The following is a 57671-nucleotide window of genomic DNA, read 5'->3' as shown; positions in this document are numbered from 1 at the left end:
CTCCACCACGATGTGCGGGATGTCCGGGTAGTAGCGGGTGAGCATTGTCCGCAGCGACCGCAGTGCCGCGGGCACCGTCGAACAGGCCGCCACGCCAGTGATCTCCACGGCGTCACCGGCCAGCAGGCCGCGGAACATCAGCCCCAACTCGTCGGCGGTGGCCCGGGCATCGGTCTTGATGCGCCAGGAATGCGCCAGCTTGTCGCCGTCGAAGGTGGCCAGCACGGTGTTGGTGTTACCAATGTCGATGCACAGCAGCATGGGTCAGCCCCGGGGATCCCTCTCGTCGCCACCGGCATCCGGCGCGCGCAGGTCGAGCGCGATATCCAAGATAGGCGACGAATGGGTGAGGCCGCCCACCGAGAGGTAGTCGACCCCGGTGGCGGCGTACTTCCCCGCCCACTCCAGGGTCAGTCCACCCGTCGCCTCCAACTCCGCCCGACCGCCCACCGCCGCCACGACGTCGGTCAACTCGGCAGGCGTCATGTTGTCGCACAGCAGGAAGTCCGCCCCCGCCTCCACCGCCTCGACCGCCTCCGCGGTGGTGGTCACCTCGACCTGGATCGGCAGCTCCGGGAACGCCTCCCGAACCAGGCGGTACGCCGCGCCCACCCCACCGGCTGCCAGCTTGTGGTTGTCCTTCACCATCGCGACGTCGTACAGGCCCATCCGCTTGTTGGTACCGCCGCCGGCCCGGACCGCGTACTTCTCCAACACCCGCAGGCCGGGCGTGGTCTTGCGGGTGTCCAGCACCCGCGCGCCGCTGCCGGCCAGTTCGTCCGCCCAGGCCCGGGTATGGGTCGCCACGCCGGACATCCGGCAGAGCAGGTTGAGCGCCGTGCGTTCGGCCGTGAGCAACGCTCGTACGGGGCCGGTCGCCGTGGCCAGAACGTCATCCCGGGTCACCCGGTCACCGTCGGCCACCCGGGCGCGCACCTCCACCGGCCGACCGGCATCGGTCAACTCCGCGACCGTCTCGAACACCGCCGCCGCGACGTCCAGTCCGGCCACCACACCGGCATCCCGGGCCACGAGGTCAGCGGTGCCCAGATCCGCCGCGGGGATCGTCGCCACGCTTGTCACGTCGACCCGGTCAGGGCCGAGGTCCTCGTCCAACGCCGTACCGATAATCCGCTCGACGGCCGTCGGGTCGAGCCCGACCGAGAGCAGTGCCTGCCTCGTGGCGTCCTTCACCGCACATCCTCCCAGCTGTGACCGAGAAATCCTGTCGTCCGAACCGATCCGACCAGATGGCCGAGCCAGCCGTCCCGCGCGGTCGGATAATCCTCCCGCCAGTGGCAGCCCCGGGTCTCCTGCCGGGCGTACGCGGCGCCGACCAGGGCGCACGCGACGGTGAGCAGGTTCGTCGTCTCCCAACTCGCGGTGCCGGACGCGGCCCGGGTGCCACCCAGGTCGACAAGCGTCGCCGCAGCGGTCCGCAACGTCGCCGCCGACCGCAAAACCCCGGCACCCCGGCTCATGGCCCGGGCCAGCGACACCCGGGCAGCAGGGTCGACCGCCCAGCCGGAGCCGCCTCGCCAGGCGCCATCCGGCACCGGATCCGCCTGCGGGGGCAGGTCGCGGGCCACGTCCCGGGCGATCCGCTGCGCGAAGACCAGGCCCTCCAGCAGCGAATTGCTGGCCAACCGGTTCGCGCCGTGCACCCCGGTGCAGGCCACCTCGCCGCAGGCGTACAGGCCGGGGATGGAGGTACGACCGTGCAGGTCAGTGCGGACGCCACCGGACGCGTAGTGGGCGGCCGGGGAGACCGGGATCAGGTCCACCGACGGCTCGATCCCCGCCGCCCGGCAGGACGCCACGATCGTGGGGAACCGCCTTTCCAGGAAGTCGGCGCCCAGGTGCCGGGCATCCAGGTAGACGTGGTCGGCGCCGGTGGCCAGCAGCACCCGGTGGATGCCCTTGGCGACCACGTCGCGCGGGGCGAGTTCAGCCAGTTCGTGCTGCCCGACCATGAACCTCTTGCCGTCCGCGTCGACCAGGTGGGCGCCCTCACCACGCAGCGCCTCGGAGACCAGGGGCTGCTGTGCCGTCCCGGCCGACACGCCGGCCACCGGCTCGGCTGGACCGCCCGCGCCGCCGACCACCAGAGCCGTCGGGTGGAACTGCACGAACTCGACGTCGGTGACGTCCGCACCGGCGCGCAGCGCGAGGGCCACCCCGTCACCGGTGGACACCACCGGATTGGTGGTGGCCGCGAACACCTGGCCCATCCCGCCGGTGGCCAGGACCACCGCCCGGCCCAGCACCGCACCGACACCGTCTTCACTGCCCTCACCCAGCACGTGCAGGGTCACCCCGCAGGCTCGGCCGGACCGGTCCTTGAGCAGGTCCAGGACGAGAGCGTGCTCGATCAGCCGGATCCACGGGTCCCGGCCGATCGCCTCGTGCAGCGCCCGTTGCACCTCCGCCCCGGTGGCGTCACCCCCGGCGTGGACGATCCGGTCGGCCCGATGGCCACCCTCCCGGGTCAGCATGAGCGCCCCGTCCGGGTGGCGGTCGAAGCGTGCCCCGATCCGGATCAGCTCACGGAGCCTGGCCGGCCCCTCCTCCACCAGCACCCGCACGGCCGCCGGGTCGCAGAGCCCCACTCCGGCGATCTCGGTGTCCGAGGCGTGCGCGGCCGGCGTGTCCAGCGGGTCCAGCACCGCCGCGATGCCACCCTGGGCCCACCGGGTGGAACCGGAATCCATGTCCACCTTGGTGATCAGGGTGACGTGCAGCCCGGTCTCGCGCAGGTTCAGGGCCGCGGTGAGACCGGCGATGCCGGTGCCCACCACGATCACGTCGGTCGTTTCGACCCAACCGGGTGCCGGCGCCGCCAGCAGGCCGGGCAGCTGCGGCAGATCGAGGGTGGCCGGTCGCATGGTCACAGTCAACCGTGCGCGGACCCCCGCCCGCCCGCCGGGTCGGCGAAAAGTGGGCCAGAGCGCTTTCGGCGCGGCCGGCGCTGGTAGGGCTGCTAGCGGTACTGGATGGGCAGGCCGGACTGACCGGTCCCCTTGAGCGACTTGGTCAGGTCTCGGTTACGCAGCCACAGGTAGCAGCGGACGCCCCGGTTACCCATCTGCCACTGCTCCTCGGTGGGGGGCAGGGTCAGCACGCCGGTACGGAACTGCAGGTTGCGGTCGTCCGGTACGCCGACGTACTTGGCCACCACCGAGCGGCACCCGGCGTACAGCGGTTCGTAGTCCCGGTCCCGCTTCGGGAACGGAAGCTCAGGTGCCGGCCACACGCCGACGTACTCGCTGTTGTGCTTCGCCGTGCACTCGGCCGGCGTGACGTCGAACAGTTCGCCCTTGTTGTCCAGCTTGACCCCGAAGCAACCGAGGCGGAGCCGGCTCGCCCCCGCCAACGCCCCCTTCAGGCTGCCACTGCGGGTCACCGGGCTGCCGTCGTCCTCGTCATCCACCTCGGCCAGGTCGCAGCGGAACCACCGGGCACCGCTGCCCCAGGCCGCCGGTGACGGCGTGGCCACCCCCAGGAACAACCGGCCGGACCGCCAGTTGTCGCCCACGTAGGCCGTCGCCTTGGCGTCGCATTCCGCGAAGGCCGGCTTGATGTCTCCGGAACCCTGCTCGGGCGGTGCGGTCCGCTCCGCCACAGCGCCGGTGAAGGAACCCACGTGCGCCGTCTCGACCCGGTGACTGGACCCGCAGTCAACGGGATTGAAAGAGGTGAGGTAGGCCGTCTCGGCGAAGTCGTCGGGATAGCAGACGCCGGTCGGCGGGACGAAGGCCACCGGCTCGGTCACCGGCTTCCAATCGTCCACGAGATCGCCGTCCAACCCGGCCGGAGCGGAGCAGCCCGCCAACACCAGGCCGGAGAGGAGAACCGCCACGCCTGCCATCACCCGACGCATCGCGTCCTCCCCAGGGCCACCAACCACCGCTGGAGCCTACGGTAGCCCGCCGGCACGACCCTGGTCACCGCCAACCGGTTACCTGATCATCACCGTACGCGGCCGCCGATCGGGACGTCCCACCGGTCCGCACGGCCCGTTACCGCTATCCCTGCGCGCTGCTCAGGTCACCCCGGATCGGGTCGCCGACCATTCCCGGCGCGACACCCGCCGGATCCGCACCCAACTCGATGATCCGGTTGTTGCCGTCCACATGCACCACCCGGGGCACGTAGGACCGCGCCGTCGCGTCGTCAAGCTGCGCGTACGAGATGAGAATGACGAGATCACCCGGCTGGACCAGGTGTGCCGCCGCGCCGTTGATGCCGATCACGCCGCTGCCCCGCTCGCCCGGAATGACATACGTCTCCAGCCGGGCGCCATTGGTGATGTCGACGATCGCGACCTGCTCACCCGGCAGCAGGTCGGCGGCGTCCAGCAGGTCGCTGTCCACCGTGACCGATCCGACGTAGTGCAGATCGGCCTGGGTCACCGTGGCCCGGTGAATCTTCGACTTGAGCATGGTGCGGAACATCGCGGCAACCTTCCGGGTCACGGGGCCAGCGGCTCGCCGTCGGCGAGCCGGATCGGCATGTTGTCGATGAGACGGGTCCGGCCGACCCAGGCTGCCACCAGCAGCCGGCCGGGGCCGCTGGTGGGACCGGGCTCCAGGTCGGGATCTGTCAACACCAGGTAGTCCAGCCGGGCGTCCGGCGCCGTTGCGGCGAACGCCCGATGCGCGGCGGCGAGCACACCGGATCCGTCGTCTCCCCGTTCGGCCGCCGCCACCCCGGCCAGCAGCGCGGCGGACAGGCCCGACGCGGTGCGCCGCTCCGCCTCGGAGAGGTAACGGTTGCGGCTGGACAGGGCGAGGCCGTCCGGTTCCCGGACGGTGGGAACGCCGACCACCTCGACCGGCAGGTCCAGATCCCGCGCCATCCGCCGCACCAGGGTGAGTTGCTGGTAGTCCTTCTCACCGAAGAAGGCGAGATCCGGCCGTACCAGGTTGAGTAGCTTGAGCACGACGGTGAGGACGCCGTGGAAGAAGCCGGGACGGCTGCCGCCCTCCAGGTCGGCACCGAGCCGGCCCGGATCGACCCGGACCATCGGCTGCCCCGCCGGGTACATCTCGGCGGCGGAGGGCGCGAAGACGAGGTCCACGCCGGCCGCGCGGCAGACCTCCAGGTCGGCGTCGAGGGTGCGCGGATAGCGGTCGAAGTCTTCGTTCGGGCCGAACTGCAACGGGTTGACGAAGATGGTCACCACCAGCTGGTCGGCCCGCTCCCGGGCGGCCCGCAGCAGCGCCGCGTGCCCCTCGTGCAGGGCGCCCATCGTCATCACCACCGCCACCGTGCCGGTGCGGGAGTCCCGCGCGGCGGTCAGCTCGGCGCGGGTGTGCACAGTCCTCACGGCACGGTCTCCCGCTGCCGGTCCGCCAGCACACCGAGCAACGCCACGGCGTCCACCGGGCGCAGCCGGCCCGCGTCGATCGCCCGGTCCGCCGTCCGCCGGGCCAGCGCCAGGTACGCCGCGACCGACTCGGGCGCGGTGCCGGCGAGCCGGTCGAGGTGGCGGGCCACCGTGCCGGCGTCGCCCCGGGAAACCGGCCCGGTCAGCGCTGCGTCACCCAGGTGGAGGGCGTTGTCCAGGGCGGCGCGCAGCAGCGGGCCGAGGACCCGGGCCGGGTCGGCCACACCGGCCTCGCGCAGCCGGTCGGTCGCCTCGTTGACGAGGGTGACCAGATGGTTGGCGCCGTGCGCGAGGGCGGCGTGATACAGCACCCGGTCGTCCTCGGAGATCCATTCCGGGACACCACCCAGGTCGGCCACCAGCCGGGCGGCGAACGGACGCAGCTCGGCAGGGGCGGTCACCCCGTACGAGACGCCGGGCAACCGGGCGAGGTCGGCCGCGGTTCCAGTGAAGGTCATCGCCGGGTGCAGGGCGAGTGGCCGGGCACCGATGTCGGCGGCCGGGACCAGCACGGAGAGCCCATGAGCGCCGGAGGTGTGCGCCACGACCTGCCCAGCCCGCAGCGCTCCGGTCCCCGCCAGACCGCTGACCACGCCGGCCAGGGCGTCGTCGGGCACGGCGATGATCAGCAGGTCGGTGGCCACCCGGGCCACCTCGTCGGCGGGCGGGTTGCCGACACCGGGCAGCAGCGCGGCTATCCGTCGCCGGGCGGCGTCCGAGACACCGGAGGCGGCGACGACATGATGCCCCGTGCCGGCAAGTGCCGCACCGAGCACGGCACCGACCCGGCCGGCCCCGATCAGGCCGACGGTCAACGGGGTTCGCGCTCCGGGGCCGGTGGGGGCGGCCGGTCCGGCGACCCCGAGCGGGTGGGCCGGGCTCTGGGCGCCCGAATGCGGGCGCGGCGAAGCGCTCATAATCATGATCCAGTCCTCGAGATGTGGTACCGGTCGATCGCAAGTATGCGCCGCCACCGGCAAATCGCCACAGGAGATGTGAAAACCTTCACGGGTGCAGAGAGAGCCCCTTTATGTCGTCTTTCATGCTATATATCTTTCTTGTTCCGGCTAAAAGGTGACTCCGGCCATCGTCCTGCCGCCGGTCTATCGTCGGGGCCGTGACGAATCGGGCCGGGCACGCGACGGGAAGATCCGGCGAGGTGGCGAACGCCCCCGACGGCGAAATGAGCGCGCCCAACGCCGGACCTGCGACGCCGGGTGCCACGGTGCACTCGACAGCGGCGAGTGCCGTGCCGTCCGGTTGGCGGGCCGCGATGGCCAGCGCCCTCTACGGGCCCGGCGGATTCTTCACCACCGGACCCGGCCCGGCCGCACACTTCCGGACCAGCGTGCACGCCGGCCCGATCTTCGTCTCGGCGATCCTCCGGCTGCTCCAGCGCGTCGACGCCACGCTCGGCCATCCGGACCGGCTCGACCTGGTCGACGTCGGTGCCGGCCGGGGAGAGTTGCTCGCCGAACTAGCCCGGCAGGCAGCCCCGGCGCTCGCCAACCGGCTCCGGCTGACCGCCGTCGAACTCGCCGCCCGACCCGGCTCGCTTCCCGGCGGCATCGAATGGCGATCCGACCTGCCCACGGGCGTCACCGGACTGCTGCTGGCCACCGAGTGGTTGGACAACGTGCCGCTGGATGTCGCCGGATGGGGACCCGCCGGCTGGCGGCGGATCCTGGTCGAGCCAGCCACCGGTGCCGAAACCGCCGGTGGGCCGCTCGATCCGGCGGAGGCGGCCTGGCTGGCCGACTGGTGGCCGGCGCCCGCCGCATCAACCCTCGGGCCGGCGACGCCCGCCATGCCCGGTCCGCCGGACGATCTCGCCGGCCCCTGCGCGGTACGGGCCGAGATCGGCCTGCACCGGGACCTGGCCTGGGCGGACGCCGTTCGATCGGTCCACCGGGGCCTGGCCGTCGCGGTCGACTACGGGCATCTGCGAGCCGGCCGGCCGGCCGGTGGCACGCTTACCGCGTACCGCGCCGGGCGGCAGGTACCACCGGTGCCGGACGGCTCCTGCGACCTGACCGCGCACGTCGCCGTCGACGCGGTGGCCGCGGCCGGACAGGAGGTGGCCGGCACGCCGTACACCCTGGTCCGCCAGCGGGAGGCGCTGCGGACGCTGGGCGTCGACGGCGCCCGACCGCCGCTCACGCTGGCATCGAGCGACCCCGCCGGCTACGTCCGGGCGCTCGCCGCCGCCTCGACGGCGGCCGAACTCGTCGATCGGGTCGGCCTCGGCGACCACTGGTGGCTGTGCCAGCCCGTCGGCATCGAGCCCTCGGCCGACTGGGCGCGGACATGGCACGATGACGGGCATGACCGCGGAGACCGGGGCGTTGCGTGAGCTCACCGTCGGCACCGGCGCCGGCCTGGTCGCCACCACTCCCGGCGAAGAAGCCCGGGTCGGTGCCGACATGGTGCTCAACATCGGCCCGCAGCACCCGTCCACCCACGGCGTACTCCGGCTGAAGCTGGTCCTCGACGGCGAGCGGGTGGTGTCCTGCGAGCCGATCATCGGTTACATGCACCGGGGGGCGGAGAAGCTTTTCGAGGTCCGCGACTATCGGCAGATCATCATGCTGGCCAACCGGCACGACTGGCTGTCCGCGTTCGCCAACGAACTCGGTGTGGTGCTCGCCGTGGAACGGCTGATGGGCATCGAGGTGCCGGAGCGGGCGGTGTGGCTGCGGACCGCGCTCGCCGAACTCAACCGGGTGCTCAACCACCTGATGTTCCTCGGCTCCTACCCGCTGGAGATCGGGGCGATCACGCCGATGTTCTACGCCTTCCGCGAGCGGGAGACGCTTCAGGCGGTGCTGGAGGAGGCGTCCGGCGGCCGGATCCACTACATGTACAACCGGGTGGGCGGCCTCAAGGAGGAGGTGCCCGCCGGCTGGACCCGGCGAGCCCGCGCGGCCATCGACCAGGTCCGCCGGCAACTGCCCGACCTGGACAACCTGATCCGTCGCAACGACATCTTCCTGGCCCGTACGGTCGGCGTCGGCGTGCTCTCCGCCACCGACGCCGCGGCGTTCGGCGCCTCCGGCCCGGTGGCCCGGGCCAGCGGCCTGGACCTGGACCTGCGGCGCGACGAGCCGTACCTGGCGTACGGCGAGTTGGACGTGCCCGTGGTGACCCGCACCGCCGGGGACTGTCACAGCCGCTTCGAGATCTTGCTCGACCAGGTGTACGTCTCGCTCGACCTCGCCCAGCGCTGCCTCGACGAGGTTGACCGGCGCACCGGACCCGTCAACGTCCGGCTGCCGAAGGTGGTCAAGGCGCCCGAGGGGCACACCTACGCGTGGACGGAGAACCCGCTCGGCATCAACGGCTACTACCTGGTCTCGCGGGGCGAGAAGACGCCGTGGCGCCTCAAGCTGCGGACCGCCTCGTACGCCAACGTGCAGGCGCTGGCCACCCTGCTGCCGGGGTGCCTGGTCCCGGACCTCATCGCGATCCTCGGCTCGATGTTCTTCGTGGTCGGCGACATCGACAAGTAGCCCGGACCGCGACACCAGGCATCGCCCACGGCGTGCTCGACGCTGCCGGCCGTGTTCACCGCTGCCGGCCGGGCCATTGCCGGTCCCGCCTGGACGGCTCCCGGTCGACGTCCGACCAGTATCGGGCCGCCGCCGCGCCGATCGCGGCAGGCTGGTCCGACGGCGACCAGTAGTCTCCGGTGCCAGGTCGATCCACCTGCTCCGCCGGGAATTCGCGGTACGTCGCCGGCAGTTCCCGGTAGTCCGCGGCGCGGCGTGTGTCTCGGCGCGTCGTCGCCGTCGTGTCGGTCATCGGTCGGTCCAGGCGGACACTCGCCCACCGGTCGCCCATCCGCAACTCCGCTCCGGTGGGATCGGTACGCATCGCGGCGTACCGCTCGCCCAGGCGCACCTCGTCTCCCCGATCGTCCCGCCGAGCCGTCGCCCAACGATCGCCGAACCGGACGTCACCGCCCCCGGCGGGCGAGCCCGCCCAGGGTAGGTCCGCTCCCCCGCCGCCACGCTGCCAGTGGCGGTCACCGCCGTACCGCGGGTCGGGTCGCTCGGCTTCGCCGCGCTGCCCGCGTTCACCGCGCTCCCGACCGTCGCCGCTCGCTGCGCCGCTCTCCCAACCGACCCGCCGGTCGTCGCGACGCTCCCAGGCGTCACTCTGGTCCGCGTCGCGCCGCCAGGTCTCCCGAGAGGGCGGCTCGTGGCGCCAGCCGGTGTCGCGCCGCCGCTCGCCGCCCCGATGATGGTCATCGTGCCAGGCATCCGGGCCCGGGCGATCCCGGGCAGGGCGCCGGCCCCCGCCGTACCAGTCACCCCCGACGCCGTCATGCCCGGCACCCGGGTGGTCCTCGTGCTGGTCCACGATGGTCTGCCGGGTCGTCACGTGCACGGTTTCGGTCCGGCGGACCAGGCCGTGTCGCGGTCGCTGGCCGTCCGCCGGTTTGGCGGGCGACCGCACCACCCCGTAGGCCGGCCGGTCGTCGCCCACGACCCCGGCCTGGCCGGTCGGAACCCGCTCCGGCGCTGCCGCGGCAACGCTTGCCACCCCGTGCGCGGGCGCCGTCGGGCGACCGGTGCCCTGGTGGCCGGCCATCGCCCCAGCCACGCCGTCGCCGGGGAATCCGGTGTACGGGGAGTCGCGGTGGTTCGGTGGCGCGCCGAGTTGGATGGCGTCGAGTTGCCCCCGTAACGCCTCAAGCCCCGCGTGCAACTCGCGGAGCCGGTCGTGCAACGGTCTCGCCGTCACGTGCTCGGCAGCCCGTACCTCTTCGCGGATCGCGTCGAGTTCCGCGGACACCGCCTCCGCGAGTTCCCGCTGGAGGTGGGCCGGGTCCGGCCGCAGCATCACGGACAGCCCGAGCAGCACGAAGGACGACAGCGCGAGTACCGCGGCGACGCGCAGCACACCACCATTGCCGCCGAAGACCAACAGCAACGCGGCGAAGGCCGCGAGCCCGACGCCAGCCCAGAACAGCGACGCCAGCAGCGGCCGCCGACGGGATGCATCGACAGAGACCGGGGCGGACACGATGGTGGAGCCTACCGAGACTTGGCAGACGCCGGAATGCCCTCAGCAGACCTGTGTGGATCCGACTGCCCCGCGCAGGGCCCGGTGCGGGCTCGGCGCGGGGCAGCGCACGGGGTCAGCTGGTTGCCAGCGATCCGTCGGAGGAGAAGACCAGCCCGACGCTTGCCGCGCCGCTCTTCAGCGCCGACTTGGTCTGCGGACCCCCCGCGTCCAGCGAGCTGAACGAGCCGGCCTTGAAGTTGTAGACCTCGACGAGCCCCGCCTGGCACTTGGGCCGCTGGGGGCACTCCGGTGGCCCGGCCAGGATGGTCGCCGAGCCGGAGCACTTCTCGGCGAGATCCGAGATCGTCTTCAACTCGTACTTTTCGGCGAACGGCTTGGTGACGGCGAACGCGTTCTGGTCCTGGGCCGCCGACGGCTTGCCGAAGACGATGCCGACCTTCTGTCCGGCGTCCCTCAGCCCGCTGACCGTCTTGTCCAGGTCCGGCGAGGAGATGGGCGGCGCGCTCGCCCCACCCGTCTTGCCGGTGAGGAAGTCGGCCATGGTCGCCGCGTACTCGGGTATGACCTGGATCTCGCCCTTTTCCAGGGCCGGCTCGTACAGCTCCCGGTTGCCGATCTGCTGGACCTTGGCATCGTATCCGGCGGCGGTGAGCGCGACCCGGTACAGCTCGGCGAGGATCTCGCTCTCGGGGAAGTCGGCGGCGCCGACCGTGATCGATCCGCCCGGACCCTTGGCGATGCCGCTGGTAATCCCGTTCGCGGTGGCGAACTCCTCGGCGGCCACCTTGGGTGTCTTGCGGTCGACGTTTACCGCCTTGTTGAGCTGGATCAGCTTGTCGGTGTCCAGGGCGTCGGACACCTTGTCCAGCGCCGCGATCATCTCCGGGTTGGCCGCCTTGGCATTGATCGCCGGAATGACGTTGTCCGAGTTCTGCAGCTTCTTGTCGTCCTCGAGGACGACAAGCTGTTCGCCGGGCACCGGAGCACAGCCGGCGCCGGACGCATCGCCGGCCGGCGCCTCGGTGCCGGACGAACCGGCGTCTCCACATCCGGTGAGGAATCCGACCGCGGCGAGGGCTCCCACCGCGCCGAGGGCGATTCGGTTACGTGAGCGCATGACGCCCGCCTTCCGTGTCCCGGCGCGGCCCTCTCGGGCCGGCCGCGTGTCCGACGGGCGCCCGAACTGGCCACCCGCGACTTTCACCCAACATCTTTCATGTTGGACCGACAACTTCGCGGGCGGGTTGTCATCAGATCGTCATTCACCCGATGGACGCAGCTGTGATCTTCGTCGCGGCGCACCGGACAGACCGGACGAAAAGCCGTATCAGGCTTTGCCGGTAGCCGACGCCTGCCGGTCGGCCCGCCGGCGACGCCGACGCAGCGGGGGCGGCGTGACGACCCGCTCGAGCCCGGCGAGCAGCAGCTCGACAAGCAGCGCCAGCCCGGCGACCAGCAGGCCACCGGCAAGGATCTGACCGCCACCCACGGCGATACTCAGACCGAACCCGGCACTGATGATCTGCCCGAGGCCGCCGCCGTTCACGAACGACGCCAGCGCCGCGGTCGCCACCACCTGAACCGCGGCGGTCCGGAAACCCGTGGCGAGGTACGGAACGGCAAGCGGAAGCTCCACCCGGCGCAGCAACTGCCAGCCCGACAGCCCCATTCCCCGGGCCGCGTCACGGACCTCAGGGTCCACCTCCCGGACCCCGGTGTACGCGTTCGCGAGCAACGGCGGCACGGCGAACACGGCCAACGCGATGATCACCGGTCGCTGACCGAAGCCGAGGAAGGTCAACGGCAGCAGCGTCAGCAGGGCAAGGGTGGGGATCGCCAACGTGACATTGGACAGCAGCACCACCAGCCCGCCGCCGCGTTGGTTGTGCCCCAACCACAGGCCGAGCGGCCACGCGACCAGGCAACCGATCGCCACAGCGGCCCCGGAGATGTAGAGGTGTTCGGTCAACCGGTCCAGGATTCCGTTGGTGTTGGTCCAGTTGAGCGGATCGTTGAGCCAGACCACCGCCTGCTCGATCGGGTTCATCGCGCGCTCCGCCGGGTCAGCCAGGGGGTGAGCAACCGGCCGGTGAAGGCCAGTAGAAGGTCGAGGACCAGGGCCAGGGCCACGCAGAGCACCGTCCCGGTGAGGATCTCGGCTCGGTAGAAGTTGTTCCGGAAGCCACCGAGGATCAGTTGTCCGAGCCCGCCGTGGCCGACCAGGACACCGACCGTGACCAGCGCCACAGTCGACACGGTGGCCAGTCGCAGTCCGGTCAGGATGCCCGGCAGCGCCAGCGGCAGATCGATCCGCAGCAGCCGGGCGAACCGCCCGTACCCCATCCCCTGCGCGGCGTCGCGCACCTCGGGGGGCACCTGGTTGAGGCCGGCCAGGGTGTTCCGCACGATCAACAGCAGCGCGTAGATCACCAGCCCGACCAGCACGGTCCGCGTGCCGATGCCGAGGTACGGCGCCACGAAGGAGAACAGCGCGAGGGACGGGATCGTGTAGAGCACTCCGGAGAATGCGAGAATCGGCCCGGTGAGCGACCGGAACCAGTACGCGGCGACCGCGAGCGGGACCGCGATCAGCGCGGCGATGAGCACGGCCTGCGCGGTCAGCGTGGCGTGTTCACGCAGCGCCGCGAGTATCGTCTCGGAGTTGTCCCGCACGTACTGCCAGGAGAACCACGGGTTGCCCGGAGCTTCCTGATAGCTCAAGTGGAAGGACATACGTGGACGTTACCCCGGAGACCGGTTCCGCCGCTCCGCACAGCCCCCGTCCGCCCTCGGCGGCACCGATCACCCTGGAACACATTCGCAAGCAGTATCCGGACGGTACCGTCGCGGTCACGGATCTCAGCCTGGAGATCAAGGCCGGCGAACTGGTGGTGCTGATCGGGCCCTCCGGGTGCGGCAAGTCCACCGTCCTACGCATGATCAACAGGCTTATCGAGCCCACCTCGGGCCGCATCCTGCTGGGCGACGAGGACGTCACCGCGGTCGATCCGGTGCAACTCCGCCGCCGCATGGGGTACGTCATCCAGAACGTCGGCCTGTTCCCGCACCAGACAATCCGGACCAACATCGGCACCGTGCCCCGGTTGCTCGGCTGGTCGAGCGGTCGCATCCGGGAGCGCGCCGACGAACTGCTGGAACTCGTCGGCCTCGACCCGGCCACGTTCAGCCGGCGTTACCCGCACGAACTGTCCGGCGGCCAGCGCCAGCGGGTCGGCGTCGCGCGGGCACTCGCCGCCGACCCCGTGGTGCTGCTGATGGACGAACCGTTCTCGGCCGTCGACCCTATCGCGCGTACCCGATTGCAGGAGGAGTTCCTCCGGTTGCAGGCCGAGGTACGCAAGACGATCGTGCTGGTCACCCACGACCTGGACGAGGCGGTCCGGCTCGGTGACCGGATCGCGATCCTGTCCCAGGGCGGCAGCCTCGAACAGTACGACTCACCGGCCGCCCTGCTCGGTGAGCCCGCCTCGGCCTTCGTCCGCGAGTTCGTCGGCGCCGACCGGGGCATCCGCCGACTCGCCGTCACCCCGATCACCCGCGAGTTGCTCGACGACGCGGAACTGGTCGACCATGCCGGGCTGCCCAGCGCCACGATGGGTTCTTCGCTCTACGACGCGCTGGCCAAGATGCTCGTCGCGAACGCCGACTACGCCCGAGTGCTCGACGACGACAAGGTGATCGGGCTCCTCAGCCGGCATCGCGTACTGAGCATCGACTATCCGGCCGAGACGGTCGACTGACCGCACCCAGACCACCGGACGCGCGGTCGGACCGGGGGGGTGGTCCGACCGCGCGTGTCCGGGTACCGCCCGCTACCGGCGACCGCGCCAACCGCCGAGCGCCGCGATGCCGATGATCCAGCCGGTGAAGAAGCCGTAGGTCGCCCCGGAGCCGGCGGCCGCGAAGGCTCCGACCAGCGACGGGTTGGCCTGGATCAAGGCGGTGAACAGCGCCGCGAAAGCGCCGGCGAAGACGTACGCCGACCAGCCCGCGAAGAACTGGCTGAGCGTCCCGCGGGCTCGGGCGAGCTGCGAGCCGGGCAGCAGGAACAGGAACACCGCGGTCAGTACGACCAGCAGGATCGCCTTGAGGTCGGCGGCGATGATGTTCTGGAGGGAATCGGAGGAGTCGAACCGCCATGCCGGCCAGGCGAGCAGCCGCAGGAACCAGCCGCCGGCGGTGTTCGGATCAGTGTTGTCCCGGGCCCAGTCCGCGTACCACGGACTGCCGAAGACCAGGACCAGGATGAGCGCGGCCAATGTGCCCGCACTCGTCGCGGACTTGTACCGGTTGGTGAGAGCCATGGCGCCGTAATTCCCTGCGGAATCGACCGGCCAAACCTGGTGGACTGACCTTCATAAATGCACCGGCGGACCCGGCGGCCGGGTCCGCCACGCCGGGGTCAGTGCTTGAGGAGGTAGTCGATGAAGGCGGCACGCAACAACGGCTCGCTCTCCGCGTACCCGTGGCCGGTGAACTCCCGCCACAGCGCCACCGCCTCGTCGACCGTCGGTCCGACCGAATTCGGCGAGCCGTCCAGCGCCTCGGCCTCGTCCGCGTTGGGCAGGTGACGCAGCACCGACCAGAAGAACCGGACGTCCCGGTGCTCCCGGGCAAGGCTGAACGCCCGCTCCCGCAGTTCCTCAGTAGACAGCGCGTCAAGCTGGGCAAAGTCGGGCCGTGAGCCGGAAGGCGAGTCGGTCATGAGGTCGAGCCTAGCGCCTGACCCGCGTACTCACCGGTCGGTGGCACCCCAGCGGTCCATCCCCCACGGATCCGGACGGGGCTCGGCCGGCTGCGGCGGGAGAGCGGCCGACCAGGCACTCGGATGTTCGAGGGATCCGGTGCTCCACCCCCCGGACCCACCCGAGTCGGTGGCCCAGTCCGCGTCGAACTCGCCGACCACCCGACGCGGTCGCCCCAGCGACTCCACCAGGCGGGTGACCACCAGGCCCGCCGCCACCGTCACGGCGGCGATGGCGGTGAGCGCGATGTCCCACCCCCGTTCGTCCTCGTACCTGAGGAAGAGGGTGAGCAGGGCGACGGAGAGCAGCAGACCGAACACGCCGCCGCGCCGCCCGAACGCGCTACTGCCACCGAGCAGGGCTGCCCCGATCGCCAATCCGGTCCACTCCAGGCCCGTGGTCGGGCGCACCGTCCCGGTCCCACCCGTGGCGATCAACAGGCCGGACGCGGTGGCGAGCACCATCGACGCCACGAGCGCCGTCGCGGCGAGCAGGCCCGCCGCCGTCCCACGCCGTTGGGCCGGATCGCCCAGCGGACGGAACCGTCCGACCGCCCGACGAACTGACTTGATCGTTCCGAACAGGCCACCGAGCACCGCCACCGCGGCGAAGCCGGCGAACAGGTAGAACGCCGTCCGCGTCGGGTCGTACCCGCCCTGCACCGTCACCGGGCCGGTGCGCTGCTGGATGAACACCATCGCACCGAGCGCGGCGGCCAGGCTGGCCGCCCAGGCTGGCACGTGGAAGCCCACCACCAGCACGGCGACCGCCAGGCCCAATCCGACGGCCACGAGTGCCGCCGGCAGGATCGCGGCGACCACGCCCCGGTCGCCGTTCTCGGCCACATGCAACGCGACCGCCACCGCGACCGGCCCGATCGCGAGGTTCGGCACCGCGGCACGCAGGCTGAGCCCCGCCGCGAGAGCGAGCAGGCCGAGCGCCGAGGCCGAGACCAGCAACCCGTCCAGCGCGGCTCCGCGTACCGCGCCGGGCTCCGCCTCGTACAACAGGTAACTGACCGCCACCACCGCGGCCAGCAGCACGACCTCCCACACCAGGTGCACCGCCAGGCGGTCCCGGCCCGACTCACCGTGCCCCGGATCGTCGAAGGAATGGCCGGCGACCCGCTCACCCCGCGCCGTCGTGCCGTCCGGGTCGTCGAACGTATCCGGGTCGTCGACGCTCCGTCGCGGATAGATCGACTCGTCGTACGTCATGCGTGTGCCCTTCCGGATCATGCCGCCCGGCCGGCACCGGCCACGACCAGCCGAACGGCGGTGCCACACCGGAGCGGTCCGCCGGACCGCTCGCTCAGATCCCGTTCGGAGGCGACCGTACCCGCCGGCAGGTCCCGGACGTAACCCCGGTCACATTCCGACCCGCCGGACCGGTCGGTATCCGGTGGAGCCCGGGCCGGCGTGCCCGGCACGGCGCCACCTCGGTCGCGAGGTGAGGAGGAACATCGGTGCCGGTGACCGATCAGGCAGCTCGGGCAGCGCCTTGCCGCAGGCCCCGAGCCTGTTCAGCGGTCCCGATCGGCGTCCGGCTGCTCGTCCTCGTCCGGTCGCTCCGGCACCCGGCAGGCGCGTTCCAGCCACAGCGCTGCCGCGACCAGTGCCAGCGACGCGACCAGCCCGCCCACAGCGGCGGGCAGATCGTCGGTGGCGGCCCGGGTGCGCTCGATGACAAGCCACACCGTGACCCCGGCGTAGAACCCGGCGAAGATCGCTCCCGCCATCGACGACGCCTTGGCCAGCACCGCATACCGGGCCACCGTCAACGGCTCAACCGGATCGCGGCCCGGCCGGCGCTCGATCCGGGCCCGGGTGGTGAGGGCGGCATACCCCTCAAGCACGGCCAGTGCGGCCAGCGTCACCGGCGGCAACCACGGCAGGGCGGGGATGTCGCCGTAGAAACTGCTGATCAGGAGCCAGGCAACGGCGGCCGCCGCCAACCCGGCCACGATCAAGCTGGCCGGGCGGGTGGGACCCATCGTCGGGCCCGGACCTGGCCGACGCGGCGGGGAGGACGGACCGGTCATGCGGCAGAACCGCTTCGCTGGCTCACCGAACCACCCTTCGTGACTGGCGCCGGGCCTCGCAAGACCGGCTCACTCCTCGCGCTCACTGGACCGACCCTTCGTTCGCGACTGCGGGGCTCGCAGAACCGGCTCACTCCTCGCGCTCACTGGACCGACCCTTCGTTCGCGACTGCGGGGCTCGCAGAACCGGCTCACTCCTCGCGCTCACTGGACCGACTCTATCGGCATGTCCGGTCGCGGACGCAGTTCCCGCGCGTCGGCCGCCAGCGGCTCCCGGTTGAGCAGATCGGTCAGCCAACCATGACCGGGCAACCGGCCGTACGGCTCGATGTCCAGCCATGGCCGCAGCACGAAGGCGCGCAGGTGGGCGCGAGGGTGGGGCAGGACGAGTTCGGGGCCGTGCCGGACCACCGGCTCTCCCGACTCGTCCCAGACCGAGATCACGTCGACGTCAAGCGTCCGGGGACCGAACCGTCGCTCCGGGTCGCGACGTCGTCCGGCGGCGTCCTCGGCCGCTCTGGCCCGATCCAACCAGGACTCCGGGGTCGCCGTCGGGTCGTGGGCGAGCAGCGTCGCGTTCAGGTACGCGGGCTGGTCGGCGTCCCCCCATGGCGGAGTCTCGTAGACGCCGGAAACCAGGACCAGAACGTCCCGGAGCGAGTTCACCGCCTGCCGGAGCTGACGAAGGCGGTCCCCCAGGTTGCCGCCCAGCGACAGCACCGCCCGGCTCATCGGGCACCGTGCCGCTGTCCGGCGGCGGTCGTCGGTCCCGGCGGCATCGACGTACTCGATCCCGCCAGGCCACCCGACGCCGGCGGGCCGCTCGGATCCGGCGGGTTACCCAGCCCGGCCGGCGTCTTCGGTGCCGACGGATCGGCGTCCCGCCGCCGGGTGATGGTCACCGACACGTCGGCGAACTCGTGCGGTATGGGCGCCTGCGGCTTGTGCACCGTGACGGTGACGGCCTCGACGCGGTGGTCCGCGAGACAGGCCATGGCAAGCCGGTCGGCCAACGTCTCGATCAGGTTCACCGGTTCCCCCGTCACGATGGCGACCAGCGCTCCGGCCAGGTCCCCATAGTGAACGGTGTCCGCGACGTTGTCCGAACGCGCCGCCGACGCGAGATCCAGTTCCAACCGGACATCGACGACGAAGTCCTGGCCGTGCTCACGCTCGACGTCGTACACCCCGTGCCGGCCGCGGGCGCGCAGCCCCGTCAGCGTGATGGTGTCGCTCATCGCCGATCGCCCGGTCTCGCCGGCGTCCCGCCCGGCACGGTCGACGCCCCGCCGGGGAGGGCCAGGCGAGGTCGTCCGCTGGCCTGCCAGACCGCGAGCGCGTCGACGGTGTCCCGAACGTCGTGTACGCGTACCCCCCAGGCGCCGGCCGCGATCGCGAGCACGCTGGTGGCGATGGTCGCCGCCGATCGCTCTCCGGGGGGCCGGGCGACGCCGTCCGGACCGGCCAGCAGGGCTCCGAGGTAGGACTTCCGGCTCGCCGCGAAGAGCAGCGGGAACCCGAGACCGAGCAGTTCGTGGAGCCGAACGGTGAGGGACCAGTTGTCCGCCGCCCGCTTCGCGAACCCGAGGCCCGGATCGACCACGATGCGTTCGGCAGCGACTCCGGCGGCCAACGCCGCGTCGATCCGCTGACCAAGTTCGCGCTTAACATCCGACACCACGTCGGCGTACCGGGCCAGGTCCGCCATCCGTCGGGAGTGCCCCCTCCAGTGCATCAACACCCACGGGCAGCCCGCCCCGACAACCACTTTCGCCATGTCCGGGTCGGCCAACCCGCCGGATACGTCGTTGACCATGACAGCGCCAGCCTCCAGCGCCGCCCTGGCGACGACGGACCGGGTGGTGTCGATGCTCACCGGCACCCCCAGCGCCGCCAACTCCCGGATGACCGGCAGGACCCGCGCCGCCTCGGTGGCCGCGTCGACCCGATCGGCCCCCGGGCGGGTCGACTCGCCACCAACGTCGATCAGGGCGGCACCCTCGTCATACATCCGGCGACCATGTCGGACGGCCGCCTCCCGGTCGGCGTACCGGCCGCCGTCGGAGAACGAGTCCGGCGTGACGTTGAGGACGCCCATCACCACCGGAGGGTCCGCGCGCAGCAGTTCGGTCACCGCTCGACCGTACCCACCGCGATGTGTCCCGCAGGGCGGACACCCCGTTCGAACACGTGTACGATCCAACGCGTCAACAGGACGACGAGGGACACGGTTCGCGCCTTGTTAGGGACAGGGGCGGGCCGTACGCTGTGCAGTTGCGAGGCATCCAAACGGCGAAGCTGAAGGGAAGGGCCAAAGCGGCACGAATCACCCAGAATCCGCCACCGGGGGTGACGGAGACGGAACAACCGGTCCACCGAGAAGGGGTCGGTCGACCGCGGTGACAATGCCCGGCTTGACATCTGCGGATGCGGCTTCGCCGGCCGCGCCTTGGGGAGGTTTGCAATGATCGCCACGGAGTTTCTGGAAACGACGTGGGCAGGCGCCACACAGGTGTTCCACACCATCTCGTACGCCGCGGCGGCGGCCCCGGAACCAAAGGGCATCAACACCGAAGGTGTCGTCACATTCTTCGCCAGCAAGATCGCACCGATCCTGCTCGCCGTACTCGGCGTGATCTTCATTGGCCGGGCCAGTCGCGGTGAGATCTCCAAGGTGCTCACGAGCTCCGCCATCGCGATCGTGGGTCTCGCCTTCATCGCCGGCGCGGCCACACTCTTCTTCGTCGGCGACTACCTGATCAACCTGATCTTCCAGTAGGCGCCATGCGACTGCGCACCGACGACGACATCTACCGGGCCCGGCTGGTCTACCTCGGGCCACCCGGCTACACCCTTCCGGTCCACCTGCCGTACGCCCAGTACGGCCTGTTCATGCTGCTCGTTCCACTGTTCATGTTCATTCACTGGCTATTCACGTTGGACGTGGAACTGTTCCCGGCATGGGAGATCGCGCTGGCGATCGTCACGACGTCGTTCATCTTCCGGTACGTCGACCCCGACCGACCGGCCCGCACGGTGATCCGCACCGCGCTGACCGACTGGCGCCGCACCCGGGAACCAGCCACCGAGCAACGCGACCCACGGCTGGTGGCGACCCGGATTCGGATCCGGGAGGAGCTGGTATGACCGACCGCCGGACGTCCCCCTCCGTCGGTGAGGCGACGGAATGACCCCAACCTCGTCGCCAGGCTTTCCTCGCCCGGCGGTACCGCGAGCCGACACCAAAGGTAACGGTGTGCGACCGAACGACTACGACGAATCGGACGGGGTGGACGCCGAGTCCCTCGATCCGGCCCTGGTGACGAGTCCGGGGCAGGGCGGTGTGGCCCGCTTCCAGGCACCGCGACCCGTACGCCGTCGCCCCGCTCCGTCCCCCACCGACCAGACCGGACCGTCGAACTCCTCGGGTAGCCGGCCGGGCGACCACCCGGACATCGACTCCCCGTTCCTCGACCTCTTCGGGCACACACCTTCTCCCAGGCCCACCGCGGCGCCACATCAGCGCTCCTCGGGCTGGGGAGAACAACCGGCTCCCCCGCCACCGCAGCCGGTCGCCGACTCTCTGCGCGGCACGCCGCCCCGGCACGTCGAACCGACCCCACCGGCACAGCCGGCACCACCGACCCAGGCCGCGCCCCCGACTCATGAGTCCCCCGCCGCCCGCCCGGCCGAGCGGGACGGAGTGGCTCGTCCGGCGCCGTCGGTCGAGCCAACCGAATCCGCGTCCCAGCACGCACATACGGCGAATACCGACAACCGGGATCAGCTCGATGACGAGCCGACCTGGCCCGAGTACCAGGCCTGGACCTCGACAGCGACCGAGCCTGCGGGTGGAGTTCCGCGGGTGCCGCCGTACGCCCGCGAGGCCGCAAGTTCCGAGCCCTCGGTCGCCGCACCTCGCCCCTTTCACCGAGCCGGATCCACACCGGCCGCGTCCTCCGCGCCCGACCGTGCGGCGTCCACAGCGAAGATCAGCCCGAACCACCGGGATACCGCACCCGTCCCGGCTGCCGGCGCCGAGGCCGGGCCGCCGCTGGCCGACGCGACGCGGTCCACACCGGTCCACCATGACCAAGCCCGCTCTCCGGAGCTGGCCGCCGAGCGGCCCCCCGTCCGCCGGGCGGACGACCGGTCCGCGCAGACGACGCAACGAGAGACGGACGGTGGTCGCCGGGGCCGCCGGCAGCGAACCGCGAAGCCGCCGGCCGTTCGGCCGCCGAAGGTCAAGTTCGGCGACCGCGACCCCGCCGTCGAGCTGGCCATCACCGAAATCGCCGGCCATCTCACCTTCACACCCAACACCGTCACGGCCTGGTACTGGTTGCCCGAGGTTCGATGGGCGTTCCGTCCCGACGCAGAACGGGAAGCGCTGCTCGCGGCGATCTCCGAGCAGTACGCGGGTCTCGCGGGATTCCGGTTGCACCTGCGCCGGACCACCCGTCCATTCCCCGCCGACGAATGGGCCCGGACCGTCGACCGGAACACCGCCAAGCCCCTGGCCCCGGTGCCTGGCGCACCGAGTTGGTCCGATCACCTGGTCGCGGCGCAACGACACCTCCTCTCGGTCAACCACGCGGAGGGGCAGACATATCTCGGCGTCACCTTCGCCCGCCGATCCATGGGCGACTCTTTCGTGGAACGCGTGCTCCGTACGTTCGGCCGGGGCGTCGCTGACAGTGAGCGGCGCAAGCTTGGACGGACCGTCGAACAGTTCGACGAGGTCCTCGGGGCATTCGGCATGCGCGGCCGGCGGGTCACCGCGGGTGAGCTGGAATGGCTGCTCTACCGTTCGGTGGCCCTGTGCATGACACCACCGACATCCCTCTCCCCGGTCACCGGCGGGCGATGGGAACGCGGCGACCTGCTGGCTCTCACCGAACAGGTGGAGCGCTACCGCACCCCGTACGGTTCGACCGTCAAGCTGGTCAACCGCATGACCGGCGAGGAACGACACGTAGCCGTCCTCGCCGTGGGCCGCATGGAACCATTGGAAATTCCGGAACGGCACGAGCCATGGCTGCACTTCCACGAGCGACTGCCCTGGCCGATGGAGTTGTCCAGCCGGATCGACCTGCTCGGTTCCGGAGATTCGTTCCGCAACCTGGAGCACCGACTCCGCATGATCCGGTCGCAACAGGCCGACTACGCACAGCACGGCATGGACGCACCGCCCGAACTCGAACGGCTCGCCAAGCGGGCGCTGGTGATCGGTGACGAGATGACAACCGGATTGCCGGTCGAGTCCGCCCGAGCACACGGGTGGCACCGCATCGCGGTGGGCGGCCGCAACCGGGAGGAATGCCTGGAGCGGGCACGGCGGTTGATCCAGCTCTACTCGCGCGAGCTGCGTATCTCGCTGCAACACCCCAAGAACCAGGACTGGCTGGCCCGGGAGTTCATTCCGGGCGAGCCCGTGGCCAACACCGGCTACGTCCGTCGAATGCCGGTCAAGCTGCTTGCGGCGGCGCTGCCTCAGGCCGCGTCAACGGTGGGTGACCGGCGGGGTGACCTGATCGGCCGTACCGCCGGCACCTGCCGTCGACCCGTGTTCCTCGACCTGCACTTCCCCATGGAGGTGCGCGAGCGGTCCGGGCTCGCCGTTTTCGTCGCCGAACCTGGCGGTGGCAAGTCCACGCTGCTCGGCGCGCTCGGTTACCTGTCCGCCCGACGTGGGGTGCAGGTGACTCTGCTCGACCCGTCCGGCCCGCTCGCCCGGTTGTGCTCCATGCCGGAGCTGCGCCCGTATTCCCGCGTGCTCAACCTGACCGGCTCCGAGCAAGGCACGCTCGCGCCGTACTCCCTTATCCCCACCCCGCTGCGGTCGGAGTTCCCGGCCGGTCCGTCCGGGGATCGGGAGTTCGAGATCGCCGTGTCCAACGCCCGCGCCGAGCGCCGCATGCTCGTGCAGGACATCTGCATGATGCTGGTGCCACCGCAGGTGGCCCGCGAGGCGTCCACGGCGACGCTGTTGCGGCACGCGGTGCGCCAGGTTCCCGCCGAGGAGACGTCCCGGTTGGACGATGTCGTCGCGTGCCTGGCCGGCCTCGCCGACCACGACGGCAAGGAGCTGGCCAACCTGCTCCTCGACACCGCTGAAATGCCGCTGGCGTTGCTGTTCTTCGGTCGGCCACCAGAGGGTTTGCTGGGCGCCGACGCCGCATTGACAGTCATTACCATGGCTGGCCTGCGGCTCCCCGACCTCAAGATCGAACGTGAGTACTGGTCGGCGGAGGAGGCGCTCGCCCTGCCGATGCTGCACACCGCACACCGCCTCGCGGTCCGGCGCTGCTACGGCGGGTCGATGTCCTCCCGCAAGCTGGTCGGCCTGGACGAGGCCCACTTCATGGAGGGCTGGCGGTCGGGCCGGTCGTTCCTGGTCCGGTTGGCTCGGGACTCCCGGAAATGGAATCTGGCGGCGTTGGTCTCATCCCAGAACCCGCGCGACATCCTTGGCCTTGACGTGCAGAACCTTGTCTCCACCGTGTTCGTCGGCCGGATCGCCGAAGACGAGGAGATCGCCTCGGAGGCTCTCCGACTGCTCCGGGTGCCCGTCAACGACGGGTACGAGGCGACGCTCGCCTCGCTGTCCGCAGTGGACAGCTCGTCGGCGGACCGGCTCGGCTTCCGTGAGTTCGTCATGCGCGACGTCGACGGTCGAGTCCAGAAGGTACGGGTCGACGTGTCGTACGTGCCCGGCCTGCTCGACCATCTCGACACCACCCCCGCTGCGACGACACCCGCGACGACCGTCGCGCAGTTACCGTCCAGCATCAGCGACCCGGAGGCGTGACATGGCACGGCGGGCCGTCGCGATGGTCCTCGCCATCGCCGTTCTCGCGTTGGGCTCGCTCGCTTGGGCGACACCCGGCGTCGCCACACCCGCATCCGCCACCCCCGCAGCCGCCCAGGTCCCGATGCGGGCGCCGGTGGACCTCTGTACCACCAAAGAGTGGCAAGCCGATCCTCGCGGCTGCGCACAGCGACTGACGGACACTGGGGAAAATACGATCGACTGTGACCGTCCACCGACGCCTAACGCGCCTGACTCTGGATTAGCCGGCTGGTTCGCCAGCCGCCCGGAGTCCGCCAGGCATAACGGCCCACAGGGCCTGTACAGCACCTATGGTTACGCCGGGTACAGCTACATAACGTACGACGTGGACGGTGGCTGCGCCTCCTCGCTCCTGCATCCGGATTACCGGTTCACCACCACGGTGGCCAACGGCGAGTTCATGCTCGCCACGTCGGTGATCGGGGCCTCCAACGCGCTCCGCGAACGGGCCTGGTCGCCGCAATCCATGTGGGGCTGGGCCGACCCGCTTGTCGAGCAGGCCACAAAGGCCGTTTACCAGAAGGTGTTCAGCGTCTTCGGCATCGTCACCCTCTGCGTCGTCGGCCTGTATCTGATCTGGCGGTCCCGGCAGTCGGACATGAGCAACGCGATGACCACCGCCGGCTGGGCGGTGCTGGTGATGGTGGCGGTCACCGCGCTGGCCGCCTGGCCGGTCCGATCGGCGAACATCGCCGACGGCACGCTGGTCGGCGCCCTCGCCGTGGTCCACGATGCCGTCGGGCCCCGCGCGCAGGACATCCCGCCCGATCAGTGCGCGCTGCCTAACCCACAGGCATGCAAGGACAACCGTCCACCGGCGGTGCGGGCCAGTGACACGGCCACCGAGACGATGCTGTACCGCAACTGGCTGCGCGGGGTGCTGGGTTCCGCCGACAGCGAGACCGCTAAGAAATACGGGCGGGCGCTGTACGACGCCAAGTCACTTTCGTGGGACGACGCTGAGACTGTTCGAGCGAATCCTAGTACCCGTGAGACCGCAATCAGGGCAAAGCAAATGCAGTGGATAAAGGTGGCCCAGCAGATCAAGAAAGAAGATCCCGAGGCGTACGAGTACCTGACCGGCGAGCGGGACATGGAGCGGGTCGGCGCCGGCTTCATCGCCCTGCTGGCCGCCGTGCTGTTCGCCATGTTCGACCTGACCGCCTCGCTGCTGGTGCTGCTCGGGTTCCTGATCTTCCGGTGGGCCGTCATCGCCGCCCCGATCCTGGGCACGATCGGGCTGCTCCGCCCGGCCAGCGCGGGATTGCGCCGGCTGGCAAACGCCGTCGTGGCGGCGGTCTTCAACATCGCCATCTTCGGTACCGGGGCCGCCGTCTACCTGTTCGCGGTGGATTTGATCATGAGTACCCCGACGCTGCCGGGTTGGCTCCAGGTGGTGCTGGTCTGGTTGTGCGGCGTGGTCGGTTGGCTACTGCTGCGGCCCTACCGGCGGATCACTCAGCTGGGCGGCAAGGACAGCAGCGAGGCGGTGAGTTCGGCCGGCTCCTGGCACCGTCGCTTCTTCCGGGATATGCGCGAGGCGGCCCGGTTGGACGTGGCCGAGCCGGGCGGGACGGCCGAGCCTCGGCTTGCTCGAAGGGCCGCCGCGGTCGGCGAACAGACGCGTCTGCGCCCCGAGGCCCGGCTGGAGGATCCGGCCCATGCCTCCCCATCCCGACCCGACGGCCGGGAGCGGGAGGCGCCGGCCCTCCCCGCCGCCGCTTCGACGGCATCCACCGAGACGCCCGCCCCGGTCGCCCGAACCACACCGGCGCCACGGCGCCGCCAGCCGGCTGGCTGGGTCGAGCCGGACGTGCCCGACCCCACCCCGTCATACGCTGTCTACCGCCCCGACTCCGTGGACGAGCCGCAGGTCCGGCCGAGCCCACGGATCCGCTCCGAGGCCAGGTGAGCGTCGATGCGACGGACGATCGCGTTACTGATCAACGGTGTTCTCCGTTCCCGGCTCGGCGTGGCGGTGGCGTTGGCCGTGGTCGTTCTCGGGGTCGTCGGCGCCGCCCGGCTGATCTCGGGACCGAACGACGAGCGGACCGGCGTCAACGGCCAACCGGCCGGGCCGATCACCACCGTCCATCCGACCACCGGAGACGACGGGTTGACTTCGGACGGCGGACCGGTCTCTCCGAAGGCGATTCCCGGCGTCGAACCTCCCGAGTCGGTGGCGAGGAGCTTCGCCACCGCGTGGCTGCGTCGTGACCTGCCTGCCGACCGCTGGCACACCGGCCTGGCGCCCTATGCCACCTCCACGCTCGCTGGCCGGCTCGGTGAGACCGACCCGGCCGGAGTTCCGGCGGAGCGACTGACCGGCTATCCGGTGCTGACCCCACAAACCGCGGATCTCGTCCAGGTCAGTATGCCGGTCGACACCGGCATCCTGCATCTACAACTGGTTGACGCCGACGGGGCCTGGCGGGTCGACGCCGTCGACTGGGAGCGCGCGTCATGACCGCGGGAGGCGGTGTTGTCGCCGCAGGGCGTCGCAGGGCCCGCCGGGCCGTGGCGCTCACGGTGGTCACCTCCACGTTGGCGCTGTTCTGTTGCGCCGGTGGCGCGGGCGCATTCCTGCTGACGACGCTTGGCGGAGACTCGGAACCCACCGACCTGACCCTCGCGGCCGGGCAGTGCGGCCAGGGCGAACCGGTGGCGGCAACCGGTGAGATGCCTCGGCTGGATAACTTCGGGCCCAGCCAACTGCGTAACGCCGCTGTCATCATCAACATCGGCCGGCAGATGAAGGTGCCGCCGCGTGGGTGGGTCGTCGCGATCGCCACCGCGATCCAGGAATCCCGGCTGTCCAATCTGCCGTATCTGGGGGCGAGAAACGACCACGACTCGCTGGGCCTGTTCCAGCAGCGCCCCAGCCAGGGCTGGGGGACGCCGGCCCAGGTGCGCGATCCCGCATACGCGTCGCGCAAGTTCTACGAGCGGCTGCTGCGCGTGGACGGCTGGCAACAGTTGCCGCTCACCGATGCGGCACAGCGGGTGCAGCGCAGTGCGTTTCCGGATGCCTATGCCAAGCACGAACCGGTCGCCACCCGGATCGTGAATCTGCTCGCCAACGGCGCGGCCCTCGCTGCCGGCGACGCCGTCGACCCGCGTTGCGCGGAGGCCGGGGAAATCGCCGCGTCGGGATGGACTGTGCCGGTCCGCGCGGTCGTCGGGTCAGGGTTCCGGACGGCCTCTCGGCCCGGTCACAACGGTGTCGACCTGATTATCGGGAAGGAAAAGGACATCCACGCCACGGCCGCCGGCCGGGTGCTGGTGTCCCGGTGCGACCCGGACCATCGGGGGGCACTGAGTTGCGACGTGGACGGCCATCCGGGCAAGGGTGGTTGTGGCTGGTTCGTGGACATCCAGCATGCCGGTGGGGTTATCACCCGCTACTGCCACATGGTGCGGGCTCCGTTCGTCCGGGCCGGCGACACGGTGCGGGCCGGCCAGGTCATCGGTAAGGTTGGATCAAGCGGGAACTCGTCGGGCCCACATCTGCACTTCGAGGTGCACCTCGGCGGGTTGCGTTCCAGCGCCGGTGCGGTCAACCCGGTCCCGTTCATGCGCGAGCGGGGTGCACCCTTGGAGGGCAACGGATGAGGTGGCGGGAGTCGCGATGAGCCGCGAGCCGCTTCCCGACCCGTTCGCCGGCGAACCCGACTGGGCCCCTCGACCCCCTCGTCCTGTGCTGCTGGCCCCGGCCAGCGGACCCCACGACCTGCGAGGTCGGCGGATCCGGGTCGGTCTGCCGGGCCTGGGCTGGCGCGCCGACCTGCGTGCGGACGACCGGGTGGTGCAGGGCAGCCGGACGTACGTGCCGGCCATCCCGGAACATGAGTGGTATCGGGCCGAGGCCGAACAGACCGAAGTCTTTGCGCCGTTGGTTCCGGCCGAGCGGGTGTGGATCGAGCTCCTCGGCGAGCAATCCGATCGCGTCCCCACTCCCGACGTACTCTCCCGATTGGTGTCGTTGGACGCTCCGACGCATCGTCTTCCCGTGCCTGTCGTCGACGCGGACGCCGTAACCGGCCGGCGGGTGGTCCAGGTTGTCGATGGAGTGGAACGCCGAGACTTGCGGGCGATCACGGAACTGCACACCAGCGTCGATGGGGACATCTGTGTCCGGGTCACCACGGAAGTCGAGTGGTACCGCTGGGCGTGGAGCGGTCAAACCCCGAAGACGCAGGAAGTGCCGGTGCACCTGCTGTGGCTCGAGTAAGATCAGATCAAACGTTCAGCCTGGCAGATCCGCCAGCCACCTTCATTCCTTGCCTGAATCATCCACGATTGTCGCTCGCTTTGCGATGATCCATTTACAACCGCAGAAAGTATCAACTCCAATCGCACCCGAGCTTCGCTACCTTGCATTTCGATTGCCATACTTCCCCAGCTCACGTCGATCGAGGTGCCGAATCGGCTCTCACGTTCGACCAGATCAGCACGCAGGTCGTGAAATTGCGCTAATGACGGTGATCGGCAAACGAGTTGCTGCGCGAGGGTATCGTTACGGTCCACGAAATGGGCTTGAAGAAAGCCGTAAACCGCTACATCTGGAGTGCTGCGGTCTGGGGCGGTTGCTCGGTCGTACAACACGAACAGGCCGCCGGTGCCGAGCAGCAGCGCCGCCAGCGCTCCACCGAGGATGATCAATACAAGCCGACGGCGGCCTCCCGGTCGGGCAGGCACGGGGGCGGGTGGTCCCTGGGTAATCGGTGCCGCCGCATGGTGGAAGGGCTGGACCGGGGTGTGCTGGAGTGGCAGGACAGGCGAGGACTGGGTCGGCGTTCCGGGCGCCGAACCGGGTGCGGTCGCGACGTCGGGTCCGCCCGGCCGCGTTACAGCGGCGACGTCCGGCCCGTCGGACGGTGTCGCCGCCGCGACGTCGGGCGCGCCCGGGGCCGGCCTTCCTTGGGCGGGGGCGGCGGCTTGTTCCGACCGCACACCTTGCTCGGGCGCAGGACCGGCCTCGTCGGGATGGGTCCGCTGCGCCGGGACACGAGAGGTCTGGGAACCGGCGGGTGGCTGCACAGATTCCACCTCCTGAGGCTATCGGCCGCCATGCGTCTGCCCAATAGCCGAAGATCTCGGTTCGGTGACCCATGTGCCATCGGGAAGTCACGCTCCGACATGGACGCGGGGCGGATCCGCTGCTTGTGATCACCGCCGGTACACGGCCCGAGCCAGCGGAGAGGCGCCGCCAGGAGCCACCACTCCGACGCGGTCCGGCGAACCGCCGCGCATCCCGGAAACCGGGCCGGACCTGGGTTACCGTCCTAATTCGGGATGAGATCCGTCCAGTCGGCCCGGTCGGGAAAGGCGGATTCGTTGGCCAGCTTGAAGTCGCGTACCGCTCGGGCGGCGGCTCTGCACCGGCAGGCCGCCGCGGTGGTGACGGCCGTCGCCAGCGTGCTGGACGCCGACCCCCCGGCGGCCGCCGACGAACGTGAGCAACGGGACCTGGTCGAGCGGCTGCGCGTGGCCGGAGCGCGACTTGCGCCGGGTTGGTTGGGTGATCCCCTGACCGCGTCGACAAGTCACCCGGCTCTGGGCAGCGGCGCCGCCTCCGGCCACGTCCGGATCGGCGTGGCTGAGCCGGTGACCGGAGTGCGGTTCCCGGCGATCGTGCCCCTGTTGGGCACCGGGCACCTCACCATGACCGCCGACGCGACGGACCACCGGGTCGGCGGCCTGCTCCGTTCCCTGCTGCTTCGCCTGCTCGCCGCCACTACCGCGGGTTCCCTGCTGGTCCGTGCGGTGACCGACGTCCGGACGACCGTCCTGTTCGAGCCCTTCGCACCGTTGATCGACGCGGGCCTGATGCCGCCACCGGCGACCGACCGGGCGGGTCTGCTGACCGTCCTCACCGAGGCGGAACGCTGGGTAGGACCGTCGCGGTCCGGAGCCGCCCGGCGCCGGCGCCGGGATCGCACGATGCTGGTCGTGATCGCCGCATTGCCACCGGACGTCGAACCCGACGACCTGGGCCGGGTCGGCGAGCTGGCCCGGTCGGGCGTCTCGGCCGGCCTGCATCTGATGGTGGCCGGCTGGCCCTCGACTGATCCGCTTACCGCTCCACAGCAGCACCCAGCGACGGTTCCCGCAGCCGTGGACGTGGTGTCTGACGCGGCAACCGCCCAATCGACCGCTCCACCGCCCCCAGCCGCACCGTCGGCCACGGCACGACCGGCCGCGCAAGGACCGGCCACGGCACGACCGGCCTCGCCACCGGCGGACGCGCGGCACGTGAAGGGCCCACTGCCGGTCCACACATCCAGGGTGGGCCTGGCTCCTGCCTCGCCGGCCTTGGCGGACGCGACGGTGGTGACGGTCTTCGAGTCGTACGCCGTTCTCGGTGATCCGCCCGGAGCGTCGTTCGGCGGCCGGGGTCCGCTGCCCGCACCGGGCGGCCTCGACGTACCGGTGCTTCTGGATTCCGACCCTCCGGCCGCCCTGGTCGACCGCGTCTGCCGCGACCTGGCGGCCCGGTTCGCGATCGACCGCCGCCCCGATGTCGCCGATCTGCTCCCCGACGACGCCGAGTTGTGGACCGAGAACGCCGCCGACGGACTGACCACGATCGTCGGCCATGATGGCGACACCCCCGTCACCCTGCGGTTCTCTGACGTGACACCGCACTGGATGGTCGCCGGTCGCCCCGGCGTCGGCACCACCTCGTTCGTCGCGAATCTCGTGTACGGCCTGGCCGCCCGGTACCGCCCGGACGGTCTCGCCATTCATCTGCTGAACCTGCGTCCGGCACCGGCCTTCGGTGAGTTCCTGCCCACCGACACGGACCGGTCCTGGCTGCCACACATCCGTACCGCCGGGGTCGGCGCCGATCGCGAGTACGGACTCGCTCTGCTGCGCGAGTTGGACGCCGAGTTGGATCACCGCCAGATCGTGTACGAGCGGGCGGGGGTCGGCCGCTTCTCCGAGCTGCCCGAACGGGATCGGCCACCACGCGTGATCTGCCTGGTCGAGGGCGTCGCGGACCTGCTCGTCGAGGGGGACAGGACGGCCCGGGAGGCCGGTCGGCGGCTGGAGTCGGTGGCCCGCCGGGGTCGCTCGTACGGCGTCCATCTGCTCCTGGTGTCGCGGCCTGGCGCCGCTGGTCCCACCGTTCCCGGACCGGGCGGTTCTTGTCCGGATGCGCTGCTCGGGCAGTTTCCCGTCCGGATCGCCCTGCCCGGTGGCGGAGAGGTGTTGGAGCCGACCAACGAGTCCGCCGCCGATCTACCACCCGGCGCGGCTGTGGTGAACACCGCGGGCGGGCTCGGCGGACCACGTGGAGCCACCCGTGGTCACGAGCGAATTGTTCGCTTCCCCGATCCACGGTTGGCGGCCCCGGTGCTGGCCGAGTTGCGTAACCAGCTCTGGCTCGCCCGACCGACCGACGACGAACCGCGAGTGTTTACCGGCTCCGCATCGGCTCGCCTCGACGACGACCCTGCGTACCGGGCCCGGTTGGCGGCGGGTGTGGGTCCGCTGACCGCGCTCCTCGGCCGATGCGTGACCACGTCGACCGACACCGCCGCGTTCACGCTCGACGAGGCGCCCGGCCGGCATCTGGCGGTGGTGGGCCGGTCGACCACCGGCGTCGAGGTGCTGGACGCCGCCGCTCGGAGTGTGGCCGCCGTCGTCGCCCCCGGGGCGGTCCGTTTCGCGGTGGCGTCGCTGGTCGAGGAGGCGGACGCGGTGGCGGACGAGTTGGTGTCGGCGTTGCGGACCCGGCATGAGGTCGACATCGTGGACGCGGCCGGCCTGCTCAAGGAGCTGGACGCTGATCGACCCGGGTTCGTCGTCGTGTTCGGCATGGACGCCGCGGGCGCCGCGGATCTGCCGCGGGAGCAGGTCCGGGCGGCGTTGTCGAGCGGTCCCGCTCGGGGGGTCCACCTGTTGTCGTGGTGGCGGCGGACCCGACGGTTGGTCGAGTTGGCCGGCGACCGGCCGCTTGGTGACTACGTGGCCGGTGTGTTGCTGCTGGACCTGCCGGCGATCGAGGCGGAGTACCTGCTCGGACGGGATGCCGACTGGCGGCCACGGCCCGGTCGGGCAACCATGTTCGACGCGCGCAGCGGAACGTGCACCCTGGTCGTCCCGTTCCGTCGATCCGGAGGTGTTCGGTGACTGGGGACGCGTGGCAGGAGTACCTGGCCGCGGCCCAGCGGCTCGCGGCGGTACGCCGGGAGGCCGCGGCGGCGGCGGCGGACCGGCTCGGCGGTTCCGACGCGGTGCGGGACCGGCTGACCGAGGTACGCCAGCGGCTGGCGCCGCAGCGGGCCCGGCTACGCGAACTGGGGGTGGCCGAGGTCGACCTTGTGCCCTCGCCGCCGGAATTGTCGATCGCCGCCCGGTCCGCCGGGCGGGAGCCGGTGACCCTGTCCGCCGCACTGGACCAGGCCGACCGCGCGGTGACGGGAGCGGATGCGGTGCTGACCGGCCGGCGGGGGCGCTCGCCCGGCTTCCGGGCTCGGCGATCGACGCCGGCGCGCCCGTCCGCCTCGGCGTGGGGCTTCCGGCCGTTCGCCGTGGCGCTGATCCTGCTGGCCGGCGGCCTGTTGGCCTGTGTCGGATCGGTGCTGCTGCTTCTCACGGGCTGACACCTGGCCCCGCGACTGACGTCCGGGGCTCACGGCTAACGTCCGGCGGCGCCACGGGGCCCCGCCCGTCAGGAGTGCAGGATCAGCCCCATGGCCTCGGCGCGGGTCTTGGCGTCCCGTTGCAGCACCCCGCGGACGGCGGACGTGATCGTCTTGGCGCCGGCCTTCTGGATCCCCCGCATCGCCATGCACATGTGCTCGCATTCGAGCACCACCACGACGCCGCGCGGTTCCAGCCGGTCCATCAGCAGGTCGGCGATCTGTGCGGTCAGCCGCTCCTGCACCTGAGGCCGTCGGGCGAACACCTCGACGAGCCGGGCCAGCTTGGACAGGCCGGTGATCCGGCCGTCCGGGCCGGGGATGTAACCGATGTGCGCGCTTCCGTGAAACGGCAGCAGGTGGTGCTCGCACAGGCTCATCACGTCGATGTCCCGGACCACGACGAGTTCCTCGTGGTTGGCCTCGAAGGTGGTGGTGAGGACCTGGTTGGGATCCACCCGGAGGCCGGCGAAGAGTTCCGCGTACGCGCGGGCCACCCGGGCCGGGGTCTGCTGTAGCCCGTCCCGGTCCGGATCCTCACCGATGGCGACGAGGATCTCCCGGACCGCCTTCTCGATCCGGGCAAGGTCGACGGCCTGCTCGACCGGGCGTCCGGTGAGCCGGCCGTTGATCAGGCGGGCCGCGAGGTAGTCGGGATACTCGTCGCTGTCCGGCTCGGTGGACGAGCCGGACAGCGACGTCATCTCGTTGCCCGCGGCCCGGTCAGCCGCGGGGTTCAGCGGGAACCGTCCGAGCCGGCCGAACCGCCTCCACCCACGGTTGCCTCGGCGCCGTCGGCCTCGGCCTGCGCCTTGAGCTTGTCGCGCTCGGCGGGGGTGAGCACCGGCGGTTCGGTGGACGGCTGTCGCTTGCCGAACCCGTTGTACGGGGCCATCGGCGGCCGCTTCACCACCCGTTCGCAGATCCGTGCCATGTCGGAGGTAGAGAGCGTTTCCTTCTCCATCAGCTCCAGCACGATGTTGTCCAGGACGTCCCGGTATTCGACCAGGACCTCCCAGGCCTCGTCGTGGGCCAGTTCGATAAGGGCCCGGATCTCCCCGTCGATCTCGGCCGCGACGGAGTCCGAGTAGTCCCGTTCGTGGCCCATGTTGCGACCCAGGAACGGCTCGTCGCCGCTGGTGCCGTACTTGATGGCACCGAGTTTGGAGCTCATGCCGTACTGGGTGACCATCGCCCGGGCCAGCGCGGTGGCCTTTTCGATGTCGTTGCCGGCGCCGGTGGTGGGCTCGTGGAAGACCAGTTCCTCGGCGGCCCGGCCACCCAGCGCGTACGCGAGCGTGTCGATCATCTCGGCGCGGGTCTGGGTGTACTTGTCCTCGGTCGGCAGGGTCAGCGTGTGCCCGAGCGACCGACCCCGGGACAGGATTGTCACCTTGTGCACCGGCGCGGCGTGCGGCAGCGCCCAAGCGACCAACGCGTGGCCGCCCTCGTGGTAGGCGGTGATCTTCTTTTCGTGGTCGCTCATCACCCGGGTCCGCCGCTGCGGGCCCGCGATGACCCGGTCGATGGACTCCTCCAGCGAGTCGTTGGAGATCGCCCGCTTCTCCACCCGGGCCGTGAGCAGCGCGGCTTCGTTGATCACATTGGCCAGGTCGGCGCCACTGAAGCCGGGGGTCCGCCGGGCCACCGCGTCCAGATCGACGTCCGGCGAGAACGGCTTGCCCTTGGCGTGCACCCGGAGGATCGCCTTCCGCCCCTCCATGTCGGGGGCGTCGACCGGGATCTGCCGGTCGAACCGGCCGGGTCGCAGCAGCGCGGGGTCGAGGATGTCCGGCCGGTTGGTCGCGGCGATCAGGATGACTCCGCCCTTGGTGTCGAAGCCGTCCATCTCGACGAGCAGCTGGTTGAGGGTCTGCTCCCGCTCGTCGTGCCCGCCGCCCATGCCGGCACCGCGGTGCCGGCCGACAGCGTCGATCTCGTCGACGAAGACGATCGCGGGGGCGTTCGTCTTGGCCTGCTCGAAGAGGTCGCGGACCCGACTGGCACCGACACCGACGAACATCTCCACGAAGTCCGAACCGGAGATCGAGTAGAACGGGACGCCCGCCTCACCGGCCACCGCCCGGGCGAGCAGCGTCTTACCGGTACCGGGCGGACCGAACAACAGCACGCCCTTGGGAATCTTGGCGCCGAGGGCCTGGTATTTGGCCGGGTTCTGGAGGAAGTCCTTGATCTCGTGGAGTTCCTCGACGGCCTCGTCGGAGCCGGCCACGTCGGCGAAGGTGGTCTTCGGCGTGTCCTTGGTGATCATCTTCGCCTTGGACTTGCCGAAGTTCAGCACCCGGGAGCCGCCGCCCTGCATCTGCGACATGAAGAACAGCAGCAGCAGGACGAGGATGGCGATCGGCAGCAGGTTGACCAGCAGGCTGAGGAAGACGTTGTCCCCGGAGACCTCGGTGTCCGCCGGACCGGTGATCCGGTTGTTGGCCTTGGCGTCCAGGATCTGGTTCCAGACCTCGTCCCCGATCTGGTACGGGTACTGAGCCTCGATCCGGTCGGTTTCGGTATCGCCGAACTTGGCCGGCTCCGCCAGGTCGATCCGCAGCGTCTGCTGCTTGTCCTGGACGAGGACCTTATCGATCTTGGCCGTGTTCAGCTGGTCAAGGGCGACCGAGGTGTCGACCTTGTGATAGCTCGGGCCGCCGGTGAACAACTGGGTGAGCGCGATGGCCCCGATGATCACCAGGATGATCCAGACCACCGGGCGGCGGAAGAAACGCGTGCGTTCCATACTGTTGTCGAGCGCCGCAGCGCCCGGACCCTCCTGATCGACGTCCTGACCGGCTGGTTGGGTTTGCCGCCGGGGCGGCGGCCGAGGCCGCCGTGCGGGCCGGCTTCGACGACGAGGCACGGATGTCCCGCGCCACGGTCATTCGACCGTACACCGTGGGCGCCGACGGCGAGTCCTTGAGCCCTCCGCTGGCGTGCACGGCGTGACCCGTCGTGCCGGCGTGACGACGGATTGGCGCCCGGCCATCCGCTCCCGACCGGTCAACCCGGGGCGAATCACCCGGCGCGGGGTGCATCCGCGCCACCACCGCATACCGTAACGGGAAATGCTGAAAGCCCGCTGTACGTCGGTCGGTACAGCTACCGGAATCGGACACGCCCAGGGTCGGTGTCAAAGCCCCTGGCCGGCACTTTGACACAGGCCCCGGTCAGCGCGCGTACACCTCGGGCTTCAGCACACCCACGTACGGCACCTCGCGGTACCGCTCCCCGAAGTCGAGGCCGTACCCGACCACGAACTCGGTGGGGATGTCGAAACCGACGTACTTCACCGGCACCGACACCTTGACCGCGTCGGGCTTGCGGAACAGGGCGACCACCTCGACACTCGCCGCCGACCGGGACTCCAGGTAACGCAGCAGCCAGGACAGGGTCAGCCCGGAGTCGACGATGTCCTCGACGACCACCACGTGCCGGCCGGCGATGTCCCGGTCCAGGTCCTTGAGGATCCGTACCACTCCCGACGAGGTGGTGCCCTGGCCGTACGACGAGACGGCCATGAACTCCAGCTCGGCCGGCGGCCCGTGCCGGCCGAGGGCCCGGGCGAAGTCGGCCATGAACATGACCGCCCCCTTGAGCACGCACACCAGCAACAGACCGTCCTGCACCGAGGCGTAGTCCGCGGAAACCTGCTTGGCCAGTTCCGCCGTCTTCTCGCGGATCTGCGCCTCGGAAATGATCACGTGGTCGATGTCGGCGTCGTACCAGGAGCCGTCAGCCATGTGCCTAGCCTGCCGTACGCCTTCCGCGGCTCGTCGCCGGGGCCGCATTTCGACAGCGGTGACTGGACCGCGGCGCCAATCAAGATCAATAACCCACGGCGCAGCCGTCGGTACGCGACTCGGTGCCGGCCACATAACCACCGCCAGCCTGGCTCCAGACCGCCTGGCCGTGACCGAAAACCGATGGTTCGGCCGGAACCTGCACGTCGTGCCCGCGCTCCCGAAGTCCCGCGAGCACCGCCCGTCCGGACTCGCTGGCCAGGTACGTGGACTCCAGGTGGACCGACCGGCCGGCGTGCCAGTACCAACGGGGCAGCCCGAGTGCCGCCTGCGGGTCGAGCCCGTCGTCCACCGTCGCCGCCACCACCTGCACGTGCCCCTGCGGCTGCATGTGCCCGCCCATCACGCCGAACGGTCCGACCGGCTCGCCGCCACGGGTCAGGAACCCGGGAATGATGGTGTGGAACGGCCGCTTCGCCGGGCCGACGACATCCGGGTGAGCCGGGTCGAGGCGGAACGCGGCGCCCCGGTTCTGGAGCCCGAACCCGTACCCGGGCACCACCACATGCGAGCCGAAGCCCAGGTAGGTCGACTGGATCAGGCTGACCATCATCCCGGCGGAATCCGCCACACAGAGATACACCGTCCCGCCCCGGGCCGGTTCACCTGGCGCCGGCTGGCCGGCCCGGTCGCCGATCATGGTCCGCCGGGACTTCACGTACTCCGGCTCCAGCAAGGCCTCGGTCGACACCGGGACCTGGGACGGGTCGGTAACGTACGCCTGCGCGTCGGCGAAGCCCAGCTTCACCGCTTCGATCTGCCAGTGGACCCGATCCGCCGGGGACATCGCGGCGAGGTCCACCCCGTCGAGGATGGCCAGCGCGAGCAGCGCGGCGACCCCCTGTCCGTTGGGCGGCAGTTCCCACACCTCGTGGTCGCGGTAGCCGGTGCCGACCGGATCCACCCATGCCGAGGCGTGCCGGGCCAGATCGTCGCCGGTCAGCAGGCCACCGGTCCGGGCCGCGTGCTCGGCCAGCGCCGCCGCGACCCGGCCGGTGTAGAAATCCGCCGCGCCGCTGCCGGCGATCCGCCGCAGGGTCTCGGCCGCCGCCGGATTGCGGAACCGTTCGCCCGGGTACGGCGCCCGCCCACCGTCCACGGTGAACACCCGGGTCCACTCGGCGAACTCGGGACCGGACAGCGCGGCCTGGACCCGGACCGCGCGGGCCCAGTTCGCGGCCACGTTGGGCGAGACCGGGTAGCCGCGTTCGGCGTACCCGATGGCGTCCGCGAACAGCTCGGCGAAGGGCAGCACCCCGAACCGGTCGTGCAGGTCCCGCCACGCCGCCGGCGCCCCGGGAACGGTCACCGGCAACCAACCCCGGGCGGGCATGGCCGGGCCGGTCGCCTGGGCGCCACCGAGGGCGTCGACCGGGTCGGCACCGCGTCCAGCGGTGGCCGCCAGCACCGTGTCCCGGTGCAGCGTCGCCGGTGAGCGGCCCGAGCCGTTCAGCCCGTGCAGCCGATGTCCGTCCCAGACGATCGCGAACAGGTCACCGCCGATGTCGTTGGAGCCGGGTTGCACGACCGTAAGTGTGGTCGCCGCGGCGATCGCGGCGTCGACAGCGGTGCCGCCACGGCGCAGGACCGCCAGGCCGGCGGTCGCCGCGAGCGGTTGACTGGTCGCCACCACACCGTGCGGGGCGTACAACGGCGTGCGGGGATGCGACACCACTCCTGTCTAATCGATCTGTTCCCGTCCGGCTACCCCGGATGCCGGTTGGTTGTCCGACGCGACCAGGTGTCCGTCCCGGCGGGCCACCCGGATCGCCCCCGGCAGGTACGCCGCGCCCTGGCCACGCCAGGCGGTGACAAGTGCGTCCAGCGCCCGGACGTGCCGGTGCGACAGGGCGGCCGGCGCCGCGCCCAACTCGCGCGCCCAGCCGTGCAGCACCCGACCGCGGACCGCCGCCGGCAACGCGGCCAGCGCCCCGACCGAGAGCCCTCCGGGCGGTCCGGCGGTACGCGCCGCGACCAACGCCCGGGCCGCCAACTCATCCAGCGCCTCCGCGTCCGCGGCGAGCAGTTCCGCCGTACGAGCCAGGTTGTCCAGCACGGCCGGGCCGAGGGCGGCGGTCAGCGCCGGCAGCACGTCGGCCCGGACCCGGGACCGGGCGTACGACGGATCGGTGTTGTGCGGGTCATCCCACGGCACCAGCCCGAGCACCGCGCACGCGGTCCGGGTCTGCTCGCGGGTCACCCCGAGCAGCGGCCGGAGCAGGCTGACTCCGTCCAGATCGCGGCGCACCGGCATGCCGGCCATGCCGCGCGGACCGGCGCCCCGGGCGAGCGCGAGCAGCACGGTCTCGGCCTGGTCGTCCCGGGTGTGGCCGAGCAGCACCGCGACCGCCCGATGCCGCCGGGCCGCCGCGGTCAACGCCTGGTAGCGGGCCTCGCGGGCGGCCGCCTCCGGGCCTCCGGGTCGGCCCGCGACGCGTACCGGGATCGCCTCGACCGGTTCCAGTCCGGCCGAGACGGCCCAGCGGACCAGCGCCTCCGCCCGTTCGGCGGAACCCGCCTGCAGCCCGTGGTCGACCGTAACCAGCCCGGCCCGTCGGCCGGCGCGAGCCGCCACGAACGCGGTGGTGGCGGCGAGTGCCAGCGAGTCGGCGCCGCCCGAGCAGGCGACCAGCACCGGGCCGCCCCCGGGCAACCGGCTCAACGCGGAGCGCACCGCGAGACGGAGCGCGGCCACCGACGGCGGGAGGGCGGCCATCCGCGAACCTCGGTCAGCCGGCGGCCAGCAGCGGCCCGCCGTGGACGCGGGCCACCCAGGCGTCCGGGTCGGACAGTTCGGACAGCTTCGGCAGGGTCAGCGGCGAACTGAAGATCTTGTTGAACCCGTCCATGCCGACCCGCTCGACCACACCGTGCACGAACTTGCGACCCTCCGCGTACTGGCGCATCTTCACATCCACCCCGAGCAGCTTGCGGATCGCCTTCTCCAGCGGGTTGCCCGACTCGCGGCGGCGGTTGAACGCGACGCGGATGGACTCGACGCTCGGAATCACCTCCGGCCCGACCCCGTCCATGACGAACTCGGCATGCCCTTCGAGCAGCGTCATCATGGCGGTGAGCCGGTCCAGCACGGCCCGCTGGCCAGGGGTCTGCACGATGTCCAGCACGCTGGCCCGGCTCTCCGGGTCACGGACCGAGTCGGCAAGCGTCGCCACCCCACGGCGCAACCGGTCGAGCAGGTGGTCGCCGCCCGCCTGGGAGGCGTCCACGAATGCCTGGACCTCGCCGAGGAAGTGGCCACGCATCCACGGCACCGCGGTGAACTGGGTGCGATGGGTCACCTCGTGCAGGCAGACCCAGAGCCGGAAGTCCCGTGGATCCGCGCCGAGCTTGCGCTCCACCTCGACGATGTTCGGCGCCACCAGCAGCAACTGGCCGGGCTCGGCGGAAAAGACCTCGTACTGGCCGAGGACCCGACCGGACAGGTAGGCCAGCACCGTGCCCGCCTGCACCCCGGTGAGCCGGGAGCCGATCGCCTCGGTCAGCGCCCCGGGCTGCTTGTCGCCGGACAGCCGCTGCACCAACGGGGTGATCACCTCGCGCAGCCCGGCGATGTTGGTCCCGGCCCAGTCCCGGCGGTCCACCACCCGCACCGGCGGGTGAGCGACCTGCGACTTGAGCCCGGTGTACGCGATCACGTGCCCGGCCGCCTCATCGGTCAGCCGACGCAGATCGGCCACCACCGAGGTCGCCTCCTCGTACGAGACCTTAGGTCCCGACTTTCCCAGCGCCCCGGCGGTGGCGGCGGCCAGATCCCAGTCCACGAACTGCGCCATGTCCCCACCGTACCCGCGCCGCGACACCCCACCCCCCGGTCGGCCAGTCGCCGGGACCGCCCTGTCCACGCGCGATGCTGGCGAGCGAGTCCCCCACGCGCTCGATTCCGGGCCGGTCAGCGGCAGCCGCAGCGGCTCAGCGCGACCGCGATCCGGTCCAACCGCTGCTGCGCCTGCGGCAGGTTCGCCGTCACGCCGTCCGCCAGCTCGGCGAAGACGAGCACCCGGCCGTCCGCGGTGAGCACCGTGCCGGCGATCGCGTGCACACCGGTCAAGGTCCCGGTCTTGGCGCGGACCACGCCCGCGCCACTGGCGGTGCCGGCCGGACCGGTGTACCGCTCGTCGAGCGTCCCCGACCACCCGGCCACCGGCAGGCCGGTGAACACGCTGCCCAGTTCCGGCCGCTTTCCACCGGCCGCCAGGGCGAGCACCTGGGTGAGCAGTTCCGGGCTGAGGCGGTTGGCGCGGGACAGGCCGCTGCCGTCGGACAGGTCAGCCTGGCTGGCGTCGAGCCCCAACTCGGTGAGGACACCGTCCATGGCCGACGCCGCCGCGGCGAACGACCCGGCCTGGTTGCGGGCGAGCGCCACCTGGTGAGCCAACGCCTCGGCGACGTCATTGTCGCTCTCGGTGAGCATCTGATCCACCAGTCGGACCATCGGCGGCGATTCCACCTTGCCCAGTTCGGCCCCGGCAGCGGGCGGAACACCCGACGAGGAGCCCTGGGGGCTCGTTGAGGCGCCGCTGGCCGCCTCGGCCGGCGCCTTCCCCCTGGTGACCGCCTGGGCAGGCAGTCCGAGCAGCTTGGCGAACGTACGACCGGCCGCGAGGTCCGGCTCCGGGAACCGTGCCGCCGTTCCGGGCCGTCCCTTCGGGTCGGGATCCACCCGGCCCCCGTCCACCGCCAGGGCGGTGGCCGGTGCGCCGTACCCCCCGCTCACCACGTCGGCGTCCCAACCCGGGGCGCGGGTCGGACCGGAGTAGACGGACGTGTCCAGGATCACCCTGGACGGCCTGGCTCCGCCGAGCGCCTGCTTCACCTGATTGGCGAGCAGGTCCAGGCGAGCGGCGCCCGGGTAGTAGCCACCGGGGCCCGAGGCCAGCGTGGGGTCACCGCCCGCGACCAGCACGACCTCGCCGGGGCCGGTGCCGGCCACCACCCGGGTGGGGATCCGGTACGCCGGTCCACGGGTCGCGAGCACCGTGACCGCCGTGATCACCTTCGTGGTGGACGCCGGAACCGTGGCTGTCGCGCCGCCCCGGTCGTACAGCGTCTGTCCGGTGGCCGCGTCGAGCACGGTGACGTTGAGCCGGCCACCGATCCCGGCGCCGGTGATCAACGGTTCGATGGCCGCGCGGATCCCCTCCGCGGTGGGCTGGGGCGCTGTCGCGGCCATGGCTGCGAGCACCGGCGAGGGCGTTGGCTCGGCGGTTGGCCCGACCGCGACCCGGTCCGGTGGCGGATCATCGGTCCAGCGCAGGATCGCGGCCCCGCCACCGACGAGTGCCACGACAAGCAACACCACGGCTACGACCAGGCCGGTCCGCCGACGGCGGGAGCGCTCCGGGGACGGCCCGCCGCTGGCCGGCGGCTCCGCTGCGGGAGACGGACCGACGGGCGGCACGGGGCCGGCGGGTGTGGGCTCCGCCGCCGGGGAGGGACCAGCAAACGGATGACCAGCGCCCGCTGACCGCCCGGTCACCGGCCGGAACTCGGGCGGACCGGGTGGCTCGGCCCACGGGATGGACGTCCCGCCCCGGACCGCCGCCCGGCCACGCGCCCCGCCGGGGGGCGCTGCGGGCGTACCCGGATCTCCCGGTCCGCCGGAGAGCGGACCCGGCCCGACGGCGCGGCCAGGCGGGGCGGATTGCGGCCCGACGGCGCGGCCGGGCGGGGCGGATTGCGGCCCGACGGCGCGGCCGGGCGGCGGCGGATGCCCCGTTTCGCGATCCTGCGGTGGCCGGTACGGTCCGGCGGCACCGGGAACCCTGGCCCTGCCTCGGCTGGTGCCGGGACCCGCCGACGGCTCGGCCGACGGCGGATGTCCCCGGCCCCGGGCCCCCGGGCCCGGCGTGCCGGCACCCTCCCAGGCCGATCCTCCCGCCGGCTCGCCTCTCGACGATCGGTGTGAGTCTTCCCTCCCCACCGGGCCCCTCCTCCCGCACCCCGAACCCGCTTAGGCGACACTACTTGCGTTCGAACCCGCCGCGGTGCCCGGAGCGACAACCCGGAGATCCGATCACCGGACCGCGGAAGTTCCGGCAAGCCAGCGTGGGCAGACGAGGGAGCGTGAGATGGATTTCGACGTCACGGTTGAGATCCCGAAGGGTCACCGCAACAAGTACGAGGTCGACCACGAGTCCGGCCGGATCCGGCTGGACCGTACGCTCTTCACCTCTACTCAGTACCCGGCGGACTACGGCTTCATCGAGGGCACCCTGGGCGAGGACGGAGACCCACTGGACGCCCTGGTCCTGGTCCCGGAACCCACCTTCCCGGGCTGCCTCATCCGGTGCCGCACCATCGGCATGTTCCGGATGACCGACGAGAAGGGCGGCGACGACAAGGTCCTCTGCGTGCCCTACGAGGATCCGCGGCAGGAACACCTGCGCGACATCCACCACCTCGGCGAGTTCGACCGGCTGGAGATCCAGCACTTCTTCGAGGTCTACAAGGACCTGGAGCCGGGCAAGTCGGTCGAGGGTGCGACCTGGGTGGGCCGGGTGGAGGCCGAGACGGAGATCCGGGCCTCGTACCAGCGGCAGGCCGACGCCGAGGCAGCGAAGCGGACCGTCGGTGGCAGCGACGCCGCGCACTGACCGGTTCTTTCCCGCGGCTCGTCATCCGAGGAGCCCACGGGCCCGTCCGTAGAGGTCGAACACCGCGCAGGCCACCGGCACAACGGAGATCACCAGTCCGGTTTCCAGCAGGTCACCGATCCGGGCCAGGTACGGGCTGGGCGGCCGGCGAGCGTACCCGACCCCGAACGCCACGATGAGCAGCGCCGCGATCGACCCGCCGCCCGCCAGGAGGAGGCGGCCGGTCGGTCCGGCGGTGCCCACAAGCCCGCCACCGAGCACGGCCGCCCCGGCCAACCCGGCCGCCAGTTGGGAGACCCGCTGCCGGGGAGCCACGAAGAGCCGGGCACGCAGCAACAGGACCGCCGATCCGACCGCCGCCAGCACGCGGCCGTCCGACCCGCCTGCCGTCACCAGCACCGACATGGCGGCCGTCACGAGTATCGCGTGACCGGCCAGCAGACCGACGAGCAGATCGTCGGTACGGGCCACCGCGGCGAGCACCTCACCCCGCTGTGGCAGCCCGCCGGCCGGGAGGGGCGGCGCACCGGACGTCCCGGTGATGTCGACCGGATGAGTCGCGGACCCGGCCGACCCGTCGGACCTCGGCGGCTCGTCGCCGGGCGGGAGGGTCACCGGCGGTATCGGCATCCGGCCGAGCCGGATGGCCACCAGCGGAGCCAGGCCCACTGCGAGCACCAGGACGGTCAGCAGAGCCGCCGCCACCCGCGGACCGGTCAGGAGGTACCCGGCCAACGCGGCGGGGACGGCGAGCCCTGCCACGGTCGCCGCGGTGGCGAACATCCGGAGACCGGCGGCCACGCCGACCGCGCCCACGACCGCGGTGAGCAGGGCCACCGTCGAGCCTGACAGCAGTTCCGGGGCACCCAGCCAGCGCAACCCGGCGACCGGGCCCACCGGGTCACCGGATGAGACGAGCAGGGCGGCTCCGGCACCCGCGAACGGCAGCGCCCCGGTCGCCAGCACCGCTCCAGCGGTGCCCTCCCCGAACGCGCGCGAAGCCAGCACACCGGCCAGGAGCAGCACCACCGCCACGCCCAGAGCGATCGGCGCCGAGGCCGACCAGGCAGGACCGGCCCGCAGGACCGCGACGAGCCCGACCGCGGCCGGCACACTGGCCGCCACCAGGGTCATCCGCCGGGTCGCCCCGGACGTCCACGTGCCACCTCGGGTGCGGGCCCCGTCGGCGATCACCTCGACCACATCGTCGTACTCCGGCGCCGGCCAGTGTGCTCGTGCCGGAACCAGGTGCAGCACCGCACCGTCGGGCACACCCTGGGTACGCAACGGACGGGCACCGTCCAGGGCCACTCCGTCGGTCCGGCGCAGCACCCAGCCGCCATGCCGTTCGCCGAGGTCCGCGAGCCCCACCCCGGCCTGTCGCAGCACGTCGGGAAGTAGGTCGGCGAGGGGCAGATGTTCGGGTAGCGCCACGTCCAGCCGGCGCCGCGGGGCGCTGATCGTCACCCGGGCGAGCCCGGAGTCCATCGGCGGTCCTCCATCCAGTGGCTGCGGAATCGCCCGCACTTTACCTACCATGAGTCCGCTTCGGGTTACCCAACGCACATATCCCCGCGCCGAGCGCCGGCCGTCAGGAGGACACCAGGTGAGCACGATCGTGGTCCGGCGATCCTCCCGCCGGCCACCACCGCAGATCCCAGCCGGTGATCTCGCCGTCCCGGCGCCGCCGGAGATTCCCGACGTCACGGGGGGGCGCTGGCAGCAGGTGATGATGGTGCTGCCGATGCTGGGCGGCACGGTGGCGATGGCGATGATGTTCGGCCGGGGTGGGGGCACCCACGCGTACGTCGTCGGGGCGCTGTTCGGCGTCTCCTCGCTGGCCATGCTGTTCACCTCGTGGAGCGGCACGACCGGCTCACCCCGACGCGCCGAACTCATCGGCGCCCGCCGGGACTACCTGCGGCACCTCGCCCTGCTGCGCCGGCAGGTGCGGGAGACAATCGTCCGCCAGCGGGCCGGGCTGCACTACCGGCACCCCGATCCGGCACGGTTGTGGTCCACGGTCGCCAGTCATCGGCTGTGGGAGCGCCGCCCGACGGACGCCGACTTCGGTGTGATCCGCGTCGGGCTCGGGCCGCAGACGCTGGCCACCCCGCTGCTGCCACCGGTCACCCCGCTGTTGGCCGAGCCGGAGCCGATGACGGCCGGGGCGCTGCGCCGCTTCCTCGACACGTACTCGGTGGTGCCGGACCTGCCGGTGGCGGTGGCACTGCGCGGCTTCGCCCGGGTGGTGATCCGCGACCTGGACGGCGCCGGCCCGACCGGAGCCGCCGACGGTCAGGCGTTGACCCGGGCGATGCTCACCCAATTGGCGGTGTTCCACGCCCCGGCCGACCTGCTTATCGCGGTCTGCGCCGGCCCCGAGCGGCGGCGCCACTGGGAGTGGGTGAAATGGTTGCCACACGCGTGGCATCCGGTACGCACCGACGCGCTCGGTCCGGTCCGGTTGGTGACCAGTTCGGTGGCTGACCTGGAACGCCTGATCGAAGACGTCCTCGCCGACCGGCCCCGGCATGGTCCCACCGGACCGGCCGCCACCGGACCACACCTGGTGGTGGTGCTCGACGGTGGCGACCCGACCGGAGCCAGCCGGCTGACCGACGACAGCGGTGTCGACGCCGTCACGGTGGTCGACCTGGGTGCCGTACCACCCCGCGTGCCTGACCGGTCCACGCTGGTGCTGGAGATCCGGACCGGCCGACTGTGTACCGGTTCGGTGGACGGCGTCGTCGACGTCGGGGCTGCGGACCGGCTCACCGAGGTCGAGGCGGAGGCGGTGGCCCGCCGGCTGACCCCGCTGCGGTTGGCCGCCACGACGGCCGGACGCACGCCGGTGGTGGCCGATCCGGACCTCGTGGAACTTCTGGGCATCGACGATCCCGAGAGTTTCACCGCCGAACGCGGGTGGGAACCCCGGGACCGGGACCGGTTACGGGTGCCCATCGGGGTCGCGGCCGACGGCACGGTTGTGGAACTTGATCTCAAGGAGTCGGCCCAGGGTGGGATGGGGCCGCACGGCCTGTTGGTCGGCGCCACCGGGTCGGGCAAGTCGGAGCTGCTGCGTACCGTGGTGCTGGGTCTCGCCGCCACGCACTCGTCGGCCGATCTCAATCTCGTCCTTGTCGATTTCAAGGGCGGCGCGACCTTCTCCTCGCTGGATCGGTTGCCGCACACCGCCGCCGTGATCACCAATCTTCGCCGCGAGCTGCCGCTTGTCGACCGGATGGCCGACGCGATAAACGGCGAGCTGATCCGCCGGCAGGAGCTACTGCGCCGGGCCGGCGGCTTCGCCAGCGTCCACGAGTACCACCGGGCCCGCGCGGCCGGCACGTCGCTCGGGCCACTGCCGTCGCTTTTGATCGTCTGCGACGAGTTCTCCGAACTGTTGGACGCGAAGCCCGACTTCATCGAGTTGTTCGTGCAGATCGGCCGGGTGGGTCGATCGCTCGGCGTACACCTGCTGTTGGCCTCGCAGCGGTTGGAGGAGGGTCGGCTGCGCGGGCTGGACACCCACCTGTCGTACCGGATCGGGCTGCGCACCTTCTCGGCGCTGGAGTCCCGGACGGTGCTCGGCGTGCCGGACGCCTACGAGCTGCCGGCCGCCCCGGGGCACGGCTTCCGCAAGGTGGGTACCGAGCCGCTGCTGCGGTTCCGGGCGGCGTACGTCTCGGGGCCGCGGCGGCGGGCGACCGCCGAGCCGGCCAACGGCCCGGCAGCCAGGGTCCTGGTCTGGACGACCCACCACACCACGCCTATCGAGCCGGCCGCACCGGTTCCGGATGCCGACGACGACGACGCGGAGAGCCTGCTCGACCTGCTCGTCACCCGGCTCGCCAACCAGGGTCCACCGGCGCATCCGGTGTGGCTGCCACCGCTCGGCCAACCGCCGGCACTGGACGAGCTGCTCGGTCCGGTGGTGAGCGACCCGGTCCGCGGTCTGACGGCCGGCAACCCGGAGCTGCGTGGCACGTTGCAGGTGCCGGTGGCCCTCGTCGACAAGCCGTACGAGCAGCGTCGGGACGTGCTGTGGCTGCCGCTGCACGGCTCGGCCGGGCACGTGGCGGTGGTGGGTGGCCCGCGCAGCGGCAAGTCGCACCTGCTCCGGGTGCTGGTCTGCGCGTTGGCGTTGACCCACACGCCGGTCGAGGCGCAGGTCTACTGCCTGGACTTCGGCGGTGGTTCGCTTGCCGCGCTCCGCGCGCTGCCGCACGTCGGTGGGGTGGCGGGACGGCTGGACGCCCCGGCGGTTCGGCGTACCGTCGGGGAGGTGGCCGAGGTGCTGGCCGACCGGGAACGGCGGTTCGCCACGGACGGGGTCGACCTGGCGGCGCACCGGCGGCGCCGAGCGGACGGTGCGGCGGTCGACCCGTTCGGGGACGTGTTCCTTGTCGTCGACGGCTGGCCGACGCTGCGTGGCGAGTACGACGATCTGGAGCCGGTGGTCACCGACCTCGCCACCCGTGGTCTGTCCTACGGCGTGCACGTGGTCGCCACCGCGCCCCGTTGGTTGGACTTCCGGCCGGCGATCCGGGACCTGTTCGGATCCCGGTTGGAGTTGCGGCTGGGTGACCCGATCGACTCGGCGGTGTCCCGTCAGGTCGCGGCAAACGTGCCGGAGGCGACACCAGGTCGGGGGATCACCACCGACCGCCGGCACTTCCTCACCGCCGTTCCGGCGTTGAGCACGCACCAGACTGATCAGGCGGCGACGGACGCCGGGAACGACGTCGTAGCGGCGTTGGTCTCGGCGGTGGCTGCCGGTTGGTCGGGTCCGTCGGCACCGGCGGTACGGCTGCTTCCTCCGGTGCTGCCCCTCGCCAACCTGGAGATCGGAGACACCGACGGGTTGCGACTGCCGATCGGGGTCGCCGAGACTGACCTGCGCACGGTCACCCTCGATTTCGCCACCGAGCCCCATCTGCTGCTCTTCGGCGACGCCGAGTCCGGGAAGTCGTCGTTCCTGCGGGCCCTGGCGACGACGATCTCCGGCCGGTTCCCCCCGGAGCGGGCCCGGGTGATCCTTGTGGACTACCGGCGCAGCCTGCTCGGTGCCGTGCGGTCGGACCACCTCATCGGGTACGGGACCGCGGCGGCCTCCACCGCCGAGTTGATCGAGTCCGCGGCCGGATACCTCAGCCGTCGGCTGCCCGGCCCGGACGTCACGCCGGAACAGCTGCGGGACCGTTCCTGGTGGACCGGTCCCGACCTGTTCGTACTCGTGGACGACTACGACCTGGTGGCGGCTGGGCCGACGAATCCGCTACGGGCGCTGGTCGAGCACCTACCGCAGGCCCGCGACGTCGGGCTGCACCTCGTCGTCGCCCGGCGTACCGGCGGCGCGGCCCGATCATTGTACGAGCCGGTCGTCCAGACACTTCGGGAGTTGTCGTCACCGGGCATCGTGCTCTCCGGCGACCCTGACGAGGGCCCGCTGTTGGGCACCGTCCGTCCGGCGCCGCTGCCGGCGGGTCGCGGTCGGCTGGTCACCCGCAAGGAGGGGGTGCGTCTCGTGCAGCTCGCCTATCTGGCGCCGGACTGAGCGACCGGCGCGAGGGCGTGACGGACGATGCCCGCGGGTCCCAGCGGCGGGCGACCAAGGAAGTCTCGCGGATCGCCCCGCGAGTGGCGGTAAACGCGATAGCCTCCGATCAGTCTCTGTCGGCCGGGTGGAATGGCAATGATGTGAAGGGGCCGTCGCAGTGTCGTCGGCGCGCCGCGCGGCGATTCGCCGCCGCGGCGCTGCTGATCCTGACCGGTGTGGCCGGCACTATCACCACACCGAGCGCTGCCGAGGCGGCCACTCCCGAGCCCGCCGTCCTCGCTGCTCCGACCGTCCTCGCGGACCCGGCGCGTGAAGACCAGTGGCAGCTCAAGGAGTTGGACGCCAGGCGTGCCTGGCAACTGTCCACCGGTAAGGGAGTCACGGTGGCAGTGATCGATTCTGGTGTGGACGGTGAGCACGCGGACCTGGCCGATCAGGTTCTGCCCGGCACTGACCTGGTCAGCGGCACCGGTGACGGGCAGACCGATCCGGTGGGGCACGGCACGACCGTGGCCGGCCTGATCGCCGGCCGGCGCGACGACAGCCGGGGTGTCGTCGGCCTGGCCCCGGACGCCAAGATCCTGCCCGTCCGGGTGCTCGACGAACAGAACCGGTACGACGACGCCCTGATCGTGGCGCGGGGCGTGCGATGGGCGGTCGACAACGGCGCCAAGGTCATCAACATGTCGCTCGGTGGTAACGGGGACAGCGCGGCGCTCGCCGCCGCAATCGACTACGCGTTCGCCCGCGACGTGGTGGTGGTGGCCTGCACCGGCAACCTCACGCCCAACACCCCGGTCGACCGGGTCTGGTATCCGGCCCGGGAGCCGGGCGTGATCGCGGTTTCCGGCCTGGAGCGGGACACCAACGACCTGTGGTCCGGTTCGATCACCGGGCCGCAGACGACGCTCACCGCACCCGCCAGTGGACTGACCGGGGCCAGGCCCAACGGTTTCTGGCCGGTCCAGGGCACCAGTTTCGCGGCGCCACTGGTGGCCGGTGCCGCGGCGCTGGTGCGGGCCAGGTGGCCGGACATGCCCGCCGGGGAGGTGGTCAACCGGCTGATCAGCACCGCCCGGGACCTCGGCCCGGCCGGCCGCGACGACCGCTTCGGGTACGGCCGGGTGGATCCGGTACGCGCCCTGACCGGCGCCGTTCCCCCGGTCGCCGGGAACCCGCTGGACGATGATGTGTCGCCGGGGACCGCCGGCTTCGGCCGGGCACCCGGACCGGCGCCCGTTCCGGTCCCGACGACCCCTCCGCACCAACTCGACGCCGGCCCTGATGACCGGCCCCGGTGGGCGGCACGACCGGCCGGCGAGTCCACCGACGACGGCGACGGCACCGGTTGGACATGGATCGCGCTTGCCGGGTTGCTCGTCGGCATGACCGGCACCACGCTCCTGGTTCGCCGCGGACGCCGGAACCGCTGAGACCATCGGGCGCGTGGGGCGGCCAGCGGCGCCGCGGCCGGCCAGCCCGGTCAGCACCACCGCGCGGGCCCGCCTATCGCTCAGGTGCAGTCCCCGGTACCGGTGGCGCGGGTGTTGGCCGCGCCAGCCGTGGCGACCGGCGCCGCCTCGGCGGCCGTCACCGCGAAACCGGTGTTCGGATCGTCGGCGGCGGCCGCGAAGATCACCCCGAGCACCCGCCCGTCGGCAGCGACCAGCGGGCCACCGGAGTTGCCGCTGCGGACGAGGGCCCGGATCGTGTACACCTCCCGGGTGACGTCGCCCGACGAGTAGATGTTCGGGCCGGTGATGGGGCCGACATCGCGGACCCGGGCGGACCTGGCGTCGTACGGGCCGTCCAGCGGGTAGCCGAGCACGATCGCGTCGGCGCCGGAGTTGGCCGGCCGGGCCACGAATCGCAGCACCGGTGCCGTCAACCCGGGCACGTAGATCACCGCGAGGTCGCGGCCGGGATCGTAGACGACCACCCGGCCGTTGAGCCGATCACCGTCCACCTCCACGGAGACGCTCCGGGTGCCGGCCACCACGTGGGCATTGGTCATGACCCGGTTGGCGGCGTAGACGAAGCCCGACCCCTCGATCCGGCGGGAACAACTCGGCGCGGTGCCCAGCACCTTGACCACCGACCGCTCGCTCTCGGCGGCCACCCGCGAACCGGCGAGCGCGGGGTCGGGGGGCGATACCTGCCTGGCCCGGGTCGGCGTCAGGCCGTTGAAGACGTCCGGGAACCCGTTGGTGTCCACGGTGTCGCGCAGCGCGGTGGAGAACTTCTCCGCCTGCTCGGGCATGTACCGGTCCACCACGCCGAGCACGGCGCTGTTACGAACCGAACTGGCGAGGCCGGGCAGCGCGGATGATCCCAACGGCACCGCGACCAGCCAGGCCACCAGCAGCACCGCGAAGACCGAAACGAACGCGCCGCCGACGTCGTCCGCCCGGCGGCCGACCCGGCTGGAGATCGCGTGGCGCAGGTGCGAGCCGATCCAGCCGGCGCCGGCCTGTCCGAGAATCGCCAGCCCGAATATCGCCAACAGGGAGATCACGACACGGATCGAGGCACCGGTGAACTGCTGGGCGATCAGAGGGCCGAGTTGCAGGCCGAGCAGGGCACCGAGGAAGAACCCCGTGAACGACAACACCCCGATGACGAAGCCCTGCCGATAGCCGCTGATAGCGAAGGCCAGTACGAGCAGGAGCAGAACCAGGTCAACCGCGGACATCCGTCAAATGTACGGGTGATGGGCGAATCCGGTGCCGAGCCGGCCTACCTCACACCGGTCCGGGGTCAGGACACGTGGCCGACCTCGTCGACGCCGGCCGGGTCGCTGGATCCGGCGGGCGGCGCGGACGGTGCCGGCGGCGCGGACGGTGCCGGCGGCGCGGACGGTGCGGGTGGCGGCGGCAATTCGCTGATCCGGTCGCTGGGCCATGGCCGGGCCCAGCCACCCATCTCCAACAACGAGTTGAGGATGCCCGCCGTGAAGCCCCAGACCAACATGCCGCGGACCTGGAACGCCGGCCCCACCCAACCGCTGCCGGAGACCCGGACCTGGAGTCGGTTGTCCGGGTCAACAAGTTCGGCGACGGGCAACCGGGCCACGTGCGCGACCTCGGCCGGCTCCCGCGAATGCACCGGGTGGGGCCGATGCCACCAGGCCAGCACGGGAGTGACCACGAAGTCGCTCACCGGAATCCAGAGCCGGGGCAGTTGGGCAAGCACCGTGACGCTTGCCGGGTCAAGTCCGACCTCTTCCTCCGCCTCCCGCAGCGCGGTGGCGGCCGGGTCCGCGTCCTGCGGATCGGCGGCGCCGCCGGGAAAGGCCGGCTGACCGGCATGGTTGCGCAGAGTGGCGGCTCGCTGCATGAGCAGCACGTCCGGCCCCTGGCCGGGCTGCTCGCCGAGGAGCACGAGAACAGCACTGGCCCGGCCGCCTCGGGTCGGGGTGGGCAGCCGGGTGAAGTCTTCCGTGCGCGCGACGCGGACCCGGCCGAGCAGCGGTTCCCACCAGTCGGGCAGGCCCCCGCGGTCACCCACGATCTCCCCCGTGGTTCCGTTCACGCCGGCACCCGTACCCCGAGGTGCCGCTCCACCAACGCACCCAGCGTGGCGTCGTCGAGGGCGCCACTGCGATCCACGTGCCGGATCCGACCCTGGGCGTCGACGAAGGCGGTCGCCGGCAGGCCAGGCACGCTGAGGCCGATGCGCAGCTTCTCGTCGCGATCGACCAGGTTTGGGAAGGTCAGTCCGAGGTGGGCGCCGAGCGCGGCGGCGCTGTCCCGTTCGTCTCCGGTGTTGACCCCGACGACGTGCAGGGCCCCACCGCTGGTCCGGGCGAGTCGCTGGAACGCCGGCAGTTCCTCGCGGCACGGCGGGCACCATGAACCCCAGAGGTTGACCACCGCGGGCCCGCGCAGTTCGGTCAACCGGATCTCGACACCACCGGTGAAGCACGTCAGACCGAGGTCGGGCAGGGCCGAGCGCACGCCGGCCCCACCGGCCCTCGTCTCGCCGGCCGGTGGCGTGGCGCGAGCCTCGCCGGCCGGCGGCGTTGCGCTGACCTCGCCGGCCGGTGGCGTGGCGCGAGCCTCGCCGGCCGGCGGTGTGGTCAGGTCGGAGCACTCGGCGAACGGCGACGGCACCGCCTCGGCGGCCGACGGCTCGTCCGCGGTGCACCCCCCGAGCAGCAGGAGAACCGGCACCACGAGGGCGGCCAGTGAACTCCGGACACGGCTCACGGTGGGGGCGTCGCCGGTGAGATGTGGCGACCCACCGGCGGGGTGCGTCACGGCGCCTCCGCTGTCACGGCGCGCGCCGGCACCAACTCCGGGTCGAGACCCGCCCGCACCGCCAATTCGACGGCTCGCGGGCCCTTCAACAGTTTGGCCGCGGGCGCCGCGGCGATGGGCCCGGTCCCGTACGAGGGGCACAGCTTCGCCAGCGTGCAGGCGCCGCAGGCTGGGGTGCGGGAGTGGCAGACCCGTCGGCCGTGGAAGATCACCTGGTGGGACAAGAGGGTCCAGTCCCGTTTGTCGAACAGCGCCCCCACCGCATGCTCGATCTTGACGGGGTCGGTTTCCGTGGTCCAGCCCCAGCGCCGGACCAGCCGTTGGAAGTGGGTGTCGACGGTGATGCCCGGCACGTCGAAGGCGTTGCCCAATATGACGTTCGCGGTCTTGCGCCCGATGCCCGGCAGCGTGACGAGGTCCACCAGCCGGTTGGGTACCTCGCCGTCGTACCGCTCGACCAACGCCTGGCCCAATTTGATCAGGGAGTCGGTCTTGTTCCGGAAGAACCCGGTTGGCTTGATCAACGCCTCCAGCTCGGCGCGGTCGGCGCCGGCGTAGTCGGCAGCCGCCGGATAGCGGACGAAGACCTTGGGGGTGACCTCGTTGACGCGCTGGTCGGTGCATTGCGCGGACAGGATGGTGGCCACCGCGAGCTGCAACGGACCGTCATGGTCGAGTTCGCAGTGCGCGTCCGGGTGGGTCTCGGCGAGGAGGCGGCCCATCCGGCGGGCCCGCCGCTTGCGTCCCAGGTCGGTCTCGGTCCTGCGCCGACCGCGCCGGTCCGCCACCGTCGCGTCCACCGCGGGCGCCTCGGCTCCTGCCGCGACCTCCGCGCCCGGCTCGGCCGCTGGCGCCGTCTCGGCTGTCATCTTCCCGGACCGCGGCGCCGCCGGCTGCGCGGGAACGGGCGCCGTCCGCGACCGCCGTCCACCATCTCGCTCACCCACGCCGGCCAGCGTACGTCGCCGGGCCGACGCTCCGGCGGCTCAGCCCGCAGCCGGCGGTGTGATCCGTCCCGAGCCGTCCAGGTTGGCTCCGGTGTTGCCGAAGTCCTCGCTGGTGACCTCCTTGACCAGGGCCAGGCCACGAGCCCTGGAATCCGGGACGGGTCGGCCCGCCGCGTTCAGGTACGTGGAGATGAACTGGCCGCCCTCGAATGTGCCGTCCGGTCGCAGGGACACCTTGACGATGCCGCTCAGACCGAGCCGGCCCTCCTTACGGAGGATGCCGCCGCCGCCCGCGAAGTTGCCGAGGCTGTAGGCGATGAGGCGACCCTGATAGAACTCCAGGCCGCGAAGGACGTGTGGCCCGTGACCGATCACCAGATCGGCCCCGGCGTCGATCACGGTCCGGGAGAAGGCCTTTGGATTGCCCCGGTTTTCGCCGAGATATATCTCGGTGCCCTGCTTGACATGGATCTTGTCTGACCCCTCGGCCCCCATGTGCACCTGGACCACGACGAGATCGGCCTGCTGGTCCGCCTTCTTGATCACTTCGGCGGCGGCGTCGAGGTCGGTGAGGCTGTTGGACCACGGATACGACGAGAAGCCCACCACCGCGACCGATACCCCCTGCACATCGACCACAGTGACCTGGTCCGGTGCGCCGGTGTGCTTCAACCCGGCCTGCTCCAACGCGCGCTGGGTGTTGCGGTAGCCCGCCGCCCCGAAGTCGTTGCCGTGGTTGTTCGCTTGGTTGAGCAGGTGGAAACCGGCGTCCACGAGGTGCTTGGCATAGCTCGGCGGGGCGCGGAACTGGTGGCAGTTCGTCGAACCGGCGCCACACTTGCCGCTCCCGGTGTCGTCGGTCAACGGCTCCTCGAGGTTGCCCATCACGAGATCGGCCGCCAACGCCTCGCGAACCTCCGAGAAGAAGCCCTTCCCGCCGTTGGCCGGCAACCTGTTCGGCGCGTTCCCCATGATGATGTCGCCGGTCGCGGAGAGCGAGATCGCGGTGCCGGCGGAGGAACCAGATGGGGCGGGCGAACCGGAGGATCCGGCGCTCGGCGACCCCGGACCGGGCTGCCAGCGTGCGTCCTGGGCCTGGTCGGTGCCGCAGCCGGCGGCCAGCACGGTGATGAGCACCGCGGCGACAACTGCCGGCAAGCGCCGTCCCGCCCAGCCGCGCGCGCGAGGTCGGAGGTAAGCGTCCATCGCGGCGACCCTACTCGCCGGCCGGTATGTCAGGCATACCCCGCCGGGCCCGACCCCGCTCGGCCGATCCGGTCGGACCACGGCACGGTGTCCGCCGCGCCGCCGGCCCGGACGGCCCGGTGCACCACCCTGGCCAGCGGCGCGCCCCAGCGAGACCGCGGTCCGCCGTACGCCGCCACCGGGCCGTCCGCCGGACAGAGCAGGGTCACCGAGTCGGTGGCCGTGCCGGTGGCCGCCAGGCCGAGTTCCCAGAGCGCCTGCGCCTTGGCCTCGGCAGCCGTCGCCACCGCGTTGACCAGCGCGGCCTCGCCCAGCCGGACCGGCAGGTGGGCCACCACGTTCACCGTTCCGACCCGTCCCGTGGGGTCGGCCGTTCGGCACATCGGTGCGACCGCCCCATCGACGGGATCGGACACACCGTCATCGACCGGAACGTCGCTCGCCGCCCAGATCGGCGCGCCCAGGCCCACCGTCGCCCACAGCCGCACCCCGCCCTCCGTCGCCGACACCGCCTCGCTGACATCCACGCCCGTGAGGTGGCCGACGCCGGGTCCGCGCAGGGCGAGGCCGTCGGCCAGTTCGGCGAGGTGCCGATCCGGGTCGTCCCGGTCGTACGACATGGGCACGGTCACGTTGAGCACCCAGTGTCGTACGCCGATCCCTCCGCCCAGCGGTGCGGAGCTGACGGCGAGCAGCGGTCGCGCGCACCGCCAGACCAGCAGGGGCACGTCCCAGCCGCCCTCGGGGCGGGTGGCGAGAACCGGATCCGGAAGCATCAGCCGACCCTACGGCGCCCGGGGCAGCGTCCCGACCCGGCGACTCCCGGCGGAAACCGGCGGCGCGTGGCTGGTTGCGGCCGGCGGAAAGGGGGGATGATGACGACCAAGGGACCGGCCGGCTCGCCCCGGCGGATCGCCATTAACCTGGGGTGCGCCTCCGAATCCGGCTCGCATACGCCTAGACTGGCGGCGCGCGGCGGATCACCGGCCGGCGGACCGGTCGACGGACGGCACGTGCAGCGGAGGTGCGCATGGACGAGGTGTTGGCTCGCAGCGGGATCTTCCAGGGTGTCGACCCGGAGGCTGCGGAGGCGCTGGCCAAGGAGATGGAGACGATCGACGTCCGCAAGGGCGAGGTGGTCTTCAACGAGGGTGAACCGGGCGACAGCCTCTACATCCTGTTGAGCGGCAAGATCAAGGTGGGTCGGCGCGCTGCCGACGGGCGGCAGAACCTGATCGCCCTGATGGGCCCTTCCGACATGGTGGGCGAGTTGTCCCTGTTTGACCCGGGTCCGCGTACAGCTACGGCCACCGCGATCACCGACGCCCGTCTGGTACGCCTGCGCAAGCAGTCGCTGCGCCCCTGGCTCAACAACCGGCCCGAGATCGCCGAGCAACTGCTCCGGGTCCTGGCCCGGCGACTGCGCCGTACCAACGACTCGCTCGCCGACCTGATCTTCACGGACGTGCCGGGCCGGGTGGCGAAGAACCTGCTCCAGATGGCCGGCCGGTTCGGCACCCGGGACGGCGGCGTGCTGCGGGTGACCCACGACCTGACCCAGGAGGAGATCGCCCAGCTTGTCGGCGCCTCCCGGGAAACGGTAAACAAGGCCCTCGCCGATTTCGCCTCGCGCGGCTGGCTGCGGCTGGACGGCAAGAGCATCATCATCCTGGACCCGGAGCGCCTGGCCCGCCGCGCCCGCGTCTGACCGCGCCCTTCTGCCCTCGGCAGACCGGCCTCGACACTGCCCGCACGGGCCGGCACGGTGAACGGGTGCTGACGACAGTCGCCGTACTCTCCGACATCCACGGAGTGCTGCCCGCGCTGGAGGCGGCACTCGCCGAGCCCGACGTGGCCGCCGCCGACCGGATCGTACTGACCGGCGACATCGCCGCCGGGCCACAACCGGTGGAGGTGCTCGACCTGCTCGCCGGCCTGGGCGACCGGGTGGTGTGGGTACGCGGCAACGCCGACCGCGAGTTGGTGGGGGTGCGGACCGGCAGTCCGACGCCGTACCCGGTCACCCGGTGGGCGGCAGAGCAGCTGCGCCGGGACCACCTGGACCAGCTCGCCAACCTGCCATTGAGCGTCACACTGCCGGTCACCGGGCTCGGGAAGGTGCTGTTCTGCCACGCCACCCCGCGCGACGACGCGGAGTTCGTCGTGGTGGACACCCGGCCGGAGCGGTGGGCCGAGGCACTCGCCGAGGTTCCGGCGGAGGTGCGGGTGGTGGTCTGCGGGCACACCCACATGCCGTTCACCCGGTACTTCGACGGGCGGCTGATCGTCAACGCGGGCAGCGTCGGCATGCCGTACGGCGCCCCGGGCGCGCACTGGGTGCTGCTCGGTCCGGGAGTGCAGCATCGGCGTACCGGATTCGACCTGGACACGGCTTGCGCGGACATCGCCGCCCGGTCCGCCTTTCCGGATGCCGCCGCCTGGGCGGACGAGTACGTCCGGGCGCGCAACGGCGACGTCGAGGCCCTCGCCACCTTCGCCCCCCTCGACGGCCGCTAGCCCCACCCCCACCCCCGCCCCC

Annotated in this window: 50 protein-coding genes and 1 pseudogene (1 of these 51 running past the window's edge); 17 read left to right on the top strand and 34 right to left on the bottom strand. The window is 71.6% G+C overall.

What is annotated here, in order from left to right; translation table 11 throughout:
* The 7 genes from ACFQUZ_RS28730 to ACFQUZ_RS28700 form a co-directional block, all read right to left on the bottom strand.
* On the bottom strand, positions 1-261 hold the start of the coding sequence (locus tag ACFQUZ_RS28730; RefSeq protein WP_377447768.1) for a type III pantothenate kinase. The gene continues 498 nt to the left of window position 1, outside the view; 261 of the gene's 759 nt are visible here — the first part of the coding sequence; it begins with the start codon at positions 259-261; its stop codon lies off the left edge, out of view.
* Between the two features lie 3 nt (positions 262-264).
* Positions 265-1194, bottom strand: a complete 930-nt coding sequence (gene nadC, locus ACFQUZ_RS28725) for a carboxylating nicotinate-nucleotide diphosphorylase (RefSeq protein WP_377447766.1) — start codon at positions 1192-1194, stop codon at positions 265-267.
* Positions 1191-2885 (bottom strand): L-aspartate oxidase, encoded by a 1695-nt coding sequence (locus ACFQUZ_RS28720; protein WP_377447788.1) that lies wholly within the window; start codon positions 2883-2885, stop codon positions 1191-1193. Before ACFQUZ_RS28720 ends, nadC begins: the two co-directional genes overlap by 4 nt.
* Positions 2886-2980: 95 nt before the next feature.
* A complete protein-coding gene (locus ACFQUZ_RS28715) occupies positions 2981-3880 on the bottom strand; it encodes a septum formation family protein (protein WP_377447764.1) in 900 nt (299 codons plus the stop codon).
* Between the two features lie 145 nt (positions 3881-4025).
* The gene (panD, locus tag ACFQUZ_RS28710) at positions 4026-4454 is read right to left on the bottom strand and encodes an aspartate 1-decarboxylase (RefSeq protein WP_377447762.1); all 429 of its coding nucleotides are present in this window, start codon (positions 4452-4454) and stop codon (positions 4026-4028) included.
* Positions 4455-4471: 17 nt separating this feature from the next.
* Positions 4472-5329, bottom strand: a complete 858-nt coding sequence (gene panC, locus ACFQUZ_RS28705; protein WP_377447760.1) for a pantoate--beta-alanine ligase — start codon at positions 5327-5329, stop codon at positions 4472-4474.
* The gene (locus ACFQUZ_RS28700; protein ID WP_377447786.1) at positions 5326-6306 is read right to left on the bottom strand and encodes a Rossmann-like and DUF2520 domain-containing protein; all 981 of its coding nucleotides are present in this window, start codon (positions 6304-6306) and stop codon (positions 5326-5328) included. Before ACFQUZ_RS28700 ends, panC begins: the two co-directional genes overlap by 4 nt.
* 356 nt (positions 6307-6662) lie before the next feature.
* On the opposite strand from ACFQUZ_RS28700, the gene ACFQUZ_RS28695 reads away from it, so the two are divergent.
* Positions 6663-7742, top strand: coding sequence for an SAM-dependent methyltransferase (locus ACFQUZ_RS28695; protein ID WP_377447784.1), 1080 nt, complete (start codon positions 6663-6665; stop codon positions 7740-7742).
* Positions 7705-8898, top strand: a complete 1194-nt coding sequence (locus ACFQUZ_RS28690) for an NADH-quinone oxidoreductase subunit D (RefSeq protein ID WP_377447758.1) — start codon at positions 7705-7707, stop codon at positions 8896-8898. The genes ACFQUZ_RS28695 and ACFQUZ_RS28690 overlap by 38 nt, the downstream gene beginning before the upstream one ends.
* A gap of 55 nt (positions 8899-8953) precedes the next feature.
* Here ACFQUZ_RS28690 and ACFQUZ_RS28685 read toward each other — a convergent pair whose 3' ends face one another.
* The 4 genes from ACFQUZ_RS28685 to ACFQUZ_RS28670 form a co-directional block, all read right to left on the bottom strand.
* The gene (locus ACFQUZ_RS28685) at positions 8954-10417 is read right to left on the bottom strand and encodes a hypothetical protein (RefSeq protein ID WP_377447756.1); all 1464 of its coding nucleotides are present in this window, start codon (positions 10415-10417) and stop codon (positions 8954-8956) included.
* A gap of 115 nt (positions 10418-10532) precedes the next feature.
* Positions 10533-11537, bottom strand: a complete 1005-nt coding sequence (locus tag ACFQUZ_RS28680; RefSeq protein ID WP_377447754.1) for a glycine betaine ABC transporter substrate-binding protein — start codon at positions 11535-11537, stop codon at positions 10533-10535.
* Between the two features lie 210 nt (positions 11538-11747).
* Positions 11748-12491, bottom strand: coding sequence for an ABC transporter permease (locus tag ACFQUZ_RS28675; protein ID WP_377447782.1), 744 nt, complete (start codon positions 12489-12491; stop codon positions 11748-11750).
* The gene (locus tag ACFQUZ_RS28670) at positions 12464-13153 is read right to left on the bottom strand and encodes an ABC transporter permease (RefSeq protein ID WP_377447752.1); all 690 of its coding nucleotides are present in this window, start codon (positions 13151-13153) and stop codon (positions 12464-12466) included. The genes ACFQUZ_RS28675 and ACFQUZ_RS28670 overlap by 28 nt, the downstream gene beginning before the upstream one ends.
* A gap of 2 nt (positions 13154-13155) precedes the next feature.
* Between ACFQUZ_RS28670 and ACFQUZ_RS28665 the strand changes: the two genes are divergently transcribed.
* The gene (locus ACFQUZ_RS28665; RefSeq protein ID WP_377447750.1) at positions 13156-14181 is read left to right on the top strand and encodes an ABC transporter ATP-binding protein; all 1026 of its coding nucleotides are present in this window, start codon (positions 13156-13158) and stop codon (positions 14179-14181) included.
* Between the two features lie 72 nt (positions 14182-14253).
* On the opposite strand, the gene ACFQUZ_RS28660 is transcribed toward ACFQUZ_RS28665, so the two are convergent.
* The 8 genes and pseudogenes from ACFQUZ_RS28660 to folP form a co-directional block, all read right to left on the bottom strand.
* The gene (locus ACFQUZ_RS28660; protein ID WP_377447748.1) at positions 14254-14745 is read right to left on the bottom strand and encodes a hypothetical protein; all 492 of its coding nucleotides are present in this window, start codon (positions 14743-14745) and stop codon (positions 14254-14256) included.
* Positions 14746-14843: 98 nt separating this feature from the next.
* The gene (locus ACFQUZ_RS28655) at positions 14844-15146 is read right to left on the bottom strand and encodes a hypothetical protein (RefSeq protein WP_377447746.1); all 303 of its coding nucleotides are present in this window, start codon (positions 15144-15146) and stop codon (positions 14844-14846) included.
* A gap of 30 nt (positions 15147-15176) precedes the next feature.
* Positions 15177-16403: an ABC transporter permease gene (locus ACFQUZ_RS28650; protein ID WP_377447744.1), complete on the bottom strand. Its 1227-nt coding sequence runs from the start codon at positions 16401-16403 to the stop codon at positions 15177-15179.
* Between the two features lie 17 nt (positions 16404-16420).
* Positions 16421-16615 (bottom strand): hypothetical protein, encoded by a 195-nt coding sequence (locus ACFQUZ_RS28645; protein ID WP_377447742.1) that lies wholly within the window; start codon positions 16613-16615, stop codon positions 16421-16423.
* A gap of 93 nt (positions 16616-16708) precedes the next feature.
* Entirely contained in the window at positions 16709-17179 is a 471-nt protein-coding gene (locus tag ACFQUZ_RS28640) for a DUF3180 domain-containing protein (protein ID WP_377447740.1), read from the bottom strand.
* Between the two features lie 252 nt (positions 17180-17431).
* The gene (folK, locus tag ACFQUZ_RS28635) at positions 17432-17959 is read right to left on the bottom strand and encodes a 2-amino-4-hydroxy-6-hydroxymethyldihydropteridine diphosphokinase (RefSeq protein WP_377447738.1); all 528 of its coding nucleotides are present in this window, start codon (positions 17957-17959) and stop codon (positions 17432-17434) included.
* A 155-nt stretch (positions 17960-18114) separates the two neighbouring features.
* A pseudogene (folB, locus tag ACFQUZ_RS28630) lies at positions 18115-18465 on the bottom strand (dihydroneopterin aldolase); the annotation flags it as partial.
* Positions 18462-19325 carry a dihydropteroate synthase gene (gene folP, locus ACFQUZ_RS28625; protein ID WP_377447780.1) on the bottom strand — a complete coding sequence of 288 codons (864 nt, stop codon included), beginning with the start codon at positions 19323-19325 and terminating at the stop codon, positions 18462-18464. The gene folP and the pseudogene folB, both read right to left, overlap by 4 nt.
* Before the next feature lie 366 nt (positions 19326-19691).
* On the opposite strand from folP, the gene ACFQUZ_RS28620 reads away from it, so the two are divergent.
* The 7 genes from ACFQUZ_RS28620 to ACFQUZ_RS28590 are packed head-to-tail and all read left to right on the top strand — an operon-like array spanning position 19692 to position 28311.
* A complete protein-coding gene (locus tag ACFQUZ_RS28620; RefSeq protein ID WP_377447736.1) occupies positions 19692-20006 on the top strand; it encodes a hypothetical protein in 315 nt (104 codons plus the stop codon).
* A gap of 5 nt (positions 20007-20011) precedes the next feature.
* Positions 20012-20374 carry a hypothetical protein gene (locus ACFQUZ_RS28615; protein WP_377447734.1) on the top strand — a complete coding sequence of 121 codons (363 nt, stop codon included), beginning with the start codon at positions 20012-20014 and terminating at the stop codon, positions 20372-20374.
* 40 nt (positions 20375-20414) lie between these two features.
* A complete protein-coding gene (locus ACFQUZ_RS28610) occupies positions 20415-24038 on the top strand; it encodes an ATP-binding protein (RefSeq protein WP_377447732.1) in 3624 nt (1207 codons plus the stop codon).
* Position 24039: 1 nt separating this feature from the next.
* Positions 24040-25992 (top strand): MFS transporter, encoded by a 1953-nt coding sequence (locus tag ACFQUZ_RS28605; RefSeq protein ID WP_377447730.1) that lies wholly within the window; start codon positions 24040-24042, stop codon positions 25990-25992.
* A gap of 6 nt (positions 25993-25998) precedes the next feature.
* The gene (locus ACFQUZ_RS28600) at positions 25999-26547 is read left to right on the top strand and encodes a hypothetical protein (protein WP_377447729.1); all 549 of its coding nucleotides are present in this window, start codon (positions 25999-26001) and stop codon (positions 26545-26547) included.
* Positions 26544-27692, top strand: a complete 1149-nt coding sequence (locus tag ACFQUZ_RS28595; RefSeq protein ID WP_377447728.1) for a M23 family metallopeptidase — start codon at positions 26544-26546, stop codon at positions 27690-27692. Before ACFQUZ_RS28600 ends, ACFQUZ_RS28595 begins: the two co-directional genes overlap by 4 nt.
* A gap of 16 nt (positions 27693-27708) precedes the next feature.
* A complete protein-coding gene (locus ACFQUZ_RS28590) occupies positions 27709-28311 on the top strand; it encodes a hypothetical protein (protein WP_377447727.1) in 603 nt (200 codons plus the stop codon).
* A 2-nt stretch (positions 28312-28313) separates the two neighbouring features.
* Here the strand turns inward: ACFQUZ_RS28590 and ACFQUZ_RS28585 are convergent, their stop codons facing one another.
* Positions 28314-28742, bottom strand: a complete 429-nt coding sequence (locus ACFQUZ_RS28585) for a hypothetical protein (RefSeq protein ID WP_377447726.1) — start codon at positions 28740-28742, stop codon at positions 28314-28316.
* A gap of 675 nt (positions 28743-29417) precedes the next feature.
* On the opposite strand from ACFQUZ_RS28585, the gene ACFQUZ_RS28580 reads away from it, so the two are divergent.
* Together ACFQUZ_RS28580 and ACFQUZ_RS28575 are read left to right on the top strand one after the other, a co-directional pair.
* Positions 29418-32219, top strand: coding sequence for an FtsK/SpoIIIE domain-containing protein (locus ACFQUZ_RS28580; RefSeq protein WP_377447724.1), 2802 nt, complete (start codon positions 29418-29420; stop codon positions 32217-32219).
* Positions 32216-32692 (top strand): hypothetical protein, encoded by a 477-nt coding sequence (locus ACFQUZ_RS28575; protein ID WP_377447722.1) that lies wholly within the window; start codon positions 32216-32218, stop codon positions 32690-32692. The genes ACFQUZ_RS28580 and ACFQUZ_RS28575 overlap by 4 nt, the downstream gene beginning before the upstream one ends.
* A 68-nt stretch (positions 32693-32760) precedes the next feature.
* Here the strand turns inward: ACFQUZ_RS28575 and folE are convergent, their stop codons facing one another.
* The 7 genes from folE to dacB all read right to left on the bottom strand — a co-directional run bounded on the left by folE (position 32761) and on the right by dacB (position 41962).
* On the bottom strand, positions 32761-33426 hold the full coding sequence (gene folE / locus ACFQUZ_RS28570; RefSeq protein ID WP_377447778.1) for a GTP cyclohydrolase I FolE: 666 nt from the start codon (positions 33424-33426) through the stop codon (positions 32761-32763).
* 41 nt (positions 33427-33467) lie between these two features.
* Positions 33468-35483, bottom strand: a complete 2016-nt coding sequence (gene ftsH / locus ACFQUZ_RS28565) for an ATP-dependent zinc metalloprotease FtsH (protein WP_377447720.1) — start codon at positions 35481-35483, stop codon at positions 33468-33470.
* Positions 35484-35910: 427 nt separating this feature from the next.
* A complete protein-coding gene (gene hpt, locus ACFQUZ_RS28560) occupies positions 35911-36483 on the bottom strand; it encodes a hypoxanthine phosphoribosyltransferase (RefSeq protein WP_377447718.1) in 573 nt (190 codons plus the stop codon).
* 85 nt (positions 36484-36568) lie between these two features.
* Complete coding sequence (locus ACFQUZ_RS28555) at positions 36569-38215, bottom strand: gamma-glutamyltransferase family protein (RefSeq protein WP_377447716.1); 1647 nt, start codon at positions 38213-38215, stop codon at positions 36569-36571.
* A 9-nt stretch (positions 38216-38224) separates the two neighbouring features.
* Entirely contained in the window at positions 38225-39259 is a 1035-nt protein-coding gene (gene tilS / locus ACFQUZ_RS28550; RefSeq protein ID WP_377447714.1) for a tRNA lysidine(34) synthetase TilS, read from the bottom strand.
* Between the two features lie 13 nt (positions 39260-39272).
* A complete protein-coding gene (locus ACFQUZ_RS28545) occupies positions 39273-40337 on the bottom strand; it encodes a zinc-dependent metalloprotease (protein WP_377447712.1) in 1065 nt (354 codons plus the stop codon).
* A gap of 116 nt (positions 40338-40453) precedes the next feature.
* Positions 40454-41962, bottom strand: coding sequence for a D-alanyl-D-alanine carboxypeptidase/D-alanyl-D-alanine-endopeptidase (dacB, locus tag ACFQUZ_RS28540; protein WP_377447710.1), 1509 nt, complete (start codon positions 41960-41962; stop codon positions 40454-40456).
* A gap of 670 nt (positions 41963-42632) precedes the next feature.
* Between dacB and ACFQUZ_RS28535 the strand changes: the two genes are divergently transcribed.
* Positions 42633-43157, top strand: coding sequence for an inorganic diphosphatase (locus ACFQUZ_RS28535; protein ID WP_377447708.1), 525 nt, complete (start codon positions 42633-42635; stop codon positions 43155-43157).
* A 21-nt stretch (positions 43158-43178) separates the two neighbouring features.
* Here the strand turns inward: ACFQUZ_RS28535 and eccD are convergent, their stop codons facing one another.
* A complete protein-coding gene (gene eccD / locus ACFQUZ_RS28530) occupies positions 43179-44645 on the bottom strand; it encodes a type VII secretion integral membrane protein EccD (RefSeq protein ID WP_377447706.1) in 1467 nt (488 codons plus the stop codon).
* A gap of 118 nt (positions 44646-44763) precedes the next feature.
* On the opposite strand from eccD, the gene eccCa reads away from it, so the two are divergent.
* Both eccCa and mycP read left to right on the top strand, forming a co-directional pair.
* The gene (gene eccCa, locus ACFQUZ_RS28525) at positions 44764-48717 is read left to right on the top strand and encodes a type VII secretion protein EccCa (protein WP_377447704.1); all 3954 of its coding nucleotides are present in this window, start codon (positions 44764-44766) and stop codon (positions 48715-48717) included.
* 143 nt (positions 48718-48860) lie between these two features.
* The gene (gene mycP, locus ACFQUZ_RS28520; RefSeq protein WP_377447703.1) at positions 48861-50153 is read left to right on the top strand and encodes a type VII secretion-associated serine protease mycosin; all 1293 of its coding nucleotides are present in this window, start codon (positions 48861-48863) and stop codon (positions 50151-50153) included.
* An 80-nt stretch (positions 50154-50233) separates the two neighbouring features.
* Here mycP and ACFQUZ_RS28515 read toward each other — a convergent pair whose 3' ends face one another.
* The 6 genes from ACFQUZ_RS28515 to ACFQUZ_RS28490 all read right to left on the bottom strand — a co-directional run bounded on the left by ACFQUZ_RS28515 (position 50234) and on the right by ACFQUZ_RS28490 (position 55908).
* Complete coding sequence (locus ACFQUZ_RS28515) at positions 50234-51412, bottom strand: MarP family serine protease (RefSeq protein WP_377447701.1); 1179 nt, start codon at positions 51410-51412, stop codon at positions 50234-50236.
* A 65-nt stretch (positions 51413-51477) separates the two neighbouring features.
* Complete coding sequence (locus ACFQUZ_RS28510) at positions 51478-52209, bottom strand: NUDIX hydrolase (RefSeq protein ID WP_377447776.1); 732 nt, start codon at positions 52207-52209, stop codon at positions 51478-51480.
* 38 nt (positions 52210-52247) lie between these two features.
* A complete protein-coding gene (locus ACFQUZ_RS28505) occupies positions 52248-52979 on the bottom strand; it encodes a redoxin domain-containing protein (RefSeq protein WP_377447699.1) in 732 nt (243 codons plus the stop codon).
* Positions 52976-53701, bottom strand: coding sequence for an endonuclease III (gene nth / locus ACFQUZ_RS28500; RefSeq protein WP_377447774.1), 726 nt, complete (start codon positions 53699-53701; stop codon positions 52976-52978). The genes ACFQUZ_RS28505 and nth overlap by 4 nt, the downstream gene beginning before the upstream one ends.
* A gap of 264 nt (positions 53702-53965) precedes the next feature.
* Complete coding sequence (locus tag ACFQUZ_RS28495; RefSeq protein WP_377447697.1) at positions 53966-55132, bottom strand: CapA family protein; 1167 nt, start codon at positions 55130-55132, stop codon at positions 53966-53968.
* Positions 55133-55161: 29 nt separating this feature from the next.
* Positions 55162-55908 carry an adenosylcobinamide amidohydrolase gene (locus tag ACFQUZ_RS28490; protein ID WP_377447695.1) on the bottom strand — a complete coding sequence of 249 codons (747 nt, stop codon included), beginning with the start codon at positions 55906-55908 and terminating at the stop codon, positions 55162-55164.
* Positions 55909-56162: 254 nt separating this feature from the next.
* Here ACFQUZ_RS28490 and ACFQUZ_RS28485 point away from each other — a divergent pair, with 254 nt between their 5' ends.
* On the top strand, positions 56163-56840 hold the full coding sequence (locus tag ACFQUZ_RS28485) for a Crp/Fnr family transcriptional regulator (RefSeq protein ID WP_377447693.1): 678 nt from the start codon (positions 56163-56165) through the stop codon (positions 56838-56840).
* A gap of 65 nt (positions 56841-56905) precedes the next feature.
* The gene (locus ACFQUZ_RS28480) at positions 56906-57649 is read left to right on the top strand and encodes a metallophosphoesterase family protein (RefSeq protein WP_377447691.1); all 744 of its coding nucleotides are present in this window, start codon (positions 56906-56908) and stop codon (positions 57647-57649) included.
* Positions 57650-57671 lie beyond the last annotated feature (22 nt).

Origin of the sequence: Plantactinospora sp. GCM10030261 (genome assembly GCF_042666615.1) — a bacterium.
In the GTDB taxonomy this organism is placed as follows: Bacteria; Actinomycetota; Actinomycetes; order Mycobacteriales; family Micromonosporaceae; genus KBS50.
The sequence above is the reverse complement of the archived record's forward strand: the minus strand, read 5'-3'. Positions and strand labels throughout refer to the sequence as shown.

What these genes read in the sequence shown, in the direction of transcription:
- ACFQUZ_RS28495 (WP_377447697.1), bottom strand. Translation starts at nt 55,132, where the DNA reads ATGGACGCTTACCTCCGACCTCGCGCGCGCGGCTGGGCGGGACGGCGC.
- hpt (WP_377447718.1), bottom strand. Translation starts at nt 36,483, where the DNA reads ATGGCTGACGGCTCCTGGTACGACGCCGACATCGACCACGTGATCATT.
- ACFQUZ_RS28690 (WP_377447758.1), top strand. Translation starts at nt 7,705, where the DNA reads ATGACGGGCATGACCGCGGAGACCGGGGCGTTGCGTGAGCTCACCGTC.
- ACFQUZ_RS28615 (WP_377447734.1), top strand. Translation starts at nt 20,012, where the DNA reads ATGCGACTGCGCACCGACGACGACATCTACCGGGCCCGGCTGGTCTAC.
- ACFQUZ_RS28640 (WP_377447740.1), bottom strand. Translation starts at nt 17,179, where the DNA reads ATGGGTCCCACCCGCCCGGCCAGCTTGATCGTGGCCGGGTTGGCGGCG.
- ACFQUZ_RS28715 (WP_377447764.1), bottom strand. Translation starts at nt 3,880, where the DNA reads ATGCGTCGGGTGATGGCAGGCGTGGCGGTTCTCCTCTCCGGCCTGGTG.
- ACFQUZ_RS28605 (WP_377447730.1), top strand. Translation starts at nt 24,040, where the DNA reads ATGGCACGGCGGGCCGTCGCGATGGTCCTCGCCATCGCCGTTCTCGCG.
- ACFQUZ_RS28660 (WP_377447748.1), bottom strand. Translation starts at nt 14,745, where the DNA reads ATGGCTCTCACCAACCGGTACAAGTCCGCGACGAGTGCGGGCACATTG.
- nth (WP_377447774.1), bottom strand. Translation starts at nt 53,701, where the DNA reads ATGGGCCGCCTCCTCGCCGAGACCCACCCGGACGCGCACTGCGAACTC.
- ACFQUZ_RS28515 (WP_377447701.1), bottom strand. Translation starts at nt 51,412, where the DNA reads ATGTCCGCGGTTGACCTGGTTCTGCTCCTGCTCGTACTGGCCTTCGCT.
- ACFQUZ_RS28535 (WP_377447708.1), top strand. Translation starts at nt 42,633, where the DNA reads ATGGATTTCGACGTCACGGTTGAGATCCCGAAGGGTCACCGCAACAAG.
- ACFQUZ_RS28590 (WP_377447727.1), top strand. Translation starts at nt 27,709, where the DNA reads ATGAGCCGCGAGCCGCTTCCCGACCCGTTCGCCGGCGAACCCGACTGG.
- panD (WP_377447762.1), bottom strand. Translation starts at nt 4,454, where the DNA reads ATGTTCCGCACCATGCTCAAGTCGAAGATTCACCGGGCCACGGTGACC.
- ACFQUZ_RS28655 (WP_377447746.1), bottom strand. Translation starts at nt 15,146, where the DNA reads ATGACCGACTCGCCTTCCGGCTCACGGCCCGACTTTGCCCAGCTTGAC.
- ACFQUZ_RS28720 (WP_377447788.1), bottom strand. Translation starts at nt 2,885, where the DNA reads ATGCGACCGGCCACCCTCGATCTGCCGCAGCTGCCCGGCCTGCTGGCG.
- ACFQUZ_RS28670 (WP_377447752.1), bottom strand. Translation starts at nt 13,153, where the DNA reads ATGTCCTTCCACTTGAGCTATCAGGAAGCTCCGGGCAACCCGTGGTTC.
- ACFQUZ_RS28620 (WP_377447736.1), top strand. Translation starts at nt 19,692, where the DNA reads ATGATCGCCACGGAGTTTCTGGAAACGACGTGGGCAGGCGCCACACAG.
- ACFQUZ_RS28695 (WP_377447784.1), top strand. Translation starts at nt 6,663, where the DNA reads ATGGCCAGCGCCCTCTACGGGCCCGGCGGATTCTTCACCACCGGACCC.
- ACFQUZ_RS28700 (WP_377447786.1), bottom strand. Translation starts at nt 6,306, where the DNA reads ATGAGCGCTTCGCCGCGCCCGCATTCGGGCGCCCAGAGCCCGGCCCAC.
- folK (WP_377447738.1), bottom strand. Translation starts at nt 17,959, where the DNA reads ATGAGCCGGGCGGTGCTGTCGCTGGGCGGCAACCTGGGGGACCGCCTT.
- ACFQUZ_RS28595 (WP_377447728.1), top strand. Translation starts at nt 26,544, where the DNA reads ATGACCGCGGGAGGCGGTGTTGTCGCCGCAGGGCGTCGCAGGGCCCGC.
- ACFQUZ_RS28600 (WP_377447729.1), top strand. Translation starts at nt 25,999, where the DNA reads ATGCGACGGACGATCGCGTTACTGATCAACGGTGTTCTCCGTTCCCGG.
- ACFQUZ_RS28680 (WP_377447754.1), bottom strand. Translation starts at nt 11,537, where the DNA reads ATGCGCTCACGTAACCGAATCGCCCTCGGCGCGGTGGGAGCCCTCGCC.
- ftsH (WP_377447720.1), bottom strand. Translation starts at nt 35,483, where the DNA reads ATGGAACGCACGCGTTTCTTCCGCCGCCCGGTGGTCTGGATCATCCTG.
- ACFQUZ_RS28610 (WP_377447732.1), top strand. Translation starts at nt 20,415, where the DNA reads ATGACCCCAACCTCGTCGCCAGGCTTTCCTCGCCCGGCGGTACCGCGA.
- tilS (WP_377447714.1), bottom strand. Translation starts at nt 39,259, where the DNA reads ATGGCCGCCCTCCCGCCGTCGGTGGCCGCGCTCCGTCTCGCGGTGCGC.
- ACFQUZ_RS28545 (WP_377447712.1), bottom strand. Translation starts at nt 40,337, where the DNA reads ATGGCGCAGTTCGTGGACTGGGATCTGGCCGCCGCCACCGCCGGGGCG.
- ACFQUZ_RS28650 (WP_377447744.1), bottom strand. Translation starts at nt 16,403, where the DNA reads ATGACGTACGACGAGTCGATCTATCCGCGACGGAGCGTCGACGACCCG.
- eccD (WP_377447706.1), bottom strand. Translation starts at nt 44,645, where the DNA reads ATGGACTCCGGGCTCGCCCGGGTGACGATCAGCGCCCCGCGGCGCCGG.
- ACFQUZ_RS28485 (WP_377447693.1), top strand. Translation starts at nt 56,163, where the DNA reads ATGGACGAGGTGTTGGCTCGCAGCGGGATCTTCCAGGGTGTCGACCCG.
- folP (WP_377447780.1), bottom strand. Translation starts at nt 19,325, where the DNA reads ATGGGCGTCCTCAACGTCACGCCGGACTCGTTCTCCGACGGCGGCCGG.
- ACFQUZ_RS28490 (WP_377447695.1), bottom strand. Translation starts at nt 55,908, where the DNA reads ATGCTTCCGGATCCGGTTCTCGCCACCCGCCCCGAGGGCGGCTGGGAC.